We start from the raw sequence: 44,444 nt of genomic DNA, 5'->3' as shown, positions 1-44,444 counted from the left end.
GCCGGGGCGGCAGCGGCCGGCGCCGGAGCGGCGGGGGCGGGCGCCGGAGCCGGAGCCGGGGTGGGCTCGGCGGCGGGAGCCGGGGCGGCCGGAGCCGGGGCCGGGGCGGCCGGGGCCGCGCCCTTGGCACCGATGACGGCGAGCTTGGCGCCGACCTCGGCGGTCTCGTCCTCGCCGACCACGATCTCCAGCAGGGTGCCGGAGGCCGGCGCCGGGATCTCGGTGTCGACCTTGTCGGTGGAGACCTCCAGCAGAGGCTCGTCGGCCTCTACGCGCTCACCCTCGGCCTTCAGCCAGCGAGTGACGGTGCCCTCGGTGACGCTCTCGCCGAGCGCCGGAAGGGTTACGGAAACCGCCATGGTTTCGGTTGCTCCTTACGAATTGCAGGATGTGGTCGTCGCGCCCGGACTCGGGTCAGTCGTGGGAGTGGAGGGGCTTGCCGGCCAGGGCCAGGTGGGCCTCGCCGAGCGCCTCGTTCTGCGTCGGGTGCGCGTGCACCAGCTGCGCAACCTCGGCCGGCAGGGCCTCCCAGTTGTAGACCAGCTGGGCCTCGCCGACCTGCTCGCCCATACGGTCACCGACCATGTGGACGCCGACCACGGCACCGTCCTTGACCTGGACGAGCTTGATCTCGCCCGCGGTCTTGAGGATCTTGCTCTTGCCGTTGCCCGCGAGGTTGTACTTGAGGGCGACGACCTTGTCGGCGCCGTACAGCTCCTTGGCCTTCTCCTCGGTGATGCCCACCGAAGCGACCTCGGGGTGGCAGTACGTCACCCGCGGCACGCCGTCGTAGTCGATCGGGACCACGTTCAGACCGGCCAGCCGCTCCGCCACCAGCATGCCCTCGGCGAAGCCGACGTGCGCGAGCTGGAGGGTGGGGACGAGGTCACCGACGGCCGAGATGGTCGGCACGTTGGTCTGCATGTACTCGTCGACCAGGACGTAGCCGCGGTCCGTCGCGACGCCCTGCTCCTCGTAGCCCAGGCCCGCCGAGACCGGCCCGCGGCCGATCGCGACCAGGAGCACCTCGGCCTCGAAGGTCTTGCCGTCGGCCAGGGTGACCTTGACGCCGTCGGCGGTGTACTCGGCCTTGTCGAAGAAGGTGCCGAGGTTGAACTTGATGCCCCGCTTGCGGAAGGCCCGCTCCAGCAGCTTGGAGCTGTTCTCGTCCTCGACCGGGACGAGGTGCTTGAGGCCCTCGACGATGGTGACGTCGGTGCCGAAGGACTTCCACGCCGAGGCGAACTCGACGCCGATCACGCCGCCGCCCAGGACGATCGCGGACTTCGGCACGCGGTCCAGCTTCAGCGCGTGGTCCGAGGAGATGATGCGGTTGCCGTCGATCTCCAGGCCCGGCAGGGACTTCGGCACGGAGCCGGTCGCCAGCAGGACGTGGCGGCCCTGGACGCGCTGGCCGTTCACGTCGACGGAGGTCGGGGAGGACAGACGGCCCTCACCCTCGATGTACGTCACCTTGCGGGAGGCGATCAGACCCTGCAGGCCCTTGTACAGGCCCGAGATGACGTCGTCCTTGTACTTGTGGACCGCCGCCATGTCAATGCCCTCGAAAGTGGCCTTGACACCGAACTGCTCACTCTCACGAGCCTGGTCGGCGATCTCACCGGCGTGCAGCAGAGCCTTCGTGGGGATGCAGCCGTTGTGCAGGCAGGTACCGCCGACCTTGCCCTTCTCGATCAGGGCGACGTCCAGGCCCAGCTGCGCCCCGCGCAGGGCAGCGGCGTAACCACCGCTACCGCCTCCGAGGATCACTAGGTCGAAAACGGTGCTGGCGTCGTTCGCCACGTCACGTCCTCCATGCATGGATGCGCCGGACCGGTCTGCGATGACCGGACCGCGGCTGTTGTTCGGCCGCTTTTATTCGGCCCTGGGTAAGGGGGGCCCTGTCCTGCCGAGAACCCATCTTCGCACTTGTTCAACGAAGCCGGGACGGCGGGCCGGGCTGTGGACGGCTGATCCGCCGCCTGAGGGGGGGTGCCGGCGGGTTACCTGTGCGTACGGCCGTGCGGATTTCGTTGAGGGCGAACATATCCCGTTGCGCACACCGACGGCCCCGGGCTGTGAGCTCGGGGCCGTACGGACAAACCGGACCAGACAGGGGCGGTGTCAGCCGAGGTCGCCCGCGGCGGTGCGCTCGGCCAGCCGCACCAGGGTGCGGACCGCGGAGCCGGTACCGCCCTTGGGGGTGTAGCCCCAGGGCGAGCCCTCGTGGAAGGCCGGGCCGGCGATGTCCAGGTGGGCCCACGGGATGCCCTCGCCGATGAACTCCTTCAGGAAGAGCCCGGCGACCAGGCCGCCGCCCATCCGCTCACCCATGTTGGCGATGTCGGCCACCGGAGAGTCCATGCCCTTGCGGAGGTGCTCGGGCATCGGCATCGGCCAGGACTGCTCGCCGACCTCCTCCGCGATCTCGTGGATCGAGGTGCGGAACGCCTCGTCGTTCGCCATGATCCCGAAGTGGCGGTGGCCGAGCGCCAGCACCATCGCACCGGTCAGGGTGGCGACGTCCACGATCGCGTCCGGCGACTCCTCCGAGGCCCGGGTCAGCGCGTCGGCCAGCACCAGCCGGCCCTCGGCGTCGGTGTTGAGCACCTCGACGGTCTTGCCGCTGTACATGGTCAGCACGTCACCCGGGCGGGTGGCGGAGCCGGACGGCATGTTCTCGGCGAGCGCCAGCCAGCCGGTGACGTTCACCTCAAGACCCAGCCGGGCCGCGGCCACGACGGCGGCGAACACCGCGGCGGCCCCGCTCATGTCGCACTTCATGGTCTCGTTGTGGCCGGCCGGCTTGAGCGAGATGCCGCCCGAGTCGTAGGTGATGCCCTTGCCGACCAGCGCCAGGGTCTTGTCCGCCTTGGGGTGGGTGTGCGCGATCCGCACCAGCCGCGGCGGGGCCTCCGAACCCTGGCCGACGCCCAGCAGACCGCCGTAGCCGCCCTTCTTGAGCGCCTTCTCGTCCAGCACCTCGACCTTGAGGCCGAACTCCTTGGCCGCGGCCTGCGCCTCGGCCGCGAAGGACTTCGGGTCGAGCGCGTTGGAGGGGGTGTTGATCAGGTCGCGGGCGCGGTTGATCTCCGCGGCCAGCGCCTGCGCGCGCTCGGTGGCGGCCTTGAACTCCTTGTCGCGCGGCTTGCCGCCGAGGAGCGCGACCTCGGCCAGCGGCGCCGACTTGTCGTCGTTCTTCTTGCCGCCGTTCTTGCCGTTGCCGGCGCCGTTGCTGCGGAACGCGGTGAAGGTGTACGCGCCGAGCAGCGCGCCCTCGCTCACCGCGCCGGCCGCCGCGGCGTCCTCGACCGGCAGCGCGAAGCCGGCCTTCTTGCTGCCGGCCAGTGCCCGGGCGGCGCTGCCCGCGGCGCGCCGCAGCGCCTCGTGGGCGTAACCGTCGCCCTTGGCGGGTGCGTCGCCCAGGCCGACCGCCAGCACGACCGGCGTCTTGAGACCGTCCGCCGCGGGCAGCTTGGTCACCTCGCCCTCGGCACCACTCGCGCCGAGGGTCTCCAGCACACCGGCGAGCTTGCCGCCGAACGCCTTGTCCACGGCCTCGGCGCCGGGGGCCACGACGACGCCCTTGGCGCCCTTGGCCACGCCGACGACGACGGCATCCGCACGCACCGTTGCGGCGGAAGAAGTACTGAGGGTCAGTGCAGTCACGGTGATGAGAGTCCTGTTCCGTCCGGGAATCCGTTGTCGCGCCTTGGCGCGCTGCTGCGGCCGAGCCTACGCTCGGCGACGCCGCGAGGCCCGGCCTGCCGCCGTACCGGTACGGACCGTTGCGCGGCGGGCCGTACCGATCGCGGCCAACTCATGGACGATACACGGGAGTTGGCGGGAACGGCCGGATCAGCCGAGAGTCAGCGCCACCAGCGTGGTCAGCCCCGCGCCCTCCGCGAGCGCACCGAACACATCCCCGGTCACCCCGCCGAACCGCCGCCGGCAGTGCCCCAGCAGCAGTTCGCCGACCGCCAGCCCGAGCACCGCGGCGAGCCCCGCGTGCACCGCGCCGTACGGGCCCCACACCGCGCCCGCGGTCGCGCAGCCGGCGACCACCAGGGCGGCGCACAGCAGCGCCGCCCGTACCGGGACCGCCCCCGCGACCGCCGCGCCCAGCCCGTCCGGACGGGCCGCCGGCACTCCCGTACGGGAGGCCAGGGTCAGCGCGCACCGGCCGGTGACCGCGGCCACCGCCGCGCCCAGCGCGCCGTACGCCCAGCCCGCCGCGTACAGCCCGGCCAGCGCCGCCACCTGGGCCAGCAGCGTGAACAGCAGCGTGAGGACGCCGAACGGGCCGATGTCGGACTGCTTCATGATGCGCAGCGCGTCCTCGGCGGGCTTGCCGCTGCCCAGTCCGTCGGCGGTGTCGGCGAGGCCGTCCAGATGCAGTCCGCGGGTGAGTACGGCGGGCACCGCGGCGGTGCCGACCGCGGCCAGCAGCGGGCCGCCGCCGAGCAGCAGCAGTGCCCCGCCGAGCGCCGCCGCGAAGCCCCCGACGACCAGACCGGCCAGCGGCGCGCAGAGCATCCCGCCCCGGGCCGCCGCCCGGTCCCAGCGGTGCACCCGCACCGGCAGCACGGTCAGCGTGCCGAACGCGAAGCGCAGGCCGTCACAGCGGGCCGGGGGAGCGGGGGTCTCGGTCATCGCGGCAGGCTATCCGGGCGTCCGCCGCGCCTGCCTCCCGCCCCCGGCCGCGATCAGCGGGCCTAATGGTGCCCATGGGTCACTGGTGGTACCGCAACATCGTCGAGCCGGGGAAGCTGCCACTGCTGCTCGCGCTGGCCTCGTTCGTGCTGACCTTCCTCGTCACCCGGGTCATCACCCGGCTGATCCGGGCGGGGAAGGGCCCGTTCCGCAACATCTCGCCCGGCGGGCTGCACGTCCACCACGTGGTGCCCGGCGTGGTGTTGACGGTCGTCGGCGGGTTCATCGCGATCGCCGGCGACCGGCGCGGCTTCGGCGCCGGGATCGCGGCGGTGCTCTTCGGGATGGGCGTGGGGCTGGTCCTGGACGAGTTCGCGCTGGTCCTGCACCTGGACGACGTGTACTGGACCGAGGAGGGCACCAAGAGCGTCGAGGTCGTCATCCTCACCGTCGCCCTGGTCGCCCTGATCCTCGGCGGCTTCCTGCCGTTCGGCGTCGACGAACTCACCCCGGACGAGACCGCCGACCGCCTCACCGTCGTCCGGACGGTCGCGGTGAACTTCCTCTTCGCGCTGCTGGCGTTGGTGAAGGGAAAGGCGCGGATGGCGGTCATCGGGGTGTTCGTGCCGTTCGTCGCGCTGTTCGGCGCGGTCCGGTTGGCCCGGCCCCACTCACCGTGGGCCAGGCGCCTCTACCGCAACCGCCCCCGGGCGCTGGCCCGGGCCCGGGTCCGCGCCTACCGCCACGACCGCCGCTGGGCGGCCCTCCGCCGCAAGGTGGAGTACCTCATCGGCGGCGCCCCCGACCGGTGACCCGCTGTGCGTCCCGCGGCTTCACGGGCCGCCAGGCCTCCCACAGCCCGCACACCACCAGCACCCCGAGGATCGCCGCGAGATGCTCCTTGCCGGCCAGGTTGTTCTTGATGAACAGCACCTCGAAGACCATCGAGAGCACCACCAGCGACCCGGTGAACCACGCCCGGTAGCGCCAGCACACGAACACCGCCAGCCCCACCACGGCCGCCGACGGGCCGGTGTCGATGACGTACTTGTCCGAGTCGGGCAGGCCCAGCGGGCTCTGCGGGCCGATCCAGATGCCGATCCGCGCGTACATCGTCCCGGCGAGCGTGGCCACGTACGCGACCAGCAGCGTCCGGCGCCAGCCCAGGCAGGTCTCGGCGATGCCGAAGACCACCAGGATCTGCGCCAGCGCGCCCCACACCGGAAGGTCCAGCGCGGGCACGAACAGCGACAGCGGGGTGCGCAGCAGCGCGAGCCACAGGTGCTCGTACGCCTGGACCGAGCCGATGTCCTGGATGGCGTGGTAGCCCCACGCCTGGTTCTGCACGAACTGGAAGACCAGCGTCAGACCGACCGCGGCGAGCGTCACCGGGATCGCCCGCAGCCTGGCCGTGACCAGCTCCGACCGCACCGTCCGCAGCAGCGGTCCCCACTCGGCCCGCGCCGCCCGGCGCAGAACGGCTATGTCCCGCCGTCCCGCACGGGCCACACTCATCTCACGTTCTCCAGGTGCTTGCGGTTCAGCCACTTCGGCAGACCAGGTGCTTCCAGGAAGCCTTCCGCCCGGCCGGCGGCCAGGCCGATCCGCAGCAGATCGGTGCTCTTCTCGAAGAGCATGTACCGCGGCTCCCAGATGGGTCGGTATTTCGCGTTGGCGCGATAGAGCGATTCGATCTGCCACCACCTGGAGAAGAAGCTCAGCAGCGAGCGCCACAGGCGCAGCACCGGGCCCGCGCCGAGCCGCGAACCGCGTTCGAAGACGGAACGGAACATCGCGAAGTTCAGCGAGAGCTGAGTGATCTCCACCTCTTTCGCGCGCTGGATCAGCTCCAGGACCATGAACTCCATCAGCCCGTTCTCCGACGCCCGGTCACGGCGCATCAGATCCAGCGACAGGCCCTTCGCGCCCCACGGCACGAAGCTCAGCAACGCCCGCAGTTGACCCTGCTCGTCGCTGCACTCCAGCATCACGCAGAGGCCGTCCGCCGGATCGCCGAGCCGGCCCAGCGCCATCGAGAAGCCCCGCTCGGTCTCCCCGTCCCGCCAGTCGTCGGCCAGCTCCAGCAGCCGGGCCAGCTCCGCTGCGGGGATGTCCTCGTGCCGCCGGATACGGACGGTGTAGCCGGCCCGCTGGATGCGGTTGTACGCCTGCCGCACGGTGCGCATCGCGCGGCCGTCGAGGGTGAACTCCGCGGTCTCCACGATCGCCTCGTCGCCCAGCTCCAGCGCGTCCAGGCCGTGCCGGGCGTAGATCGTGCCGCCCTCCTCGCTCGCGCCCATCACGGCCGGCGCCCAGCCGTGCGCCCGGGCCTCGGCCAGCCACCCCTCGATCGCCCCGGGCCATGCCTCCGGGTCGCCCAGCGGATCGCCGGAGGCCAGCGACACCCCGCCCACCACGCGGTAGGTGATCGCCGCCTTGCCGCTGGGCGAGAACAGCACGCTCTTGTCGCGGCGCAGCGCGAAGTAGCCCAGTGAGTCCCGGTCGCCGTGCCGGTCCAGCAGGGCGCGCAGCCGCTCCTCGTCGTCCTCGGTGAGCGGTTCGGTGCTGCGCACGGACCGGAACGCCGCCCAGAGCACGGCCACCAGCAGCAGCGTGCTCAGCACGTTGATGGTGACGTTGACCCAGTTCGGGGTGTCGATGCTGGGGAAGCGGTGGTCGTCGGCGGCCAGCGACACCAGGCGCATCACGCCGTAGCGCCAGCGCGTGACGAACGTCGAGGACGTGTCGTGGGCGGTGTTGGTGACGGTCACCAGCAGCGCCGCCAGCAGCGAGGTGACCAGCAGCCCGCCGGCCGCGACCGCCGCCGCCAGCTTCGGGTTCGCCCGGTCGCCCTTGGCGTAGAACTCCCGCCGGCCGACCACCAGCGCGACCGCGAACACCGCCGTCACCACCAGCGACACCCAGTTCTGCGGATGGCCGCGGACCTCCGGCGCCGCCGCCAGCGCGAAGCCGAACAGCCCCACCAGCAGCCCGGACAGCGCCAGGTTCAGGATCCAGGCGGCCCGCTTGCGGCGCCGCAGGGTCACCGACAGGAACAGCGAGAAGGCCCCCGAGGCGAACCCCGCGGTCAGCAGGTACGGGGTGAAGTACGCCTCGACGTTGTGCCGGCGGATGTCGTTGCCGAACGACACCCACACCGCGCTCAGCAGATTGAGGAACGTGACCGTGCGCAGGTACCAGATGCCGAACGCGGCACCGCGCTGTGACCAGGTGCCGCCGCGCTGCTCGCGGCGGCCTTCGTCCGGACTCAAGCGATGTCTCCCATAAAAAACGTGTAAAGCCGAGATCTTATGGGGCGCCGCCGGGTGGTCCGGTACGGGCGGGAAGGAGCGCCGCCCCGGCCGGGGCGGCGCGCGCCTCAGTCGCGTACGGGAAGTTCTGCCGCCAGGGCCGCGGCCGCCTGCACCAGTGGCAGGGCCAGCAGCGCCCCCGTCCCCTCGCCAGCAGTGACGCCGTGGTCGAGCAGAGGGTTGAGCGCGATCCGGTCCAGTGCCTTGGCCTGCGCCGGCTCACCGCTGGCCTGACCCGCCAGCCACCAGTCCGGGGCCCGGAACGCCACCCGCTGCGCCACCAGCGCACAGGCCGCCGAGACCACGCCGTCCAGGATCACCGGCGTCCGGCGCACCGCGCTCTGCAGCAGGAACCCGGTGATCGCGGTCAGGTCCGCACCGCCGACCGTGGCCAGCAGCTCCAACTGGTCGCCGAGCACCGGCCGGGCCCGCCGCAGCGCGTCCCGGATCGCCGCGCACTTGCGCATCCACGCCAGGTCGTCGATCCGCGCCGCGCCGCGCCCGGTGACCACCGAGGCGTCCGTGCCGCACAGCGCGGCGACCAGGGTGCTCGCCGCGGTCGTGCCGCCGACGCTCAGATCGCCCAGCACCACCAGGTCCGTACCGGCGTCCGCCTCCTCGTCCGCGACCGCCATCCCGGCCCGGAACGCCGCCTCGGCCTCCTCGGCGGTCAGCGCGTCCTCGACGTCGATCCGGCCGCTGCCGCGCCGCACCCGGTGCCGGGTGACCTCCTCGGGCAGCTCCCCGGGCTCGCAGTCCACCGCCAGGTCCACCACGCGCAGCTGCGCCCCGGCCCGCCGGGCCAGCACCGCGGCCGGGCTCGCGCCGTCCAGCACCGCCCGGACCAGGTCCTTCGTCCCGCCGGCCGGCCGGGCCGAGACGCCCAGCTCCGCCACGCCGTGATCGCCGGCGAACAGCACCAGCCGGGCCTGCCGGATCGGCCGCACCGGCACCTGCGCCTGTGCCCCGGCCAGCCACTCGCCCAGCTCGTCGAGGCGGCCGAGCGCGCCCGGCGGTACGGCCAGCCGCGCCCGCCGCTCCTCGGCGTCACGGCGCACCCCGCCATCGGGGCGCTCGATCAGATGGGCGAAGTCATCGAGGTTCAGGGCGCTCATTGGGCGCAGATTACCGGCAATGCGTTCGGCGTGCGGTGGGGTTGCGGCCGCCGTCGCCGGCCCCGCTCCCGCCCCGCCGCGACCGCTCGTCGCCGCGCAGCGGAGCGGGCCCGGCCGCGAAGCGGACCTCGTACACCCGCGGCCGCAACGCCCGCGGGACCGGCGGCCGGTGCCGTACCGCCGACGGCCGGCGCAGGTGCCCCGGTACGAGGTCCGGACGGCCCGCGACCAGGGCGGCCGCCCGCCGCGGCAGCGCGTCGAAGACCAGCGCGCCGCCGGGGAACCGCGCCGCGCACACCGCCAGCAGCGCCCGCCCGGCCGGCAGCGGCAGCCGCCGGAGCACCCCCGCCGCGATGACCACGACCCCGCGGGACGCCCCCGGCACCGCGGTCGGCCACTCCCGGCCGGCCGGTTCCCGGGCGAGGGTGTGCCGCCGGGCGGTGTCCGGCAGCAGCATCCGGCGCACCGCGGCGGCCTCCTGCGGCAGCACCGACAGCCAGTGCAGCCGCCCGTTGTCCAGCCGCCAGAAGCCGGTGCCGAGCCCCTCGTCCAGCGCGACCACGGTCGCCTCCGGGTGCTCCGCCAGATAGGCACGCACGGCCGCGTCGACACACTCGGTCAGCCCGTATCCGGTCACGGATCAAGAGCACCCGGCGCCGCGCCCCCGGGCAAGCGGACACGGGCGCGGCCGGGCCCGCGTCATCCGCGCAGCGCAAGCGCCTGCCCGGCGACGACCAGCAGCACCTGCTCGCACTCCGCGCCGAACGCCGCGTTCAGCCGCCCCAGTTCGTCCCGGAACCGGCGGCCCGCCGGCGTCCCCGGCACCACCCCGGAGCCGACCTCGTTGCTGACCGCGACCACCGGCCGGTGCGTCGCGCGCACCGCCGCCACCAGCGCATCGGTCCGCTCCCGCAGCGCCTTGCGGCCGCCGCCCTCCCAGGTCGCGTCGTCCCACGCCCCGACCTCGTCCATCATGTGCGTCAGCCACAGCGCCAGACAGTCGATGAGCAGCGGCGACCCGCCGCCCGGCCGGTCCGTCCCGGCAGCCCCACCGGCCCCGGCATCCGCCAGCAACGGCACCAGATCGCAGGTCTCGACCGTCCGCCAGCTGCTCGGCCGCCGCTCCCGGTGCAGCGAGATCCGCGCCGCCCAGTCCGCGTCGCCGTCCCGGCTGCCGCCGGTGGCCACGTACAGCACGTCCGGGAACGCCGCCAGCCGCCGCTCCGCCTCCACCGACTTCCCGCTGCGCGCCCCGCCCAGCACCAGCGTCCGGCGCGGCAGGTCCGGCACCGCGTGGTACTCGCCGACCACCAGCGAACTGCCGTCCGGCACCGCCCGCGCGCCCACCGCCGCCAGCCTGCGGTGGAGTTCGGGCCCCGGCGGCACGTCGTGGTCGAGGTGCACCGCCACCACGTCCGTCGCCGCGTCCACCGCCCCGCTCGCCCGCAGCCGCGCCAGCGCGTCCGGCCGCCCCAGGACGTCGAGCAGCACCAGGTCGTACGGGCCGTTCCCGCCGGCGCCGTCGTAGCCGCCGCCGAAGATCCCGTTGGCGTCCGACAGTCCGGCCGGCGCCGCACCCGGCGGCAGATACAGCAGCCGCTCGCCGTCCGGCCCGGAGATCTCGTACGCGGTGCCCGGGATGTCCACCGCCAGGGCCCGGATCCGGTGCCCGTCGAGCAGTGCCAGCTCCCGGCCGTCCGCGACCCGGCCCGGGGTCGGCAGCCCGGCCGGCACCTCCATCGCCGGCCCCTCGTGCGGATGCGACAGCAGCACCTGCCGTACGCCGGCCAGCGACCGCCCGGCGCGGGCGGCCGCGAAGGCCGGACCCGGCGTCAGATCGATCAGCAGCGCGCCGTCGACCAGCAGCGCGGTCGCCGCCCGCGCCTCGTCGCCGACGGCGGTCGCACAGGCGGCACAGGGGCAGCCGGGGCGCGGCAGCCCCAGCGGGGCCCCGGTGCCGAGGAGAGTCACATCCACACCGCGAGTTTCTCGCGTCCGCTCCCGGTGAGCGCGGCGGGGGCGGACTCGACACGGCCGTTAGGCTCTCGATCAGCACGACAGACGCGACAAGCACGACTCACGTACCGGTGGATCCAGGAGGCGGACATGGCGTGGACGTGGCGGTTCGAGAAGGCGGACGGTACGGAGGCGGTACCCGCCGTGGAGCCGGAGGAGTTCACGACGCAGGGCGACGCGGAATCCTGGATCGGCGAGGAGTGGAAGGCCCTCCTCGAAGGCGGCGTCGACCAGGTCCACCTCTGCGAGGACGGCCAGGAGATCTACGGCCCGATGAGCCTGCACGCCGCCGAGGAAGACTGAGCAGCCGCCCGGACAGCACGACCCGACAGCACGACCCGGCAAGACGAAGGGCCGGATCCGCCCGGCGGATCCGGCCCTTTCGGCATCTCGGAACTACGGCCGCTGGCCCCGCTTGACCTGCGGCTTCGGCAGCCGCAGCCGCCGCATTTGGAGCGTGCGCATGACCGCGTAGGCCTTCACGCCCTTGAGGTTCTCGTTCGGGAACTTCTCCTGCAGCCGCTTGCTCAGGCGGAACCAGATCAGGGCCGAGTCCAGCACGATCAGCACGATGATCACGAGCCACAGCAGCAGCGCGATGCTCTGGATCGACGGCACCCGGATCATGGTCAGCACCAGGATCACCACGGCCATCGGCAGGAAGAACTCCGCGACGCACCAGCGCGAGTCGACGTAGTCCCGGGCGAACCGGCGCACCGGTCCCTTGTCCCGCGCCGGCAGGTACCGCTCGTCGCCGTTGGCCAGCGCCTCGCGCTGCCGGGCGAGATCGGCGCGGCGGGCCTCACGCTGGGCCTTCGTCGCGTCCTTGCGGTTGGTGGGGGTGTGCGCACGGGCCCGGCGCTGCGACTGGGAGTCGCTGCGCTTGGGCGTTGGACGGCCCTTGGGGGCCTGCGGGTCGCGGGGCTGCTGGGGCTGGTCCGCGGTCACCTTGGCGGTCGCGGCCTGCTCATCCTTCGAACGGCTTCGGAACACAACACCCAAGAGTACGTGGTCGCGGCCCGGGGGCCAGGGGCCGACGGGCACGATCCGGCAACGGCACCGCCCGGAAGGCGGCGGTCGCGCCCCGTCCGGCGACGCCCCGCAACCCCTTCCCTACTCCTTGCGCGGGAGGAAAGGCCGTCCCGATCGTCCTGGAGGAGGAGCGCATCCGGGCGCGAACAGTGCGGTAATGGAACCAGGGCCCGTACTGTGGGGTCTGTAGATGTGCTGGAGCCTAAGCCCGATGCAAGTCGGTCAGAAGGGGGCGCGCGAGGCCCATGAGCGATGGTGTCATGAAGCGGATGGGGATGATCTTCCGCGCGAAGGCCAACAAGGCCCTGGACCGGGCCGAAGACCCGCGCGAGACCCTCGACTACTCGTACCAGAAGCAGCTGGAGCTGCTGCAGAAGGTACGCCGCGGGGTCGCCGACGTGGCGACCTCCCGCAAGCGCCTGGAGCTGCAGCTCAACCAGCTCCAGGGCCAGTCCGCCAAGCTGGAGGACCAGGGCCGCAAGGCGCTGGCGCTCGGCCGCGAGGACCTGGCGCGCGAGGCGCTGACCCGGCGCAGCGCGCTGCAGCAGCAGGTCACGGACCTGGAGACGCAGCACCAGACGCTGCAGGGTGAGGAGGAGAAGCTCACCCTCGCCGCGCAGCGGCTGCAGGCCAAGGTCGACGCCTTCCGGACGAAGAAGGAGACGATCAAGGCGACGTACACGGCGGCCCAGGCGCAGACCCGGATCGGCGAGGCGTTCTCCGGCATCTCCGAGGAGATGGGCGACGTCGGTCTGGCCATCCAGCGTGCGGAGGACAAGACCGCGCAGCTGCAGGCCCGGGCCGGCGCGATCGACGAGCTGATGGCGTCCGGCGCGCTGGACGACCCGTCCGGCATGGCCAAGGACGACATCACCGCCGAGCTGGACCGGCTCTCCGGCGGCAGCGACGTCGAGCTGGAGCTGCAGCGGATGAAGGCCGAGCTCGCGGGCCCGTCGGCCGGCCAGCAGGCCATCGAGAGCGGTCAGGGCGGCCAGGGCCGGCCGACTCCGCAGCAGGACCAGCCGCGTTTCGACAAGCAGTGACGACCGGCGGCGGTTAGCCTCGCAGGGATCGCGAGACCGTCGGAGCGGACCAAGGGAGACCGTCGTGATCGTACGGATCATGGGGGAGGGCCAGGTGAAGCTGGACGATGCCCACTTCATCGAGCTCAACAAGCTGGACGACGAACTGCTCGACGAGATGGAGAGCGGCGACGAGGCCGGCTTCCGGCGCACGCTCGGCGCTCTCCTGGAAGCGGTGCGCCGTATGGGCACCCCGCTTCCCGACGACGCCCTCGAACCGTCGGAACTGATCCTGCCGTCCCCCGACGCCACGCTCGACGAGGTCCGGGAGATGCTCAGCGACGACGGCCTGATCCCGGGCTGAGTCCGCCTCCGGACGGCCACCCGGCCGTCCGCGCCCGCGGCCGGCCGCCACCGGCCGCCCCTTTTCCAGTGCACCGGCACCCGGCGCCCCGGTTCCTCCGTGGAACCGGGGCGCTACCGTTTGCTGTTGTGAGTTCCCTCGACCCCCGCCCGGACGCGGCCCGCGGCGGCCGCTTCGCCTGGTACCGGACGCATCCGCTGGCGTTCGACGCGGCCCTGGCGGTGGCCGTCTTCGTCTGCATCCTGTTCGGCGCGGTGGCCGACCCGCACCGCGTCCACGGTCCGCGCATCGTCCCGCACGAGCTGACCGCCACCACCGTGGTGCTGGCCGCGCTGGCCTGCGCCCCGCTGGTGCTGCGCCGACGGCAGCCGCGTACGGTCCTGGCGGTCACCGGCACCCTCACCCTCGTCGAACTGATCGCCGGCGCGAGCACTCCGCGGGCCCCGGTGGCGGTCGCCGCGGTGATCGCCCTCTACACCGTCGCCTCCCGCACCGACCGCCCCACGACCTGGCGGATCGGCGCCCTCACCGTCGTCGTCCTGACCGCCTCCGCGATGCTCTACGGCCCCCGCCCCTGGTACGCCCAGGAGAACCTCGGGATCTTCGCCTGGACCGGTATGGCCGCCGCCGCGGGCGACGCGGTCCGCAGCCGCCGCGCCTTCGTCGACGCCATCCGGGAACGGGCCGAACGGGCCGAACGCACCCGCGAGGAGGAGGCCCGCCGCCGGGTCGCCGAGGAACGGCTGCGCATCGCCCGGGAGCTGCACGACGTCGTCGCCCACCACATCGCCCTGGTCAACGTCCAGGCCGGGGTCGCCTCGCACGTCATGGACAACCGCCCCGACCAGGCCAAGCAGGCCCTCGCGCACGTCCGGGAGGCGTCCCGTTCGGCGCTGGAGGAACTCCGCGCCACGGTCGGCCTGTTGCGGCAGTCCGACGACCCGAAGGCACCGACCGAGCCCGCGCCCGGCCTCGGCGTCCTCGACCAGCTCGTCGACGGGTTCGTGCGCGCCGGGCTCCCGGTGGAGCTGGAGGTGCCCGAGGCGCCCGGCCCGCTGCCCGCCTCCGTCGACCTCACCGCCTACCGCGTGGTCCAGGAGGCGCTGACCAACGTCCACAAGCACGCCGGCGAGGGCGCCCGCGCCACCATCCGGATCGCGCACCACGCCTCCGCGCTGACCGTCACCGTCCTCGACGACGGCGCGGGCACGCCCGGAGCGCCGCGCCAGCGGTCCGCCGACCGGCCCGGTCCGCGGCCCGGCGGCACCGACGGGCCCGAGGAGAACGGCGGCGGCCACGGCCTGATCGGGATGCGCGAGCGGGTCTACGCGCTGGGCGGCACGATCGTCACCGGCCCGCGCGCGGCCGGCGGCTTCCAGGTGCGGGTCACCCTTCCACTGCAGACCGTCCGTACGGGGGAGACGACATGACGATCAAGGTGCTGCTCGCCGACGACCAGGCGCTGCTGCGCAGCGCGTTCAAGGTGCTGGTGGATTCCGAGCCGGACATGCGGGTGGTGGGGGAGGCCTCCGACGGCGCGCAGGCGTACGAACTGACCAAGGCCGAGCGGCCGGACGTCGTGCTGATGGACATCCGGATGCCCGGCGTGGACGGGCTGGCCGCCACCCGCATGATCAGCGAGGACCCGGACCTCACCGACGTCCGGGTGGTCATCCTGACGACGTTCGAGGTCGACGACTACGTCGTGCAGTCGCTGCGCAACGGCGCCAGCGGCTTCCTCGGCAAGGGCGCCGAACCGGACGAGATGCTCAGCGCGATCCGGATCGCGGCGGGCGGAGAGGCGCTGCTGTCGCCCGCCGCGACCAAGGGCCTGATCGCCAAGTTCCTTGCCCAGGGCAGCGGTCCGGGCGACGGCGGGCCCGGCGGCCCGGACGCGGAGCGGCTGGCGACGCTGACCGGCCGGGAGCGCGAGGTGCTCGTCCTGGTGGCCGGCGGACTGTCCAACGACGAGATCGGCGAACAGCTCGCGGTCAGCCCGCTCACGGTCAAGACGCACGTCAACCGGGCGATGGCCAAACTCGGCGCGCGCGACCGCGCCCAGCTGGTCGTCATCGCCTATGAATCGGGCCTCGTACGCCCACGGGTGCAGTAGGGGTGGAGCGGCCCGTACTCCGAACGCGGTACGGGCCCGGGACGGAAACCGACCTGGGAGCGAGGAAAACCGGCCTGGTCATGGCCGAAGGTGTAAGTGGGCCCGCAACGGGCCCCTGCCGTCGGGTCTGACGAAGGGCGCCTGCCCCCCGGCCCGGCCGACCGTCCCGCCTTCAGAACAGAAGAGAGACCCCACCCATGTCCTGGCTGTCCCGGCTCAGCCTCGTACAACGGGGCCTGATAGCGCTGATGTCGATCGTCGCGATCGCCTTCGGCGCCATCGCGATACCCCAGCTCAAGCAGCAGCTCCTGCCCTCCATCGAACTGCCGATGGTCTCCGTGCTCGCGCCGTACCAGGGCGCCTCGCCCGATGTCGTCGAGAAGCAGGTGATCGAGCCGCTGGAGGACGGTGTCCAGGCGGTCGACGGCATCAAGAGCGTCACCTCGACGTCCAGCGAGGGCTCGGGCGTCATCATGGCGCAGTTCGACTACGGCAATGACTCAAAGCGCCTGGTCGCCGACGTCCAGCAGGCCGTCAACCGGGCCCGGGCCAAGCTCCCCAAGGACGTCGACCCGCAGGTGGTGGCCGGCTCGACGGACGACATCCCCACCGTCGTCCTCGCCGTCGCCTCCGCGACGAAGGACCGGCAGACCCTCGCCGACCAGCTCGACCGCAGCGTCGTCCCGGGCCTGAAGAACATCGAGGGAGTCAGCCAGGTCACCGTCAGCGGCGTCCAGGACCGGGTCGTCGCGGTCACCCCCGACGACAAGAAGCTCGCCGCCGCCGGGCTGACCACGCAGGCGCTCGGCCAGGCGCTGGAGGCCGGCGGCACGTCCGTGCCGGCCGGTTCGTTCGCCGAGCACGGGCAGAGCAGGACCGTCCAGGTCGGCGCCGGCTTCACCTCCGTCGCGCAGATCAAGGACCTGACCGTCCCGCCGGCCGCGGGGGCCGGTGGGGCCGCGGGTGGCCCGTCCGCGGGCAAGGCGGTCCGCCTCGGCGACGTCGCCACCGTCAAGGAGGAGCCGGCCGCGCCGACCTCCCTCACCCGCACCAACGGCAAGCCCAGCCTCGCCGTCATGGTGACGATGGACCAGGACGGCAGCGCGGTCGCGATCTCCGACGCGGTCAAGGACAAGCTCCCGAAGATCCATCAGGACCTCGGCGAGGGCACCAGCGTCACGGTCGTCTCCGACCAGGGCCCGGCGGTCTCCAAGTCCATCGAGTCGCTGACCACCGAGGGCATGCTCGGCCTCGCCATGGCCGTCATCGTCATCCTGGTCTTCCTGCTCAGCCTGCGCTCGACGCTGGTCACCGCGGTCTCCATCCCGCTCTCGGTCGTCATCACCCTGATCGTGCTGTGGACCGGTGACCTGTCCCTGAACATGCTCACCCTCGGCGCGCTCACCATCGCGATCGGCCGGGTCGTCGACGACTCCATCGTCGTCCTGGAGAACATCAAGCGGCACTTGGGCTACGGCGAGGAGCGCCGCGAGGCCATCCTCTCCGCCGTCAAGGAGGTCTCCGGCGCGATCACCTCCTCGACCCTCACCACCGTCGCGGTGTTCCTCCCGATCGGCGTGGTCGGCGGCATGGTCGGCGCGCTCTTCGGCTCGTTCTCGCTGACCGTCACCGTCGCCCTGCTCTCCTCGCTGATCGTCTCCCTCACGGTCGTGCCGGTCCTGTCGTACTGGTTCCTGCGCGCCCCGGTCGTCCCCGAGGGCACCACCGTGGACGAACTGCGCCGCCAGGCCGAGGAGAAGGAGACCCGCAGCGCCCTGCAGCGCCTCTACGTCCCGGTCCTGCGCTTCGCCACCCGCCGCCGGGTCACCAGCCTGGTCATCGCGGTCGTCGTCCTGATCGGCACGTTCGCCATGGGCCCCCTGCTGAAGACCAACTTCTTCGACCAGGGCGACCAGGACACCCTGACCGTCAAGCAGGAACTCAAGCCCGGCACCAGCCTGGCCGCGTCCGACGCCCAGGCGAAGAAGGTCGAGAAGCTGCTCGCGGCCGACGACGACATCGCCGACTACCAGGTCACCGTCGGCTCCTCCGGTTTCATGGCGGCCTTCGGCGGCGGCACCGGCGCCAACCAGGCCTCCTACCAGGTCAAGCTGAAGGACTCGGAGGACTCCGGCAAGGTCACCGACCATCTGCGCGCGGAGCTCGACAAGCTCGGCCCGGCCATCGGCGACACCACGATCACCGCGGGCGGCGGCTTCGGCAACCAGGACCTCAGCGTGGTCGTCAAGGCCGGCGACGCCGACGTGCTGAAGCGGGCCAGCGAGCAGGTCCGCAAGGCCGTCGCCGGACTCGACCACGTCACCGACGTCCAGAGCGACCTCGCGCAGAGCGTCCCGCGGATCTCCGTCACGCCCAACGCCAAGGCCGCCGCGGCCGGTTACAACCAGACCACGCTCGGCGGCGCCGTCGCCCAGGCGGTCCGCGGCACCACCACCGGCCAGGCCGTCCTGGACAACACCGAGCGGGACATCGTCATCAAGGCGGCCCACCCGGCCACCACCGAGGCCCAGTTGAAGAAGCTGGCCATCCCGACCCCGGCCGGCCCGGTGCAGCTCGGCACCCTCGCCACCGTCAAGACCGTCGCCGGACCGGTCCAGATGACCCGGATCGACGGGGCCCGCTCGGCGACCATCACCGCCAAGCCGACCGGCGACAACACCGGCGCGGTCAGCGCCGCGCTGCAGACCAAGATCAACGGCCTGAAGCTGCCGGACGGCGCCACCGCCACCATCGGCGGTGTCTCCCAGGACCAGTCCGACGCGTTCTCCTCGCTCGGCCTGGCCATGCTGGCCGCCATCGCGATCGTCTTCATGCTGCTGGTCGGCACCTTCCGGTCGCTGATCCAGCCGCTGATCCTGCTGGTCTCCATCCCGTTCGCGGCCACCGGCGCGGTCGGCCTGCTCCTCGCCACCGGCACCCCGCTGGGCGTCCCGGCGATGATCGGCATGCTGATGCTGATCGGCATCGTGGTCACCAACGCCATCGTGCTGATCGACCTGATCAACCAGTACCGCGCCCAGGGCTACGGCGTCGTCGAGGCGGTCGTCGAGGGCGGCCGCCACCGGCTCCGCCCGATCCTGATGACCGCCCTGGCCACGATCATGGCGCTGCTGCCGATGGCCGCGTCCATCACCGGCGACGGCGGCTTCATCTCCCAGCCGCTGGCCGTGGTCGTGATCGGCGGTCTGATCAGCTCCACCCTGCTCACCCTCCTCCTCGTCCCGACGCTCTACGCGATGATCGAACTCCGCAAGGAACGCCGCGCGAAGAAGAAGGCCGCCAAGCGCGCCAAGAAGTCCGGCACGCCCACCGAGCAGAACGAACCCACCCCGCAGCCCGCGGGCGTCTGACGCCCCCGGTCCTTCCGAACGAGCCCCCGCAGCCGCACCCCGGCCGCGGGGGCTCTTTCGTGGCCGCACCCCAGCCCAACAGTGCGCCCCGGGCCGTGCGCCCGGTGGCTCCTCCTCCCTCAACTGACCTCCCGTCATACGCCTTTCAGTGGTTTATGGCTGCATGTCCGCATGTGCGGTCGGGAGTTGAGAAGCATGGCCACCGGTATATGCCGCATATGCCGCTCCGGGAGGAGAACGATGACGGTCCCCGCATCACCGGCCGACGACGAAGCGCACGCACTCCCCGACGACGAAGCGCACGCACTCCCCGACGACGAGCCGCACGACCTGCCCGAAGACGACCCGGGCCAGCTCCCCGCCCATCGGCCCGCCCAACTCCCCGACGAGCTCACCGACTTCGTCACCCACTGCGTCCCGCTCACCGGCTTCGCCGCGTTCGACCTGTACGCCACCGGTACGGCCCGGCTCTACCTCGACACCGCCCGCCGCCAGGTCGGCGAGGGCCGCTTCGCCGCGTTCTGGGCCGCATGGAAACGCGCGCTCGCGGAGGGACACGGCCCCGAGGCGCTCACCCCCACCCACCGTGAGGTGGCGCGGGCCCTGATCTACCTCTGGTACACCGGTGCCTGGCCCCGCCTCGCGCCGGCCGCGCATGCCGACCTCCGCCGCGAGAGTGCCAACACCGAGTTCGTCCCCGCCCCCAGCGCCTACGTGGAGGGCCTGGTCTGGCGCACCTTCCACGGTCACCCGGCGGGCGCCAAACCGCCGGGCTTCGGCACCTGGGCCCTCCGCCCGCCGGACCCGCCCGGTGTCGCGGAGCTCCGTGACCGCCTCGGCCTCGCGGACGTCCCCTACCGCACCGGCCTGGCCGACGAGGTCCCCCCGGCGGACATCCCCGCCCATCTGCTGCCTGGGCAGCGCCTCAGCCGCGACGTCCCGCCGTCCGCCGTCCCCACCGCGGCCGCCCCCGCCACCCCGGCCGCCCCCGCCACCCCGGAGGCCCCCGCCGCCCCCGAGGCCCCCGTCACCCCTGAGGAGAGCAGCTCATGACCGAGACCGTCTCCGCGGAGGGCGCCGCCCGCCGCCGCTACGACGCGATCATCGTCGGCGCCGGCTGGGCCGGTTCCGCCCTCGCCAAGCGCCTGGGCGCGCAGGGCTGGCGGATCCTCGTCCTGGAGGCCGGCAACGGCGGCACCGAGACCTGGCCCGGCTATCTGGACTCGCTGTCCACCTTCTACTCGGCCGTGGCCAAGGTCCCCAACTCCGCCTACCGCCCCAACAAGGCCGCCCCCTCCCCGAACGTCCTCGACCTCGCCCCGGTGCGCGACCCGGAGGCCGGCGAGCCCGAGTTCACCGCGCACGGCTACTTCGTCCAGGACGGCCAACTCCCGTACGGCACCGACTACTTGCGGGAGCTGGGCGGTGCCGCCATGCACTGGCTCGGCGCCGTCCCCCGGATGCTCCCGGACGACTTCGCCACCCGCAGCGCCTACTCCTACGGCCTGGACTGGCCGCTCACCGCCGAGGACCTCCAGCCCTGGTACGCCGACGCCGAGCGGGAACTGGGCGTCGCCGGCCACGCCCGCGAGCAGCGGGAACTCGGCGTGGTCACCGACCCCGGCTACGAGTACCCGATGCACCACATCCCGCAGAGCTATATCGACCAGTACTGCGACCACCGCCTCAAGGACGCGGTCATCGACGACACGGTGGCCCAACTCCCGTACACCCTGCGGACGTTCGGCCTGCCGCAGGCCCGCAACTCCACCCCCAACCCCGCCTACCGGGCCCCGTACCGCATCGAGGGCGCCGTCGGCCTGCCCAACTACGGCGAGCGCTGCGTCGGCAACGCAAGCTGCGTCCCCATCTGCCCCGTCCAGGCCAAATCCCATCCGCTGCGCCTCCAGGCCGCCTGGCCGCCGTCCGTCACCCTCGCCACCCGCTGCGTGGTCACCCGGGTCCGGGCCACCTCGACCGGCACGGTGACCGGCGTGGAGTACCGCACCTACACCGACCCCGCCTCCCCGGTCAGCCGGTCCTACCTCGTCGAGGCGGACGTGGTGGTGCTCGCCGCGCACGCCATCGAGAACGCCCGCCTGCTGCTGTTCTCCGGCCTCGCCAACGCCAGCGGGCAGGTCGGCCGCAACCTGATGGACCACCCCACGCTCCTCAACTGGGCGCTCGCCCCCGAGGCCGGTGGGCCGGTCGGGCCGTTCCGCGGCCCCGGCCACACCTCCGGCTGGGAGGTCTTCCGCGGCGGCCCCGGACGCCGCGCCCGCGCCCCGTTCCGCATCGAGATCGGCAACTGGGGCTGGGGCTGGGCCACCGGCGCCCCCATGAGCAACGTCGCCACCGCGCTGGGCATCGGCGGCGACAAGGACGGCAACGTCCGCCCGGACGGCGTCTTCGGCCCCGAACTCCGCCGGCTGCTCGGCAGCTCCATCGGCCGCCAGCTGCAACTCCAGATCGCCGTCGAGCAGTCCGCCGACCCCGGCAACCGCGTCACCATCGACCCCGCCCGCTACCGCGACGCGATGGGCAACCCCCGGCCGATCCTCACCTACGACCTCGACGACCACGTCCGCACCGGCCTGTTCGCCGCCCGCCTCGTCGCCCAGAAGATCTTCGCGCGGCTCGGGGCCACCGACTACACCGACCACGCCCCGCACGACGGCGTACCGCCGCTCGGCCACTTCGTCCACACGGTCGGCCGGCAGACCCTGGACCTCGCCTACAGCGGCGCCGGCCACGGAGCCGGCACCCACCTCATGGGCAGCGACCCCAAGACCTCCGTGGTCAACGCCGACCAGCGCACCCACGACCACCCCAACCTCTACGCCATCGGCTGCGGCAGCATGCCGTCGATCGGCACCAGCAACCCCACGCTCACCATGATGGCGCTGGCCCTGCGCAGCGCCGCGCAGATCCACCGCGACCTCGTGGCCGCCCGCCGCCCGGCGACCCTACGGCCCGCCACGCAGTCGTCGTCGCACCCCGAGTCCGAGAACGCGCAGAAGGAGAAGGTGACGGCGTGATCACCGCACTCGCCCTGGACGCCCAGGGGTTCGGCATCCCCCAGGATCTCCCCACCCTGCGCCGCTACCTCCAGGCGGCCCTGGAGGTGGAACACCTCACCGTCCCCGTCTACATGACCGGCATGTACTCGATCGTCTCCGGCACCAACCGCCCCGCCTACTTCACCATCCGCAGCGTCCTGCTGGAGGAAATGCTCCACATGACGCTCGCCGCGAACCTCCTCAACGCGGTCGGCGGCACCCCGGACGTCGGCCACTCCCAGTTCGTCGCCAAGTACCCCGCCAAGCTGCCCTTCAGCAGCGACCAACTGCCCCTCATCGGCCTCCAGCACTTCTCACCCGCCGCCCTGAAGACGTTCCTCACCATCGAAACGCCCCGCAAGCTGGCCCCCAAGCCGAAGCCGGGCGACGGCTGGACGTCCATCGGCCAGTTCTACGACTGCATCCGCCAGGGCCTCGTGAACCTGGTGAGGGAACAGGGCGAGGCGGCGGTCTTCACCGGCACCGCCGCCCGCCAGGTCGGCCCGGACGACTTCTACAACTCCGGTGGCGAGGTCCTCGCCGTCCACGACCTGACGTCGGCCCAGCTGGCGATCCGGGTGATCAGCGACCAGGGCGAGGGCACCGACGGCACGATCTGGGACAGCGACGACCTGATCTTCGGCGAACAGCGCCAGCTGGCCCACTACTTCCGCTTCAACGAGATCTACACCGGCCGCGGTTACGGCCCCCACGACACCCCCGCCGACCCGCCGAGCGGCCCCCTGATCGACGTCACCTGGGACGACGCGTACCCGATCCACGGCGACTCGAAGATCGCCGACTACAAGGAGTACGCCACGACCAGCGCGGTCCACGAGCAGGCGGTCGCCTTCAACACCCGTTACGCGGCGCTGCTGCGCTACCTCCACACGGCGTTCAACGGCACCCCGCGCGCGATGGCCCTCGCGATCCCCACCATGCTGGAACTCCGCGACCGCTCCGAGCAGTTGTACCGCAACCCGCACCCCGACCCGAAGCTGGCCGCGCGCGGCCTGTACGCCAGCCCCACCTTCGAACTCGAACAGCCACAGTTCGACACCGTCGGCCCCACGGTCGAGGAAAACCTACGGCTGGCCGGCCTGCGGCCCGGCCAGCCGATCGACCTCGCGCCCGTCCCGTCCCACTAACCGCCCAGGGACGACCCGTCCTTCACCATCCCGACGAACGCGGCCCACGCGGCCCCGCTGACGCATATCGCGGGGCCGCCCGGGTCCTTGCTGTCCCGGATGGGGACGAGGCCGGGGATGTTGTCGGCGATCTCGACGCAGCTCCCGCCGTTGGTGTTGCTGTAGCTGCTCTTACGCCAGCGAGCTGCGCTCAACTCGGGGGTGTGTCGCATCTTTTGTGGTCCTCCATTGCCTCTCGGATCAGCTCCGCCGACTCCGTCAGCGAGAGGGCGTTCGCGCGCAGCACCTCGTACTTGCGCCGCCACTTGCTCACGGCTTCCGGGGCCTCGTGGAGATGCGCGGTCTCGATGCCCTCTTCGTAAGCCACGGCGGAGCCGTCCGGAAGCGTCAGCAGATTGAGTGCGCCGCCCATCAGCGGGTGCAGGCCCGCGCTGAACGGCATCACCTGCACCTTACTGTCCGGAGTATCCACCTGTTCGAGTAGCCGAGCCAGCTGTTTACGGGTGCACTCCCTGCTGCCCACCCGCCGCCGCAGCACAGCCTCGTCGATGATGGCCCAGCGGTACGGAGGCGAGTCGGAGCTCAGCCGATCCTGGCGGGACATCCGGGCGTTGACACGCTCTTCGAGCTGCTCCGCAGACAGGTCCGACTGGCAGCCCAGACACGCTTGAGCGTATTCCCTGGTCTGCAACAAGCCGGGGATCACTTGCGGCTCGTAGACCTCGATGACGTCCGCACGGGACTCGAAGTCCATGAACCGCCGGTACTGGTCCGGATGCGCCTCCCTCTTGGCCAGTTGGTACAGCCCGTGGAAGTACTGCTCGGTACCGAAGGCCGCATCGAGCGCATTCGGCAGCTCCGGTGCGGGCATCAGCTCCGCCGTCTCCACCCGCGCCAGCGCGCTCTTGCTGAAGTTGACGATGTCCGCCAGCTGTACCAGCGACAGTCTTGCCAGCTCACGGTGGCGACGCTGCTCCGACCCGAAGTAATGCCGGGCGGACAGGTACGGAGTCAGTTCCTTCGGCGTGAACTTCACGAGGTGCCTTCCGATCGTCCCAGCTCAACAGCGGGACGTCAGGCCCCTGTTGAGACCACGTCTCACACGGCAACGATGGCAATACACACCGTAATCAGGCGACCAACCTCGCGAAAGTAGGTCATATGTTCGATGGTTCGCCGTGGCGGCTGTTGCCGTGGACGGGGCCGGACGGTCAGCCCTGCTATCTGCACACCGACAACCCGGAGAGCCGGCTGTCGATGCTGGCCGACGACATCGAGGAGCAGATACTCGCCGCGGCCGAGCTGCTGCTCGATGAGGTCACGGCGGAATCCCGGGTGCTCCGGCTCGCGCTGCGGGACGTGGTCCGGATCGCCGTGAGTCGGGGTGACCGGCTCGCGGAATACGAGGAGTGACGGGAATGCGGCCGTGAGTAATGGTATGAAAAGAGGGTAAAGCGACCTCGGATCGCGAAAGGCAGGTAGCCCGTGCTCTCCGCACCGACCGGCAAGGCCGTCCTCGTGCCCGCCGCCGGGCTCGCCTGTGCGCTCACTTTCGCACTGGTGGGCCCCGCGGTCGCCCCCCGCGCCGTCGCCGTGCCCGCCGCGGCCCACCCGGCGGCCAGCCCGACGGCCAGCCCGACGGCCAGCCCGGCCGCCGGACCGCTCGCCGGCGTCCGGGTGGCGATCACCGGCGGGCTCTTCACCGCCAGCCTCGGGATCATCTGGACGACCGGGCACCCCGTCTACGGGCACTCCTGCGCGGCGGCCGGCGGTGCCCCCACGCCGTTCACCGCGCTGGTCGACGCCGAGGACGAGTACCACTTCGGGCTGGTGGCGCACTGGGACGCCACCGCGAAGGACTTCGTCGTCGACAACATCCACGGGGACGCCGCCAACGGGAAGAAGTGGACCGCGTACGTCAACGACACCAAGATCACGACCGGTCCCTGCGCCACCGCGATCAAGGACACGGACAAGGTCAAGTGGTCCCTGGAGTAGCCGAGGAGGGCCGGGCCTACACCCGGCCCCGGCCCGCCGCCACTACGGCAGCGCCAGCATCCGCTCCAGCGCCAGCTTCGCGAAGCTCTCGGTCTCCTTGTCGACCTGGATGCGGTTGACGACCTTGCCGGCCGCCAGCGACTCCAGGGCCCACACCAGGTGGGGGAGGTCGATGCGGTTCATCGTCGAGCAGAAGCAGACCGTCTTGTCGAGGAAGACGATCTCCTTGTCCTCGGAGGCGAAACGGTTCGCCAGGCGGCGGACCAGGTTCAGCTCCGTACCGATGGCCCACTTCGAGCCGCGCGGGGCGGCCTCCAGCGCCTTGATGATGTACTCCGTCGAGCCGACGTAGTCCGCCGCCGCCACGACCTCGTGCTTGCACTCGGGGTGGACCAGCACGTTCACGCCCGGGATGCGCTCGCGCACGTCGTTGACCGAGTCCAGCGAGAACCGGCCGTGCACCGAGCAGTGGCCGCGCCACAGGATCATCTTCGCGTCCCGCAGCTGCTCGACGGTCAGGCCGCCGTTCGGCTTGTGCGGGTTGTAGACCACGCAGTCGTCCAGGGACATGCCCATGTCCCGGACGGCGGTGTTCCGGCCCAGGTGCTGGTCGGGCAGGAACAGCACCTTCTCACCCTGCTCGAAGGCCCAGTCCAGCGCCCGCTTGGCGTTGGAGGAGGTGCAGATCGTGCCGCCGTGCTTGCCGGTGAAGGCCTTGATGTCGGCGGAGGAGTTCATGTACGAGACCGGCACGACCTGCTCGGCGATGCCGGCCTCGGTGAGCACGTCCCAGCACTCGGCGACCTGCTCGGCGGTCGCCATGTCGGCCATCGAGCAGCCCGCGGCCAGGTCGGGGAGGATGACCTGCTGGTCGTCACCGGTGAGGATGTCGGCCGACTCGGCCATGAAGTGCACACCGCAGAAGACGATGTACTCGGCGTCCGGCCGGGCGGCGGCGTCCCGCGCGAGCTTGAAGGAGTCGCCGGTCACATCGGCGAACTCGATGACCTCGTCGCGCTGGTAGTGGTGCCCGAGGACGAAGACCTTGTCCCCGAGCTTCGCCTTGGCCGCGCGGGCGCGCTCGACGAGGTCGGGGTCCGACGGGGCCGGCAGATCACCGGGGCACTCCACGCCGCGCTCGCTCTTCGGGTCGGCCTCGCGGCCGAGCAGGAGCAGCGCGAGCGGGGTCGGCTGGACGTCCAGGGGCTGGGCGGTGGTCACGACACGCACCCTCTCTTCTCTGCAGACAACTCTGAGGCACGCACCTTTCTCGGGGCACATGCCTTTTCGTCTATTTGACGCTATCTATCATAGCCGCTTCACGTCACTTTGACGATGGCCATAGTGTCGATGTGACGCATCAGCACCCCGCCGTGTGTCGTCGGCCACCAGTTCCCGGCGGCCGGTGTGCGAGCATGAGAAGAGATAACGCCCAGCCGGAATGAATTCCGGGGCGTCGCCGGTTGCAGCTTGTGGCATCCGATGACAAGCGGTCCGTACAACCCGGGAGAGATGTAGATGAGCGTGCAGGACGAGAAGACCACCGTCAGCGACGGCATCATCCTGTCCGACGCGGCCGCGTCGAAGGTCAAGAGCCTGCTGGAGCAGGAGGGCCGGGACGACCTCGCGCTGCGGGTGGCCGTTCAGCCCGGTGGCTGCTCCGGTCTGCGCTACCAGCTCTTCTTCGACGAGCGTTCGCTCGACGGCGATGTCGTGAAGGAATTCGACGGCGTGAAGGTCGTCACGGACCGGATGAGCGCCCCCTACCTGGGCGGTGCCTCCATCGACTTCGTCGACACCATCGAGAAGCAGGGCTTCACGATCGACAACCCGAACGCCACGGGCTCCTGCGCCTGCGGCGACTCCTTCAGCTAAGGAGTCCGCTCCGCGAGGAGCACGGGACACATACGAAGGCGGCGCCCCCGATGGGGACGCCGCCTTCGCCGTGTCGTCACCGCTTGGGCACCGACTCGCCGGTCGACACATCGATCACCTTCCGGCCGTCCAGCGGCTTCTGCAGCTCCACTGTCTTGGTGAACTCCCGGGCGATCTTCACGCAGATCTGCCCCGGCTTCTTGTCCCGGCCGACGACCTTGGTCTTCACGGCGGTGGCCGACTCCTCGACGCTCACCGAGTAGACACTGCACACCCCGCCCCAGAAGTGCACGGTCAGCTTCCGGCCGCCGTCCCCGATGTCGTACGACTCCAGCGCCATCGCGCCCGGCTTCCCGGACGGCGGCTTGGAAGTGGGCTCCTTGTGGGCGACGTACTTCGGGTCCACCGCCGGATGCGTCACCGTCGTGGTGGTGCTGTCCGGGCCGTTGCCGGTGCCCGGCTGGCGGACCTTGAACAGCCACGACGGGACCAGCGCCTGGCCGCCGTCCACGTACTGCACCGCGAGCCCGAAGACCGCGCCGGTCACCTCGGCCGGCCGCTGGCCCTTGGTCGGGTCCGGCTCGCAGGGCGCGATCTGGTCACCCTTGCCGTCCGGGCCGCCCTTACGGCCGGGTGTCGAGGGGCAGGGGGCGGGCTTGCGGCCGTCGCCCGAGTTCAGCCGCGCAAGCGTCTTGTCCGCGTTCAGCACGGGGTACACCGCGCCCTTGACCGGCTTGGCCAACTGCCCGCTGCCGCCGACCACTTGACCGTCCGAGCCGACCTGCAGATCGCTCTGCCAGCCGTACGTCGGCAGCCCGCCGAGCACCGGGTTGGCGGTGACGATCCGCACCGCACCGGACAGCCCGCTCGCATCGACCGCGGCGTCCTCCTGGCCGAGCGCCTTCAGCACCGGCCGCACCACCTGCTTCGCCTTCTCCTGCGACACCGCGCCCGCGCCGCTGCCGTCGTCCTGGGTCGCGATGTCCCCGCCACCGCGGTACGACGGGCAGCCGGGCCGGCTCGACGGGCCGCCGCCACCGGGCTGTTCCTGACCGGTCTTGCCCTTGGGGGAGGCGGGCAGCGCGCAGTTCGTGCCGCCCGGAGTGCCGTACTGGGAGAACGTCCAGGCACCCGAGCCGGTCTTGTTCACCTGCAGGATCGGCCCGCGGGCGTCCGGGGTGACCTCGCCGACCTTCCAGGTGGTGCCCTCCGACCGAACCTTTCCGGCCACGTCCAGCGCCTTTGCCAGCCGTTCCACCGACTCCCGGCTGATCTCGCCCTTCGGGCGGTACACCGGGGCGGACCCCGGCCCGTTCGGCAGCTTCGCCACGGCCCGGTACTTCGCCCCCTGCGGGTTGGGCTCCCCGGCCGCTATCGAACCGCCCGAATAGCCGTCGAGCGCCAGCGGCGGCGGATTGCCCTGCCCGGAACCCGGACCGGACCCGTCGCCGCCGGACGCGGACGAGGCCCAGTACGCCGCGCCGCCCCCGGCCACGAGCACCGCGGCGGCCATCGAGGCCACCACGAGCCGGGTGCGCCGCGTGCGCTCCTTGGGGTGGGTGGTGTCAGGGGTGTCCTCGGCGTTCACCGCATCGCTCCTTCAGCTCCGCTGAACTTCTGACCTGCCTGCCCGCCTCGGTGGGGGACGCCGATGGGACGGACCCCGGCCGGATCCGGTTCCCCGGCGCCCGCGGCCGGCGGCCCGGCCGGGCGGATCTACTATGGGAGGGTTTGCGCGGCCACCGGCTGCCAGCTGTCCCGGATGACCGGCGGGGCACCCTCCCGACCGGTACCGTTTCCCCGTCCGCCGCCCCTCACGCCGTCCCACAGGAGCAGACCCGTCGTGCGTATCGCAGTCACCGGCTCCATCGCCACCGACCACCTGATGACCTTCCCCGGCCGCTTCGCCGACCAGCTCGTGGCCGACCAGCTGCATACGGTCTCCCTCTCCTTCCTCGTCGACCAGCTCGACGTCCGCCGGGGCGGCGTCGCCCCCAACATCTGCTTCGGCATGGGCCAGCTCGGCATCCGGCCGGTCCTGGTCGGCGCCGCGGGCACCGACTTCGAGGAGTACCGCGCCTGGCTCGACCGGCACGGCGTGGACACCCGCTCCGTCCGCATCTCCGAGGTCCTGCACACCGCCCGCTTCGTGTGCACCACCGACGCCGACCACAACCAGATCGGCTCCTTCTACACCGGCGCGATGAGCGAGGCGCGGCTGATCGAGCTGCAGCACGTCGCCGAGCGGGTCGGCGGCCTGGACCTGGTCCTGATCGGCGCGGACGACCCGGAGGCGATGATCCGGCACACCGAGGAGTGCCGCAGCCGCGGTATCCCGTTCGCCGCGGACTTCTCCCAGCAGATCGCCCGGATGGACGGCGAGGGCATCCGCACCCTGATGGAGGGCGCGGCCTACCTCTTCTCCAACGAGTACGAGAAGGGCCTGATCGAGTCCAAGACCGGCTGGACCGCCGAGGAGATCCTGGCCAAGGTCGGCACCCGGGTCACCACCCTGGGCTCCAACGGCGTCCGCATCGAGCGGGTCGGCGAGCCCACCATCGAGGTCGGCGTCCCCGAGGAGAAGACCAAGGCCGACCCCACCGGCGTCGGCGACGCCTTCCGCGCCGGCTTCCTGTCCGGCCTGGCCTGGGGCGTCAGCCTGGAGCGCGCCGCCCAGATCGGCTGCATGCTCGCCACCCTGGTCATCGAGACCGTCGGCACCCAGGAGTACGAGCTGCACCGCAGCCACTTCATGGACCGCTTCACCAAGGCGTACGGCCACGACGCCGCGGCCGAGGTCCAGCAGCACCTCGCTGCCTGACCCGCCCGACCGGGGCCGGGCCCACGCCCGGCCCCTTCCGCACGTCAGACGCGGCGCCGCACCACGTACGCGGCGCCGCGTTCGGCCGCCCGCTCTCCCACGTACTCCTGGTCGCGCATCCCGCACCAGGCGGGGATGTCCAGCCGGGCGGCCTCGTCGTCGGAGAGCACCGTCACCGTCCCGCCCACCGGCACCTGCCCGATCACCTTCGCCAGCTCGATGACCGGGATGGGGCACCGCCGCCCGAGCGAATCGACGACGAGGCCTTCCGGCTCTTCCGTAACGGCTCCGGCGGGCTCCTCCGTGACCGCCCCGGCGGGCTCCTCCGGTCCCTCCGCCGCGGCCACTGAAGGCTCCTGCGGCACGCTGTCCGGTGCGGCCACCGGCTCCGCGGCCCCCGCCCCGAGCCGCTCCCGCACCGACCGGACGATCCCCGGCAGCACCTCCAGGAACCGCTCCACGTCCGCCTCGGCCGTGCCGTACGGCAGCGAGACCCGGACGTTCCCCTCGGACAGCACCCCCATCGCGCGCAGCACATGGCTCGGCGTCAGCGTGCTGGACGTACAGGACGATCCGGACGAGACGGAAAAGCCGGCCCGGTCGAGCTCGTGCAGCAGGGTCTCCCCGTCGACATAGAGACAGGAGAAGGTGACGAGATGGGGGAGTCGGTGCACCGGATCGCCGACCACCTCCACGTCCGGGACCAGCTCCGGCACCCGGGTACGGATCCGGTCCACCAGCCCCCGCAGCCGGGCCGCCTCGGCGGCGGTCCCCGGCCCGGACCGCAGCGCACGCAGCGCGGCCGCGGCCGCGACCACCGCCGGGATGTTCTCGAAACCGGCGCTCCGGCCGGACTCCCGCTCGTCCCGCGGCCCCTGGGGCGCGAACCGGGTCCCCTTGCGGACCGCGAGCAGCCCGACGCCGGGCGGGCCGCCCCACTTGTGGGCGCTGGCCGCCAGCAGCGACCAGGCGCCGGGCACCGGCCCCCAGACCAGCGACTGCGCGGCGTCCACCAGCAGCGGCACCCCGGCCTCCTGGCACAGCTCGGCCACCTCCTCGACCGGCTGCTCGGTGCCCACCTCGTGATTGGCGGACTGGAGGGCGACCAGCGCGGTGTCCGGGGTGAGCGCGGCCGCGACGTCCCCGGCGGCCACCCGGCCCGTACGGTCCACCGCCAGCTCCGCGACGGTGCCGCCGGCCGCGGCATGGGCCTCGGCGGCGTGCAGGACCGAGGAGTGCTCGACGGCGGAGTGCAGCAGCCGGCGGCCGGCCCGGCGCCGGCCGGCCAGCGCACCGGCCACCCCGGCGTGCACCGCCTGGGTACCCGAAGGGATGAAAACCAGTTCGTCCGGGCGGCAGCCGACGGCTTCGGCCGCGGCCTCCCGGGCGGCGTCCAGCAGCAGCCGGCCGCGCCGGCCCTCGCGGTAGAGCCGTGCCGGGTCGGCCCAGCCCTCGTCGAGCGCGGCGAGCAGCGCCTCGCGGGCGACGGGGTGGAGGGGGGCGGCGGAGGCGGCGTCGAAGTAGGGCACGTACCCGACGTTAGTCGCCCGGGCGGCGGTAGGCGCCGCGCCCAGTGGAGTGGTCCGTTCCACCCGTCCGCGGGCCGGGGCCGGGCATGCCGTCAGATGCCTGGTGGAAGCGGGTAATCGGGTCTCCGGGAGGCGGCCCGCGAGGGGCCCGGCCACCCCTTCGGGGTGGCTCGCGGCGCGTTGGGCACCCTCCCCGCGCGACCCCAAATAGCGTCCAGTAGGGTTTGGTCCGCATAAACATCCAAACCCCTGCCCGACGCAGGGCGGCGACCGACCAGCGAGTAAGGCCGCAGCCGACCGCGCGGGCGAGACTCTCGGGAAGGCGCTACGTGAGTCCCAACGGCTCCGACCGCTCGTCGCGGCGCCCGATGCGGCGGAAGCTGCCGCAGGTGCTTGCTGCGGGCCTGGTCCTGGCGACCGCAACAGGTTGCACATACAAGGACTTCCCCCGCCTCGGCATGCCAACGCCCGTCACCGACGAGGCGCCGCGGATCCTCTCTCTTTGGCAGGGCTCCTGGGCCGCCGCCCTCGCAACGGGCGTGCTGGTCTGGGGCCTGATCATCTGGAGCGTGATCTTCCACCGCCGTAGCAGGACCAAGGTGGAGGTCCCCGCGCAGACCCGGTACAACATGCCGATCGAGGCGTTGTACACGATCGTCCCCTTCATCATCATCGCGGTGCTGTTCTACTTCACCGCACGTGATGAGAGCGCGCTTCTGAAGACCTCCAAGAAGCCGGACCACGTCATCAACGTGGTGGGCTTCCAGTGGAGCTGGGCGTTCAACTACATGGAGAACGTGGACGGCAACAAGTCGACCACCAACATCAACTCCAGCGCACTCTCCGCTATTCCGGACAAGTGGAAGAAGACCGCACCGGCCGGTGCCGACGGTGTCTACGACACCGGCACCCCGGGCGAGCGCAACCCGCAGACCGGCAACCCCGGACCGACCCTGTGGCTGCCGAAGGGCGAGTCGGTCCAGTTCGTGCTGACCTCGCGCGACGTCATCCACTCCTTCTGGGTGGTGCCGTTCCTGATGAAGCAGGACGTCATCCCGGGCCACACCAACGTCTTCGAGGTGACCCCCAACAAGGAGGGCACCTTCATGGGCAAGTGCGCCGAGCTCTGCGGCGTCGACCACTCTCGGATGCTCTTCAACGTCAAGGTCGTGTCCCCTGAGCGGTACCGGGCGCACCTGAAGGACCTGGCGAAGAAGGGCCAGACCGGATACCTGCCGTCGGGCATCAAGCAGACGGATCACGCCAGGAATGCGGAGACGAAGAACCAGTGAGCATCCTCAACGAACCTCAGGGTGCCGCCGCCGATACGGCTCCGGCTGCCCCGCCCGCACGCAAGAAGCAACCCGGTATCGCCGCCGTGAAGTGGCTGACGACCACTGACCACAAGACCATCGGCACGATGTACCTGGTCACGTCGTTCGCGTTCTTCTGCATCGGCGGCCTGATGGCGCTGCTCATGCGCGCCGAACTGGCCCGTCCCGGCACGCAGATCATGTCGAACGAGCAGTTCAACCAGGCGTTCACGATGCACGGCACGATCATGCTGCTGATGTTCGCGACGCCGCTGTTCGCCGGTTTCGCGAACTGGATCATGCCGCTGCAGATCGGCGCGCCCGACGTGGCGTTCCCGCGGCTGAACATGTTCGCCTACTGGCTGTACCTCTTCGGCTCGCTGATCGCCGTGGCCGGCTTCCTCACCCCGCAGGGTGCCGCCGACTTCGGCTGGTTCGCCTACTCCCCGCTGTCGGACGCGGTCCGCTCGCCGGGCGTCGGCGCCGACATGTGGATCATGGGTCTGGCCTTCTCCGGCTTCGGCACGATCCTCGGTTCGGTCAACTTCATCACCACGATCATCTGCATGCGTGCGCCTGGCATGACGATGTTCCGGATGCCGATCTTCACCTGGAACGTGCTGCTGACCGGTGTCCTGGTCCTGCTGGCCTTCCCGGTCCTGGCCGCCGCGCTGTTCGCCCTGGAGGCGGACCGTAAATTCGGTGCCCATGTATTCGACGCCGCAAATGGCGGGGCATTGCTCTGGCAGCACCTCTTCTGGTTCTTCGGACACCCCGAGGTGTACATCATCGCGCTGCCGTTCTTCGGCATCATTTCCGAGGTCATTCCGGTGTTCTCCCGGAAGCCGATGTTCGGTTACATCGGTCTGATCGCGGCGACGATTTCGATCGCCGGTCTTTCGGTCACGGTGTGGGCGCACCACATGTACGTCACCGGCGGCGTCCTTCTGCCGTTCTTCTCCTTCATGACGTTCCTCATCGCCGTTCCGACCGGTGTGAAGTTCTTCAACTGGATCGGCACGATGTGGAAGGGCTCGCTGTCCTTCGAGACGCCGATGCTCTGGGCGGTCGGCTTCCTGATCACCTTCACCTTCGGTGGTCTGACCGGTGTCATCCTGGCCTCGCCGCCGATGGACTTCCACATCTCCGACTCGTACTTCGTCGTGGCGCACTTCCACTACGTCGTCTTCGGAACGGTCGTCTTCGCGATGTTCTCCGGCTTCCACTTCTGGTGGCCGAAGTTCACCGGCAAGATGCTCGACGAGCGGCTCGGCAAGATCACGTTCTGGACGCTGTTCATCGGCTTCCACGGCACCTTCCTCGTCCAGCACTGGCTGGGTGCCGAGGGCATGCCGCGCCGTTACGCGGACTACCTCGCGGCCGACGGCTTCACCGCGCTGAACACCATCTCGACGATCAGCTCGTTCGTGCTGGGCCTGTCGATCCTGCCGTTCCTCTACAACGTCTGGAAGACCGCCAAGTACGGCAAGAAGGTCGAGGTCGACGACCCGTGGGGCTACGGCCGTTCGCTCGAATGGGCGACGTCCTGCCCGCCGCCGCGGCACAACTTCCTCACCCTGCCGCGCATTCGTTCCGAATCCCCGGCGTTCGACCTGCACCACCCGGAGATCGCGGCCCTCGACGCGCTGCACAACGGCCACGGCACTGACGAGGACAAGGCCATCGCCGGTGGCAAGGAGGCGGGCAAGTGAAGATCCAGGGCAAGATGTTCATCTGGCTCTCCGTCTTCGTCCTGGCCATGGCGATCGTCTATGGCGTCTGGTCGAAGGAGCCCGCGGGTACCACCGCACTCTTCCTCGCCTTCGGCCTGTGCATCATGGTCGGCTACTACCTGGCCTTCACGGCCCGGCGGGTCGACGCGGGCGCACAGGACAACGAGAACGCGGAGGTCTCCGACGACGCCGGTGAGCTGGGCTTCTTCAGCCCGCACAGCTGGCAGCCGCTGTCCCTGGCCGTCGGTGGAGCGCTCGCCTTCCTGGGCGTCGTCTTCGGCTGGTGGCTGCTGTACTTCTCCCTGCCGGTGATCCTGGTCGGCCTCTTCGGCTGGGTCTTCGAGTACTACCACGGCGAGAACCGCACGCAGTAGGCGTACGAAGCGGTAGATGCACGGCAACACGCCGTACAGCGGGCCCGGACACCTCAACAGGTGTCCGGGCCCGCACCGTTCGGCGGAAGCGGGGGCTACCCGTTTGCAGTCCTCCAGCGCGCTGGAGCAGGTGATTCTTCATATTTTTGGGGCATGAGTCACAGACCTCGAACCCGGACGGTGCTGAGCTGCGGCCTCCTGCTCGTGCCCCTCGCGGTGAGCACTGCCGCGTGCGGGGGCTCGGCGTCGGAACCGCTCTCCGCCAATCCCTACGACGCGGGCGACCAGATCACCGCCAACACCCCGGACGGAAAGCAGAAAGCCGACCCCGACAAACCGATCGAGGTCTCCGTCAAGGATGACGACGCGCGGATCACGGACGTGACCGCCACCGATTCCACCGGCCGCTTCGTACGCGGCGAACTGAGCGCCGACGGCAGGCACTGGCGCACCACGGTCCCGCTGGCCGCCGGCACCCGCTACACGGTGCGGGTCAGCACCGAGGAGGACGACGGCACCCCCGGCCGCAAGACGCTGGTGGTGCACACCACCGACGCGGACGGCCAGTTGACCGCCACCTTCGGCCCCGAGAGCGGCGAATACGGCGTCGGCCAGCCGGTCACCGCCGAGCTGAGCCGGCCCATCAAGGACCCCAAGGCCCGGGCCATCGTCGAAAGCGCCCTGAAGGTCGACTCCATGCCGCGCGTCGAGGGCGCCTGGCACTGGGTGGACGACAAGAAACTGCACTTCCGCCCGAAGGTCTACTGGCCGGCCCACGCCACCATCTCGGTGCACAGCAACCTGACCGGCCTGAAGATCGCCAAGGGGCTCTACGGCGGGCCCTCCAAGCCCGTCAAACTCACCACCGGCGACCGCCTGGAAGCCATCACCGACGCGGCGGCCCACCAGATGACCGTGCTGCGCAACGGCACGTCCATCAACACCATCCCGGTCACCACCGGCAAGCCCGGCTTCTCCACCCGCAACGGCGTCAAGGTCGTCCTGGGCAAGGAGAGCTTCGTGCGGATGCGCAGCTCCACCGTCGGCATCGCCGCCGGCAGCTCGGACTCCTACGACCTGCCGGTCTACTGGGCCACCCGGGTGACCTGGAGCGGCGAGTACGTGCACGCCGCGCCCTGGTCCGTCGGATCACAGGGCGCGGCGAACGTCAGCCACGGCTGTACCGGCATGTCCACCGGCAACGCGCAGTGGTTCTTCAACACCGTGCGGGTCGGCGACATCGTCAAGGTCATCAACAGCGGCGGCGACACCATGACGCCGTTCGACAACGGCTTCGGCGACTGGAACATGCCCTGGAAGGAATGGCGCGCCGGCAGCGCACTCAAGAACAAGGCCTCCAGCACCACAGGAGCCGCCGAGCGCCAGCAGGACCCCGGCTCCGACGCCCGGCTGCGCCCGAAGATCTAGCGGGCGCCAGGCGGCCCTCAGCGCGGCGCCTCAGGCCTGTACGAGGTTCCTGCGGCGCAGCAGGCCGGCCAGGGCGTCGGCGAAGGCCACCGGGTCGATCGGATGGGTCACCGCCGCGTCCGCCCGGCTCCAGGTGGCCAGCCAGGCGTCCTGGGGGCGGCCGATCAGCAGCAGCACCGGCGGGCAGCGGAAGATCTCGTCCTTGATCTGCCGGCAGACCCCCATACCGCCCGCCGGCGCGGTCTCGCCGTCCAGCACGCAGACGTCGATGCCGCCCTGCTCCAGGGCTTCGAGGACCGCCGGCGCGGTGGCGCATTCCAGGATCTCGATCTCCGGGGCATCGGCGGCGGGGCGCCGGCCGGCCGCCAGCCGGACCTGCTCGCGGGTGCCCGCGTTGTCGCTGTAGACCAGCACCGTGGCAGTCGCCTGCATCGTTCCTCCACGCTCTTCGTAGCGGCACAGCATCGGGTGGGGCTGATGGGCCGGATGCTACTCCCGCGGCGGGCCCCCGCAGCAGGGGGCGAAAGGGCCGAAGATCTGCCCGACGGCCCGTCAGCACCAGGTCCGCGCGAGCCGGGGGACCGCACCGGCGGCCGGCCTTCCCCCCTTCGGGCGATGCCGGAAATGGGCCGTACGAGCAGGGCATACGTCCTTGACACACCGAACGGCACCCCCCGGAGTGAGGGCGGGATAAGCGACCGACATAATGTCGGTCGTGGCGACAGCAACGACAGTAGAAACCGGGCACGCGCACCCGTCGGTCAATCGGCCGAACCTCACCAGCGTCGGAACCATCATCTGGCTGAGTTCCGAGCTGATGTTCTTCGCGGCCCTCTTCGCGATGTACTTCACCCTTCGATCCGTGACCGGAGAGGCTTATTGGAAGGAATCGGCCAGCGCGCTGAACCTTCCGTTCTCCGCGACCAACACCACGATCCTGGTGCTCAGCTCGCTGACCTGCCAGCTCGGCGTTTTCGCGGCCGAGCGCGGCGACGTCAAGAAGCTGCGGGCGTGGTTCGTGGTCACCTTCATCATGGGTGCCATCTTCATCGGCGGTCAGGTCTTCGAGTACACCGAGCTGGTCAAGCACGAGGGCCTGTCGCTCTCGTCCGGCCCGTACGGCTCGGTGTTCTACCTGACCACCGGATTCCACGGACTGCATGTGACGGGCGGTCTGATCGCCTTCCTGCTGGTCCTGGGCAGGACGTACGCGGCCAAGAGGTTCACCCACACGCAGGCCACCGCGGCCATCGTCGTGTCCTACTACTGGCACTTCGTCGATGTCGTCTGGATCGGCCTCTTCGCCACGATCTACCTGATCCGGTAACCGGTCCGACCGGACCGAAAGATCAGACAGACATAGCCAAAGCATCGACGCAGAAGATCCTGACACCGGGGTAATCCGTGAAAAAGCTCTCCGCACGACGGCGCCATCCGCTGGCGGCGCTCGTCGTCCTACTCTTCGCGCTGGCGGTCACCGGGGGGCTGTACGCCGCGTTCGCGCCGGCGGACAAGGCTCAGGCCGATGACACCGCCCAGTCCCTTGCCATCAAGGAGGGCAAGAAGCTCTACGCCGTGGGCTGTGCCAGCTGCCACGGCACCGGCGGTCAGGGCACCACCGACGGCCCGAGCCTGGTCGGCGTCGGTGCCGCAGCCGTCGACTTCCAGGTCGGCACCGGCCGCATGCCGGCCCAGCAGCCCGGCGCGCAGGTGCCGCGGAAGAGGCCGATCTACAACAACGCCCAGCGCGAGCAGCTGGCGGCCTACGTCGCATCGCTGGGTGCCGGCCCCACCATTCCGGAGAAGTCGCAGTACAACTCCGAGGGCGCCGACATCGCCAAGGGCGGCGAGCTGTTCCGCACCAACTGCGCGCAGTGCCACAACTTCACCGGTAAGGGCGGCGCCCTCACCGACGGCAAGTACGCACCGACGCTCGAGGGCGTGGACCCGAAGCACATCTACGAGGCCATGGAAACCGGCCCGCAGAACATGCCCTCCTTCGGTGACGGCTCGCTGAGCAAGCAGAACAAGAAGGACATCATCGCGTACCTCGGCGCCGTCAACGGCGATGAATCCGAGAGCCCCGGCGGCCTCGACCTCGGCGGTCTCGGTCCGGTCAGTGAGGGTCTCTTCGGCTACATCTTCGGCCTGGGCGCGCTGGTAGCGGTCGCCATCTGGGTCGCAGCCCGGACTACGAAGGCCAAGAAGTCATGAGCGAGACTGGACGACACGAAGACGTGCCAGAAGAAATTCTGCCCGGTGAGCGGGAGGCTCACGAAGGGGCGGTGCGCCCGGCGGACGACCCGTTCGCCGACCCGGGTCTGCCGGCCCACGAGCACCGCGCCCAGGACATCGACGAGCGGGCCGCGCGGCGCTCCGAGCGCACCGTCGCCCTGCTCTTCCTGGTGTCCATGATCGCCACGGTGGCCTTCATCGCCGCCTACGTGGCCATCCCGATCGACAAGATCGTCTACATCTGGCCGATCGGTCACATCAGCGCGCTGAACTTCGCGCTCGGCCTGACGCTGGGTGCCGCCCTGTTCTGCATCGGCGCCGGCGCGGTCCACTGGGCCCGCACGCTGATGTCGGACGTGGAGGTCGCCGACGACCGCCACCCGATCGAGGCCAGCCCCGAGGTCAAGGCCAAGGTCCTGGCGGACTTCAAGCTGGGCGCCGAGGAGTCGCAGTTCGGCCGCCGCAAGCTGATCCGCAACACGATGTTCGGTGCGCTGGCCCTGGTGCCGCTCTCCGGTGTCGTCCTGCTGCGTGACCTCGGGCCGCTGCCCGAGACGAAGCTGCGCACGACGAACTGGAAGAAGGGCGTCCGCCTCGTCAACCAGTCCACCAACCTCCCGCTGCGTCCCGAGGACATCGCGGTCGGCTCGCTGACCTTCGCCAAGCCCGAGGGCCTGGAGGAGGACCAGGAGGACTTCAACGAGAAGATCGCCAAGGACGCCCTGATGCTCGTGCGGATCCAGCCGCAGAACATCAAGGACAAGCAGGAACTCGCGTGGTCCCACGAGGGCATCGTGGCCTACTCGAAGATCTGCACCCACGTGGGTTGCCCGATCAGCCTGTACGAGCAGCAGACGCACCACGTGCTCTGCCCCTGCCACCAGTCGACGTTCGACCTCTCCGACGGCGGTCGGGTGATCTTCGGTCCGGCCGGACACGCCCTGCCGCAGCTGCACATCACGGTGAAGGACGGCTTCCTGGAGGCCGCCAGCGGTTTCGAGGAGCCCGTCGGCCCGAGCTTCTGGGAGCGCGGATGAGTAACGAGACAAGCGCGACCACCACGCGCCGCGGCCAGGCGCCGCGGGGCGAGCGGATCGCCGACTGGGCGGACGGCCGGCTGGGCATCTACAGCCTCGCCAAGTCCAACATGCGCAAGATCTTCCCGGACCACTGGTCCTTCATGCTGGGTGAGGTCGCGCTCTACAGCTTCATCATCATCATCCTGACCGGTGTCTACCTGACGCTGTTCTTCCACCCGAGCATGGCCGAGGTGACCTACCACGGTTCCTACGTGCCCATGCAGGGGATCCGGATGACCCAGGCCTTCGAGTCGACGCTGGACATCAGCTTCGACGTCCGAGGCGGCCTGCTCATCCGCCAGATCCACCACTGGGCGGCGCTGGTCTTCCTGGCCGCGATGATGGTCCACATGATGCGGGTGTTCTTCACCGGCGCCTTCCGCAAGCCGCGCGAGGTCAACTGGCTGTTCGGCTTCCTGCTGCTGGTGCTCGGCATGTTCACCGGCTTCACCGGCTACTCGCTCCCCGACGACCTGCTCTCCGGCACCGGCGTGCGGTTCATCGAGGGCGTCATCCTGGCGATGCCGCTGGTCGGTTCGTACCTGCAGATGTTCATCTTCGGCGGCGAGTTCCCCGGGCACGACATCATCCCGAGGTTCTTCACGGTCCACGTGCTGCTGCTTCCGGGCATCATGCTCGGCCTGCTGGTGGCGCACCTGATCCTGGTCTTCTACCACAAGCACACGCAGTTCCCGGGTGCCGGCAAGACCAACACCAACGTCGTCGGCATGCCGCTGCTGCCGGTCTACATGGCCAAGGCCGGAGGCTTCTTCTTCCTGGTCTTCGGCGTGATCTCGGTGATCGCCGCGGTCGCCAGCATCAACCCCGTGTGGGCCATAGGGCCGTACCGGCCGGACCAGGTCTCCACTGGTGCGCAGCCGGACTGGTACATGGGCTTCGCCGAGGGCCTGGTCCGTGTCATGCCGGGCTGGGAGTGGAACTTCTGGGGCCACACCATCAACTTCGGTGTGCTCATCCCGATCCTCCTCTTCCCGCTCGTCCTGGTCGCCATCGCGGTCTACCCGTTCGTCGAGTCCTGGGTCCGCGGTGACAAGCGCGAGCACCACATCCTGGACCGCCCGCGCAACGTGCCCACCCGCACCGGCTTCGGTGTGGCCTGGCTGATCGCGTACTTCGTGATGCTGATCGGCGGCGGCAACGACCTGTGGGCGACCCACTTCCACCTGTCGATCAACTCGATCACCTGGTTCGTCCGGATCGCGTTCTTCGTCGGGCCGGTGCTGGGCTTCATCGCCACCAAGCGGATCTGCCTGGGTCTGCAGCGGCGCGACAAGGACAAGGTGCTGCACGGCCGCGAGTCCGGCATCATCAAGCGCCTGCCGCACGGTGAGTTCATCGAGGTCCACGAGCCGCTCGACCAGGAGCAGCTGCACTTCCTGACGCAGCACGAGCAGCCCGAGCCGCTGGAGCTGGGCCCGGAGGTCGACGAGAACGGCGTCCGCCGCAAGATCAAGCGGTCGCAGAAGCTCCGCGCCAAGCTCTCCAAGAGCTACTACGGCGAGGACAGCGTCATCCCCAAGCCCACGGTCGAGGAGTACCGGGAGATCACCAGCGGCCACGGCCACCACTGATCCCTCGCGTGCCTCGTAGCGCACCGTAGGTAGTACGCCACCCAGAGGGCCCCGTCCGAGCATCGGACGGGGCCCTCCGGCGTGCCGTCCCTCTCGATAGGGTGACTGCATAAGCAGGACACAGACCAGGAGCGTGGACCATGAACGTTGTGACCCCGGTGGGCGGCGACAGCGTGGCGGCCCACACCTGGCCGGGCATCCTGAACGCCCTGCTCGACGGCCGGGACCTCACCGCCGACGACACCGCCTGGGCGATGGACCGGATCATGCGGGGCGAGGCCAGCGACGCCCAGATCGCCGGCTTCGCGGTGGCCCTGCGCGCCAAGGGCGAGACCGTCGCGGAGATCTCCGGACTGGTCCGCACGATGTACGCGCACGCCCGGCTGATCGAGGTGCCGGGCCCCAGCGTCGACATCGTCGGCACCGGCGGCGACGGCGCCAAGACCGTCAACATCTCCACCATGTCCTCGATCGTCGTGGCCGGCACCGGCGCCAAGGTCGTCAAGCACGGCAACCGCGCCGCGTCCTCCGCCAGCGGCGCCTCCGACGTCCTGGAGAAGCTCGGCGTCAACCTCGACCTCACCCCCCAGCGGGTCACCGAGGTCGCGCAGGAGGCGGGCATCACCTTCTGCTTCGCGGTGAAGTTCCACCCCGCCCTCCGGCACGTCGCCAACGCCCGCGGCCAGCTCGGCATCCGCACCACGTTCAACGTGCTCGGCCCGCTGACCAACCCGGCCCGGGTGAAGGCCCAGGCGACCGGCGTCGCGGACGCCCGGATGGCGCCCATCCTGGCCGGCGTGCTCGCCGAGCGCGGTTCCTCCGCGCTGGTCTTCCGCGGCGACGACGGCCTCGACGAGCTGACCACCACCGCCACCTCCCGGGTCTGGATCGTGCGCGACGGCACGGTCCGCGAGGAGCCCTTCGACCCCCGCGACGTCGGCATCCCCCTCGTCCCCGTCGAGGCGCTGCGCGGCGCGGACGCCTCGTACAACGCGGACGTCGCCCGCCGGCTGCTGGACGGCGAGACCGGCCCGGTCCGTGACGCGGTGCTGCTGAACTCCGCGGCCGCACTCGCCGCGCTGGAGCCGTCGGACGCCCCGCTGACCGACCGCATCCGCCTCGGCATCGAGCAGGCCGCCGTCTCGATCGACTCGGGCGAGGCCAAGCGCGCACTGGAGCGCTGGGTGGCCGCCAGCAACGCCTGAGCGGCCGGTGACACAGGGTGTGACGCAGGGCTCAGTCCGTCATACGGACTGAGCCCTTGCGCGTAAATGCTCTTGTGGCATGATGCTGCGCAGGTCACGAGTGACAGCGACACAGGCCCCGGCCCGCTGTCCGGCAACCCTCCTTCCGTGGCGGGGTGCCCCGGGTGATGACCAGGCCGCAGGCAGCGAGGTCTGCGGCAAGCGCGGATCCCTCGCCAGGGATCCTGGTCCTCGAGGGAGAACTTCCGTGAATCAGCGAATGCGATAGGGCCCGAAGGCCCCTTTTTCGCGCCCTTTTTCCTTTCCCGCTGCGTCCCGCGCCGCGCGCTTCAGCACACCCGAAAGCGCCGCCGCCGTTTCCCGCGCCGCAGCGAATTCGCTCAATTCACTTACGCCTTACGGGAGTTCGCCATGTCCGTTTCCGCCGTTGCCGCCGACCGTTCCGTCTGTGCCCCGCTGCCGGTGCTCGGCCGGGACGTCCTGGTCCCGCTCGTGACCGGCGGCGAGGTCGACTACGCCGCGCTGGACTACGCCGCCAGCACCCCGGCACTGCAGCGGGTCTGGGACGACGTGGCCGCCTACGCCCCCTACTACGGCAGCGTGCACCGCGGCGCCGGATACCTCTCGCAGCTCTCCACCGACCTCTTCGAGAACAGCCGCCGCACGATCGCCGCATTCCTCGGCTGCCGCGCCGACGACCAGCTGGTCTTCACCCGTTCCACCACCGACTCGCTGAACCTGCTCGCCGCCGTACTCCCGCGGAACACCCGGGTCTTCGTCTTCGAGACCGAGCACCACGCCTCGCTGCTGCCCTGGGAACAGCGCGCCGACCTGACGGTCAGCTACCTCAACGCCCCGCGCACCCCGGAGCAGGCGGTCGCGACCCTGGAGCACGCGCTCGCCGACCGCGAGCCCTACGGGCCGGCCCTGGTCTGCGTCACCGGCGCCTCCAACGTCACCGGCGAACTGTGGCCGGTCCGCGAACTGGCCGCCGCGGCACATGCGCACGGCGCCCGGATCGTCCTCGACGCCGCACAGCTCGCCCCGCACCACCCCGTCGACCTCGCCGAACTCGACGTCGACTGGGTCGCCTTCTCCGGCCACAAGCTGTACGCGCCGTTCGGCGCCGGTGTGCTGGCCGGCCGCGCGGACTGGCTGCAGGACGCCGACCCGTACCTGGCGGGTGGCGGCGCCAGCCGCAAGGTCTCGCGGCGCGCGGACGGCGGCGTCGACGTCGAGTGGCACACCACGGCCGCCCGCCACGAGGCCGGTTCGCCGAACGTCATCGGCGCCTACGCCATCGCCTCCGCCTGCAAGGCGCTCACCGAGGCGGGCTTCGACACGCTCGTCGCCCGCGAACAGGAACTGATCGCGCGGGTCCGCGCGGGGCTGGCCGAGGTCCCCGAGGTGCGCGTCCTCTCCCTCTTCGGCGACGACGCCCCCCGCGTCGGCGTGCTCTCCTTCGTCGTCGAGGGCTGGAACAGCTCCCACTTCGCCGCCGCCCTCTCCGCCGAGTACGGCATCGGCGTCCGCGACGGCCTCTTCTGCGCGCACCCGCTGGTCCGCACCCTGCTGGGCAGCGACCCGCAGGACCCCGGCGAGTGCGGCGCCCCCGACGCGGCCCCCGGCGAGCGGTCCCTCAACGCCATCCGCGTCTCCTTCGGCGCCGGCACCCCCGACGAGCATGTCGACCGCTTCCTCCGAGCGGTCAAGGAACTCGTCTCCGACGGCGCCCGCTGGAACTACCGCACGGAGGACGGCCGTTGCGTGCCCGCTTAAGCGGGGTGCCTCCCACGTACCTGGCCGTCCCGCCGTGCTGGTTGCGCGTCGTTGCGCGCTTGGCGGCGCCGCCTACGTACCTGTCTGTCCCGCCGTGGGGGTCTCGCCGTTGCGCTTTGCGGCGCCCCCGTACGTACCCGTCCGTCCCGCCGCGGGGGTTTCTCGCCGTTGCGCCTGCGGCGGGCTGGGTGGTGTCGGGTGCGGTGACGGTCCTCCGGGGCCTTGTTCGTGGACTGCTTCGCTTTACGTCCACGAACAAGGCCCCTCCGGCCCGTCCCC

41 protein-coding genes and 1 riboswitch are annotated in these 44,444 nt (G+C 71.0%); of the genes, 24 read left to right on the top strand and 17 right to left on the bottom strand.

Going from position 1 to position 44,444, the window contains the following annotated elements; genetic code table 11:
• The 4 genes from ACFV1J_RS34745 to ACFV1J_RS34730 all read right to left on the bottom strand — a co-directional run.
• Positions 1-359, bottom strand: a 359-nt coding sequence (locus tag ACFV1J_RS34745) for a biotin/lipoyl-containing protein (RefSeq protein WP_385864987.1), incomplete at its 3' end; no start/stop codon positions are given.
• Positions 360-414: 55 nt separating this feature from the next.
• Positions 415-1,803 (bottom strand): dihydrolipoyl dehydrogenase, encoded by a 1,389-nt coding sequence (lpdA, locus tag ACFV1J_RS34740; protein ID WP_385864986.1) that lies wholly within the window; start codon positions 1,801-1,803, stop codon positions 415-417.
• A 321-nt stretch (positions 1,804-2,124) separates the two neighbouring features.
• The gene (locus ACFV1J_RS34735; protein ID WP_385864984.1) at positions 2,125-3,669 is read right to left on the bottom strand and encodes a leucyl aminopeptidase; all 1,545 of its coding nucleotides are present in this window, start codon (positions 3,667-3,669) and stop codon (positions 2,125-2,127) included.
• A gap of 189 nt (positions 3,670-3,858) precedes the next feature.
• Positions 3,859-4,653 (bottom strand): adenosylcobinamide-GDP ribazoletransferase, encoded by a 795-nt coding sequence (locus ACFV1J_RS34730; RefSeq protein WP_385864983.1) that lies wholly within the window; start codon positions 4,651-4,653, stop codon positions 3,859-3,861.
• Between the two features lie 74 nt (positions 4,654-4,727).
• Between ACFV1J_RS34730 and ACFV1J_RS34725 the strand changes: the two genes are divergently transcribed.
• Positions 4,728-5,465: a hypothetical protein gene (locus ACFV1J_RS34725; protein WP_385864981.1), complete on the top strand. Its 738-nt coding sequence runs from the start codon at positions 4,728-4,730 to the stop codon at positions 5,463-5,465.
• On the opposite strand, the gene ACFV1J_RS34720 is transcribed toward ACFV1J_RS34725, so the two are convergent.
• The 5 genes from ACFV1J_RS34720 to ACFV1J_RS34700 form a co-directional block, all read right to left on the bottom strand.
• Positions 5,440-6,168, bottom strand: a complete 729-nt coding sequence (locus ACFV1J_RS34720; RefSeq protein WP_385864979.1) for a hypothetical protein — start codon at positions 6,166-6,168, stop codon at positions 5,440-5,442. The two genes, ACFV1J_RS34725 and ACFV1J_RS34720, sit on opposite strands and share 26 nt — an antisense overlap.
• Positions 6,165-7,925 carry a phosphatidylglycerol lysyltransferase domain-containing protein gene (locus ACFV1J_RS34715; RefSeq protein ID WP_385864977.1) on the bottom strand — a complete coding sequence of 587 codons (1,761 nt, stop codon included), beginning with the start codon at positions 7,923-7,925 and terminating at the stop codon, positions 6,165-6,167. The genes ACFV1J_RS34720 and ACFV1J_RS34715 overlap by 4 nt, the downstream gene beginning before the upstream one ends.
• 107 nt (positions 7,926-8,032) lie before the next feature.
• Positions 8,033-9,079: a nicotinate-nucleotide--dimethylbenzimidazole phosphoribosyltransferase gene (cobT, locus tag ACFV1J_RS34710; RefSeq protein WP_385864974.1), complete on the bottom strand. Its 1,047-nt coding sequence runs from the start codon at positions 9,077-9,079 to the stop codon at positions 8,033-8,035.
• A gap of 10 nt (positions 9,080-9,089) precedes the next feature.
• Entirely contained in the window at positions 9,090-9,716 is a 627-nt protein-coding gene (locus ACFV1J_RS34705; RefSeq protein ID WP_385864972.1) for a class I SAM-dependent methyltransferase, read from the bottom strand.
• 62 nt (positions 9,717-9,778) lie between these two features.
• Positions 9,779-11,056, bottom strand: coding sequence for a bifunctional adenosylcobinamide kinase/adenosylcobinamide-phosphate guanylyltransferase (locus tag ACFV1J_RS34700; protein ID WP_385864970.1), 1,278 nt, complete (start codon positions 11,054-11,056; stop codon positions 9,779-9,781).
• A 129-nt stretch (positions 11,057-11,185) separates the two neighbouring features.
• On the opposite strand from ACFV1J_RS34700, the gene ACFV1J_RS34695 reads away from it, so the two are divergent.
• Positions 11,186-11,398, top strand: a complete 213-nt coding sequence (locus tag ACFV1J_RS34695) for a hypothetical protein (RefSeq protein WP_385864969.1) — start codon at positions 11,186-11,188, stop codon at positions 11,396-11,398.
• A gap of 93 nt (positions 11,399-11,491) precedes the next feature.
• Here the strand turns inward: ACFV1J_RS34695 and ACFV1J_RS34690 are convergent, their stop codons facing one another.
• Complete coding sequence (locus ACFV1J_RS34690) at positions 11,492-12,088, bottom strand: DUF3043 domain-containing protein (protein WP_385864967.1); 597 nt, start codon at positions 12,086-12,088, stop codon at positions 11,492-11,494.
• Between the two features lie 284 nt (positions 12,089-12,372).
• On the opposite strand from ACFV1J_RS34690, the gene ACFV1J_RS34685 reads away from it, so the two are divergent.
• From ACFV1J_RS34685 to ACFV1J_RS34650, 8 genes are all read left to right on the top strand, one after another.
• Positions 12,373-13,170 carry a PspA/IM30 family protein gene (locus ACFV1J_RS34685; protein ID WP_385864965.1) on the top strand — a complete coding sequence of 266 codons (798 nt, stop codon included), beginning with the start codon at positions 12,373-12,375 and terminating at the stop codon, positions 13,168-13,170.
• A 64-nt stretch (positions 13,171-13,234) separates the two neighbouring features.
• Positions 13,235-13,513 (top strand): hypothetical protein, encoded by a 279-nt coding sequence (locus tag ACFV1J_RS34680; RefSeq protein ID WP_385864964.1) that lies wholly within the window; start codon positions 13,235-13,237, stop codon positions 13,511-13,513.
• A 128-nt stretch (positions 13,514-13,641) separates the two neighbouring features.
• Positions 13,642-14,943, top strand: coding sequence for a sensor histidine kinase (locus ACFV1J_RS34675; protein ID WP_385864960.1), 1,302 nt, complete (start codon positions 13,642-13,644; stop codon positions 14,941-14,943).
• On the top strand, positions 14,940-15,626 hold the full coding sequence (locus tag ACFV1J_RS34670) for a response regulator (RefSeq protein WP_385864957.1): 687 nt from the start codon (positions 14,940-14,942) through the stop codon (positions 15,624-15,626). The genes ACFV1J_RS34675 and ACFV1J_RS34670 overlap by 4 nt, the downstream gene beginning before the upstream one ends.
• Positions 15,627-15,823: 197 nt before the next feature.
• Positions 15,824-18,997 (top strand): efflux RND transporter permease subunit, encoded by a 3,174-nt coding sequence (locus ACFV1J_RS34665; protein WP_385864955.1) that lies wholly within the window; start codon positions 15,824-15,826, stop codon positions 18,995-18,997.
• Between the two features lie 240 nt (positions 18,998-19,237).
• Positions 19,238-20,050 carry a hypothetical protein gene (locus tag ACFV1J_RS34660; protein WP_385864954.1) on the top strand — a complete coding sequence of 271 codons (813 nt, stop codon included), beginning with the start codon at positions 19,238-19,240 and terminating at the stop codon, positions 20,048-20,050.
• Positions 20,047-22,035: a GMC family oxidoreductase gene (locus tag ACFV1J_RS34655; RefSeq protein ID WP_385864952.1), complete on the top strand. Its 1,989-nt coding sequence runs from the start codon at positions 20,047-20,049 to the stop codon at positions 22,033-22,035. Before ACFV1J_RS34660 ends, ACFV1J_RS34655 begins: the two co-directional genes overlap by 4 nt.
• Complete coding sequence (locus tag ACFV1J_RS34650) at positions 22,032-23,204, top strand: ferritin-like protein (protein WP_385864951.1); 1,173 nt, start codon at positions 22,032-22,034, stop codon at positions 23,202-23,204. The genes ACFV1J_RS34655 and ACFV1J_RS34650 overlap by 4 nt, the downstream gene beginning before the upstream one ends.
• Here ACFV1J_RS34650 and ACFV1J_RS34645 read toward each other — a convergent pair.
• Both ACFV1J_RS34645 and ACFV1J_RS34640 read right to left on the bottom strand, forming a co-directional pair.
• A complete protein-coding gene (locus ACFV1J_RS34645; protein ID WP_385864949.1) occupies positions 23,201-23,416 on the bottom strand; it encodes a DUF397 domain-containing protein in 216 nt (71 codons plus the stop codon). The two genes, ACFV1J_RS34650 and ACFV1J_RS34645, sit on opposite strands and share 4 nt — an antisense overlap.
• On the bottom strand, positions 23,395-24,240 hold the full coding sequence (locus ACFV1J_RS34640; protein ID WP_385864947.1) for a Scr1 family TA system antitoxin-like transcriptional regulator: 846 nt from the start codon (positions 24,238-24,240) through the stop codon (positions 23,395-23,397). Before ACFV1J_RS34640 ends, ACFV1J_RS34645 begins: the two co-directional genes overlap by 22 nt.
• Positions 24,241-24,365: 125 nt before the next feature.
• Between ACFV1J_RS34640 and ACFV1J_RS34635 the strand changes: the two genes are divergently transcribed.
• Entirely contained in the window at positions 24,366-24,617 is a 252-nt protein-coding gene (locus ACFV1J_RS34635; protein WP_265363055.1) for a hypothetical protein, read from the top strand.
• Positions 24,618-24,689: 72 nt separating this feature from the next.
• A complete protein-coding gene (locus ACFV1J_RS34630) occupies positions 24,690-25,202 on the top strand; it encodes a hypothetical protein (protein WP_385864945.1) in 513 nt (170 codons plus the stop codon).
• Between the two features lie 42 nt (positions 25,203-25,244).
• Here ACFV1J_RS34630 and nadA read toward each other — a convergent pair whose 3' ends face one another.
• The gene (nadA, locus tag ACFV1J_RS34625) at positions 25,245-26,432 is read right to left on the bottom strand and encodes a quinolinate synthase NadA (protein ID WP_030415445.1); all 1,188 of its coding nucleotides are present in this window, start codon (positions 26,430-26,432) and stop codon (positions 25,245-25,247) included.
• Between the two features lie 288 nt (positions 26,433-26,720).
• On the opposite strand from nadA, the gene erpA reads away from it, so the two are divergent.
• Positions 26,721-27,077, top strand: a complete 357-nt coding sequence (gene erpA, locus ACFV1J_RS34620; RefSeq protein ID WP_360951483.1) for an iron-sulfur cluster insertion protein ErpA — start codon at positions 26,721-26,723, stop codon at positions 27,075-27,077.
• Positions 27,078-27,153: 76 nt separating this feature from the next.
• On the opposite strand, the gene ACFV1J_RS34615 is transcribed toward erpA, so the two are convergent.
• Positions 27,154-28,665 carry a hypothetical protein gene (locus ACFV1J_RS34615; RefSeq protein ID WP_385864943.1) on the bottom strand — a complete coding sequence of 504 codons (1,512 nt, stop codon included), beginning with the start codon at positions 28,663-28,665 and terminating at the stop codon, positions 27,154-27,156.
• A gap of 255 nt (positions 28,666-28,920) precedes the next feature.
• Here ACFV1J_RS34615 and ACFV1J_RS34610 point away from each other — a divergent pair, with 255 nt between their 5' ends.
• Positions 28,921-29,898 carry a carbohydrate kinase family protein gene (locus tag ACFV1J_RS34610; RefSeq protein ID WP_385864941.1) on the top strand — a complete coding sequence of 326 codons (978 nt, stop codon included), beginning with the start codon at positions 28,921-28,923 and terminating at the stop codon, positions 29,896-29,898.
• Positions 29,899-29,942: 44 nt separating this feature from the next.
• Here the strand turns inward: ACFV1J_RS34610 and ACFV1J_RS34605 are convergent, their stop codons facing one another.
• The gene (locus tag ACFV1J_RS34605; protein WP_385864939.1) at positions 29,943-31,427 is read right to left on the bottom strand and encodes a cysteine desulfurase/sulfurtransferase TusA family protein; all 1,485 of its coding nucleotides are present in this window, start codon (positions 31,425-31,427) and stop codon (positions 29,943-29,945) included.
• Between the two features lie 329 nt (positions 31,428-31,756).
• On the opposite strand from ACFV1J_RS34605, the gene coxB reads away from it, so the two are divergent.
• The 4 genes from coxB (at position 31,757) to ACFV1J_RS34585 (ending at position 36,275) form a co-directional block, all read left to right on the top strand.
• On the top strand, positions 31,757-32,719 hold the full coding sequence (coxB, locus tag ACFV1J_RS34600; RefSeq protein WP_385864937.1) for a cytochrome c oxidase subunit II: 963 nt from the start codon (positions 31,757-31,759) through the stop codon (positions 32,717-32,719).
• A complete protein-coding gene (gene ctaD, locus ACFV1J_RS34595; protein ID WP_385864936.1) occupies positions 32,716-34,452 on the top strand; it encodes a cytochrome c oxidase subunit I in 1,737 nt (578 codons plus the stop codon). Before coxB ends, ctaD begins: the two co-directional genes overlap by 4 nt.
• Positions 34,449-34,847 carry a cytochrome c oxidase subunit 4 gene (locus ACFV1J_RS34590; protein WP_042161924.1) on the top strand — a complete coding sequence of 133 codons (399 nt, stop codon included), beginning with the start codon at positions 34,449-34,451 and terminating at the stop codon, positions 34,845-34,847. Before ctaD ends, ACFV1J_RS34590 begins: the two co-directional genes overlap by 4 nt.
• A 153-nt stretch (positions 34,848-35,000) precedes the next feature.
• Positions 35,001-36,275: an Ig-like domain-containing protein gene (locus ACFV1J_RS34585; RefSeq protein WP_385864933.1), complete on the top strand. Its 1,275-nt coding sequence runs from the start codon at positions 35,001-35,003 to the stop codon at positions 36,273-36,275.
• 30 nt (positions 36,276-36,305) lie between these two features.
• Here ACFV1J_RS34585 and ACFV1J_RS34580 read toward each other — a convergent pair whose 3' ends face one another.
• On the bottom strand, positions 36,306-36,707 hold the full coding sequence (locus tag ACFV1J_RS34580; RefSeq protein WP_030812816.1) for a hypothetical protein: 402 nt from the start codon (positions 36,705-36,707) through the stop codon (positions 36,306-36,308).
• Positions 36,708-36,981: 274 nt separating this feature from the next.
• Here ACFV1J_RS34580 and ACFV1J_RS34575 point away from each other — a divergent pair, with 274 nt between their 5' ends.
• From ACFV1J_RS34575 to trpD, 5 genes are all read left to right on the top strand, one after another.
• On the top strand, positions 36,982-37,602 hold the full coding sequence (locus tag ACFV1J_RS34575; protein WP_006606088.1) for a heme-copper oxidase subunit III: 621 nt from the start codon (positions 36,982-36,984) through the stop codon (positions 37,600-37,602).
• A 77-nt stretch (positions 37,603-37,679) separates the two neighbouring features.
• The gene (locus ACFV1J_RS34570; protein ID WP_385864931.1) at positions 37,680-38,489 is read left to right on the top strand and encodes a c-type cytochrome; all 810 of its coding nucleotides are present in this window, start codon (positions 37,680-37,682) and stop codon (positions 38,487-38,489) included.
• On the top strand, positions 38,486-39,547 hold the full coding sequence (locus ACFV1J_RS34565; RefSeq protein ID WP_385864929.1) for a Rieske 2Fe-2S domain-containing protein: 1,062 nt from the start codon (positions 38,486-38,488) through the stop codon (positions 39,545-39,547). The genes ACFV1J_RS34570 and ACFV1J_RS34565 overlap by 4 nt, the downstream gene beginning before the upstream one ends.
• Positions 39,544-41,181, top strand: coding sequence for a cytochrome bc complex cytochrome b subunit (locus ACFV1J_RS34560; protein WP_385864927.1), 1,638 nt, complete (start codon positions 39,544-39,546; stop codon positions 41,179-41,181). The genes ACFV1J_RS34565 and ACFV1J_RS34560 overlap by 4 nt, the downstream gene beginning before the upstream one ends.
• A gap of 140 nt (positions 41,182-41,321) precedes the next feature.
• Positions 41,322-42,386, top strand: a complete 1,065-nt coding sequence (gene trpD, locus ACFV1J_RS34555; RefSeq protein ID WP_385864925.1) for an anthranilate phosphoribosyltransferase — start codon at positions 41,322-41,324, stop codon at positions 42,384-42,386.
• A 92-nt stretch (positions 42,387-42,478) separates the two neighbouring features.
• A riboswitch (SAM riboswitch) is annotated at positions 42,479-42,596 on the top strand.
• Between the two features lie 42 nt (positions 42,597-42,638).
• Here trpD and ACFV1J_RS34550 read toward each other — a convergent pair.
• The gene (locus ACFV1J_RS34550) at positions 42,639-42,770 is read right to left on the bottom strand and encodes a hypothetical protein (RefSeq protein ID WP_385864924.1); all 132 of its coding nucleotides are present in this window, start codon (positions 42,768-42,770) and stop codon (positions 42,639-42,641) included.
• Between the two features lie 27 nt (positions 42,771-42,797).
• On the opposite strand from ACFV1J_RS34550, the gene ACFV1J_RS34545 reads away from it, so the two are divergent.
• Entirely contained in the window at positions 42,798-44,165 is a 1,368-nt protein-coding gene (locus tag ACFV1J_RS34545) for an aminotransferase class V-fold PLP-dependent enzyme (RefSeq protein ID WP_385864922.1), read from the top strand.
• The last annotated feature ends 279 nt before the right edge of the window (positions 44,166-44,444 follow it).

It is taken from the genome of Streptomyces sp. NPDC059649, assembly GCF_042734445.1.
Taxonomy (GTDB): Bacteria; Actinomycetota; Actinomycetes; order Streptomycetales; family Streptomycetaceae; genus Streptomyces.
Note: the sequence above shows the minus strand (reverse complement) of the source record. Positions and strands in the feature narration are given on the sequence as shown.

Excerpts from the sequence above, each read along its gene's own strand:
- ACFV1J_RS34730 (WP_385864983.1), bottom strand. The coding sequence starts at position 4,653 with ATGACCGAGACCCCCGCTCCCCCGGCCCGCTGTGACGGCCTGCGCTTC.
- ACFV1J_RS34725 (WP_385864981.1), top strand. The coding sequence starts at position 4,728 with ATGGGTCACTGGTGGTACCGCAACATCGTCGAGCCGGGGAAGCTGCCA.
- ACFV1J_RS34720 (WP_385864979.1), bottom strand. The coding sequence starts at position 6,168 with ATGAGTGTGGCCCGTGCGGGACGGCGGGACATAGCCGTTCTGCGCCGG.
- cobT (WP_385864974.1), bottom strand. The coding sequence starts at position 9,079 with ATGAGCGCCCTGAACCTCGATGACTTCGCCCATCTGATCGAGCGCCCC.
- ACFV1J_RS34695 (WP_385864969.1), top strand. The coding sequence starts at position 11,186 with ATGGCGTGGACGTGGCGGTTCGAGAAGGCGGACGGTACGGAGGCGGTA.
- ACFV1J_RS34685 (WP_385864965.1), top strand. The coding sequence starts at position 12,373 with ATGAGCGATGGTGTCATGAAGCGGATGGGGATGATCTTCCGCGCGAAG.
- ACFV1J_RS34670 (WP_385864957.1), top strand. The coding sequence starts at position 14,940 with ATGACGATCAAGGTGCTGCTCGCCGACGACCAGGCGCTGCTGCGCAGC.
- ACFV1J_RS34665 (WP_385864955.1), top strand. The coding sequence starts at position 15,824 with ATGTCCTGGCTGTCCCGGCTCAGCCTCGTACAACGGGGCCTGATAGCG.
- ACFV1J_RS34660 (WP_385864954.1), top strand. The coding sequence starts at position 19,238 with ATGACGGTCCCCGCATCACCGGCCGACGACGAAGCGCACGCACTCCCC.
- ACFV1J_RS34655 (WP_385864952.1), top strand. The coding sequence starts at position 20,047 with ATGACCGAGACCGTCTCCGCGGAGGGCGCCGCCCGCCGCCGCTACGAC.
- ACFV1J_RS34645 (WP_385864949.1), bottom strand. The coding sequence starts at position 23,416 with ATGCGACACACCCCCGAGTTGAGCGCAGCTCGCTGGCGTAAGAGCAGC.
- ACFV1J_RS34635 (WP_265363055.1), top strand. The coding sequence starts at position 24,366 with ATGTTCGATGGTTCGCCGTGGCGGCTGTTGCCGTGGACGGGGCCGGAC.
- erpA (WP_360951483.1), top strand. The coding sequence starts at position 26,721 with ATGAGCGTGCAGGACGAGAAGACCACCGTCAGCGACGGCATCATCCTG.
- ACFV1J_RS34585 (WP_385864933.1), top strand. The coding sequence starts at position 35,001 with ATGAGTCACAGACCTCGAACCCGGACGGTGCTGAGCTGCGGCCTCCTG.
- ACFV1J_RS34580 (WP_030812816.1), bottom strand. The coding sequence starts at position 36,707 with ATGCAGGCGACTGCCACGGTGCTGGTCTACAGCGACAACGCGGGCACC.
- ACFV1J_RS34575 (WP_006606088.1), top strand. The coding sequence starts at position 36,982 with ATGTCGGTCGTGGCGACAGCAACGACAGTAGAAACCGGGCACGCGCAC.
- ACFV1J_RS34565 (WP_385864929.1), top strand. The coding sequence starts at position 38,486 with ATGAGCGAGACTGGACGACACGAAGACGTGCCAGAAGAAATTCTGCCC.
- ACFV1J_RS34560 (WP_385864927.1), top strand. The coding sequence starts at position 39,544 with ATGAGTAACGAGACAAGCGCGACCACCACGCGCCGCGGCCAGGCGCCG.
- trpD (WP_385864925.1), top strand. The coding sequence starts at position 41,322 with ATGAACGTTGTGACCCCGGTGGGCGGCGACAGCGTGGCGGCCCACACC.
- ACFV1J_RS34545 (WP_385864922.1), top strand. The coding sequence starts at position 42,798 with ATGTCCGTTTCCGCCGTTGCCGCCGACCGTTCCGTCTGTGCCCCGCTG.